This is a genomic window from Xenorhabdus sp. TS4 (genome assembly GCF_014467265.1).
Taxonomy (GTDB): Bacteria; Pseudomonadota; Gammaproteobacteria; order Enterobacterales; family Enterobacteriaceae; genus Xenorhabdus; species Xenorhabdus ehlersii.
Genome location: NZ_NKHQ01000011.1, coordinates 259,738 through 312,731, shown reverse-complemented (window position 1 = coordinate 312,731; position 52,994 = coordinate 259,738). Strand labels below are relative to the sequence as shown.

50 protein-coding genes, 1 tRNA gene and 1 pseudogene (1 of these 52 running past the window's edge) are annotated in these 52,994 nt (G+C 41.2%); 24 read left to right on the top strand and 28 right to left on the bottom strand.

Annotated features, from left to right (window positions below; genetic code table 11):
* Positions 1-1,193: 1,193 nt before the first annotated feature.
* From Xets_RS08075 to Xets_RS08055, 5 genes and pseudogenes are all read right to left on the bottom strand, one after another.
* On the bottom strand, positions 1,194-1,337 hold the full coding sequence (locus Xets_RS08075) for a hypothetical protein (RefSeq protein WP_167450599.1): 144 nt from the start codon (positions 1,335-1,337) through the stop codon (positions 1,194-1,196).
* Positions 1,338-1,367: 30 nt separating this feature from the next.
* Positions 1,368-1,988 (bottom strand): annotated as a pseudogene (locus Xets_RS08070) (primase-helicase zinc-binding domain-containing protein); the annotation flags it as partial.
* Positions 1,982-2,287, bottom strand: a complete 306-nt coding sequence (locus tag Xets_RS08065) for a hypothetical protein (RefSeq protein WP_187651419.1) — start codon at positions 2,285-2,287, stop codon at positions 1,982-1,984. The gene Xets_RS08065 and the pseudogene Xets_RS08070, both read right to left, overlap by 7 nt.
* A gap of 2 nt (positions 2,288-2,289) precedes the next feature.
* Positions 2,290-2,460, bottom strand: coding sequence for a DUF4222 domain-containing protein (locus Xets_RS08060; RefSeq protein ID WP_187651418.1), 171 nt, complete (start codon positions 2,458-2,460; stop codon positions 2,290-2,292).
* The gene (locus tag Xets_RS08055) at positions 2,453-2,644 is read right to left on the bottom strand and encodes a hypothetical protein (protein WP_187651417.1); all 192 of its coding nucleotides are present in this window, start codon (positions 2,642-2,644) and stop codon (positions 2,453-2,455) included. Before Xets_RS08055 ends, Xets_RS08060 begins: the two co-directional genes overlap by 8 nt.
* Before the next feature lie 136 nt (positions 2,645-2,780).
* On the opposite strand from Xets_RS08055, the gene Xets_RS08050 reads away from it, so the two are divergent.
* Positions 2,781-2,951, top strand: coding sequence for a hypothetical protein (locus Xets_RS08050; protein ID WP_047680438.1), 171 nt, complete (start codon positions 2,781-2,783; stop codon positions 2,949-2,951).
* Positions 2,952-3,312: 361 nt separating this feature from the next.
* On the opposite strand, the gene Xets_RS08045 is transcribed toward Xets_RS08050, so the two are convergent.
* The 6 genes from Xets_RS08045 to Xets_RS08020 all read right to left on the bottom strand — a co-directional run bounded on the left by Xets_RS08045 (position 3,313) and on the right by Xets_RS08020 (position 7,123).
* Complete coding sequence (locus Xets_RS08045) at positions 3,313-3,909, bottom strand: BRO family protein (protein ID WP_187651416.1); 597 nt, start codon at positions 3,907-3,909, stop codon at positions 3,313-3,315.
* 18 nt (positions 3,910-3,927) lie between these two features.
* Positions 3,928-4,203, bottom strand: coding sequence for an AlpA family transcriptional regulator (locus Xets_RS08040; protein ID WP_187651415.1), 276 nt, complete (start codon positions 4,201-4,203; stop codon positions 3,928-3,930).
* On the bottom strand, positions 4,203-4,418 hold the full coding sequence (locus Xets_RS08035; protein WP_187651414.1) for an AlpA family transcriptional regulator: 216 nt from the start codon (positions 4,416-4,418) through the stop codon (positions 4,203-4,205). The genes Xets_RS08040 and Xets_RS08035 overlap by 1 nt, the downstream gene beginning before the upstream one ends.
* A gap of 205 nt (positions 4,419-4,623) precedes the next feature.
* Positions 4,624-5,502, bottom strand: coding sequence for a DUF6387 family protein (locus Xets_RS08030; RefSeq protein WP_187651413.1), 879 nt, complete (start codon positions 5,500-5,502; stop codon positions 4,624-4,626).
* A 144-nt stretch (positions 5,503-5,646) separates the two neighbouring features.
* Positions 5,647-6,861, bottom strand: coding sequence for an integrase arm-type DNA-binding domain-containing protein (locus tag Xets_RS08025; protein WP_099133344.1), 1,215 nt, complete (start codon positions 6,859-6,861; stop codon positions 5,647-5,649).
* Between the two features lie 174 nt (positions 6,862-7,035).
* Positions 7,036-7,123 (bottom strand) — tRNA-Ser (locus tag Xets_RS08020).
* 180 nt (positions 7,124-7,303) lie between these two features.
* On the opposite strand from Xets_RS08020, the gene tusE reads away from it, so the two are divergent.
* Positions 7,304-7,633, top strand: a complete 330-nt coding sequence (gene tusE, locus Xets_RS08015; protein WP_167450598.1) for a sulfurtransferase TusE — start codon at positions 7,304-7,306, stop codon at positions 7,631-7,633.
* A 15-nt stretch (positions 7,634-7,648) separates the two neighbouring features.
* Here the strand turns inward: tusE and yccX are convergent, their stop codons facing one another.
* Positions 7,649-7,927, bottom strand: a complete 279-nt coding sequence (yccX, locus tag Xets_RS08010) for an acylphosphatase (RefSeq protein WP_099133342.1) — start codon at positions 7,925-7,927, stop codon at positions 7,649-7,651.
* 229 nt (positions 7,928-8,156) lie between these two features.
* Between yccX and hspQ the strand changes: the two genes are divergently transcribed.
* Positions 8,157-8,477: a heat shock protein HspQ gene (gene hspQ, locus Xets_RS08005; protein ID WP_187651412.1), complete on the top strand. Its 321-nt coding sequence runs from the start codon at positions 8,157-8,159 to the stop codon at positions 8,475-8,477.
* A gap of 84 nt (positions 8,478-8,561) precedes the next feature.
* Here hspQ and Xets_RS08000 read toward each other — a convergent pair whose 3' ends face one another.
* Positions 8,562-8,975: a CoA-binding protein gene (locus tag Xets_RS08000; RefSeq protein ID WP_099133340.1), complete on the bottom strand. Its 414-nt coding sequence runs from the start codon at positions 8,973-8,975 to the stop codon at positions 8,562-8,564.
* A gap of 91 nt (positions 8,976-9,066) precedes the next feature.
* Here Xets_RS08000 and mgsA point away from each other — a divergent pair, with 91 nt between their 5' ends.
* Positions 9,067-9,525, top strand: coding sequence for a methylglyoxal synthase (gene mgsA / locus Xets_RS07995; protein WP_187651411.1), 459 nt, complete (start codon positions 9,067-9,069; stop codon positions 9,523-9,525).
* A gap of 24 nt (positions 9,526-9,549) precedes the next feature.
* Here the strand turns inward: mgsA and helD are convergent, their stop codons facing one another.
* Positions 9,550-11,604 carry a DNA helicase IV gene (gene helD / locus Xets_RS07990; protein WP_187651410.1) on the bottom strand — a complete coding sequence of 685 codons (2,055 nt, stop codon included), beginning with the start codon at positions 11,602-11,604 and terminating at the stop codon, positions 9,550-9,552.
* Between the two features lie 66 nt (positions 11,605-11,670).
* Between helD and yccS the strand changes: the two genes are divergently transcribed.
* The 11 genes from yccS (at position 11,671) to Xets_RS07935 (ending at position 24,912) form a co-directional block, all read left to right on the top strand.
* Complete coding sequence (gene yccS, locus Xets_RS07985) at positions 11,671-13,836, top strand: YccS family putative transporter (RefSeq protein ID WP_187651409.1); 2,166 nt, start codon at positions 11,671-11,673, stop codon at positions 13,834-13,836.
* Positions 13,837-14,137: 301 nt separating this feature from the next.
* Entirely contained in the window at positions 14,138-15,166 is a 1,029-nt protein-coding gene (locus Xets_RS07980) for a radical SAM protein (RefSeq protein ID WP_167450597.1), read from the top strand.
* Positions 15,167-15,236: 70 nt separating this feature from the next.
* Positions 15,237-16,514, top strand: a complete 1,278-nt coding sequence (locus Xets_RS07975; RefSeq protein WP_187651408.1) for an acetyl-CoA carboxylase biotin carboxylase subunit family protein — start codon at positions 15,237-15,239, stop codon at positions 16,512-16,514.
* 4 nt (positions 16,515-16,518) lie between these two features.
* Entirely contained in the window at positions 16,519-17,730 is a 1,212-nt protein-coding gene (locus Xets_RS07970; RefSeq protein WP_099133330.1) for a hypothetical protein, read from the top strand.
* A 34-nt stretch (positions 17,731-17,764) separates the two neighbouring features.
* Positions 17,765-18,913, top strand: a complete 1,149-nt coding sequence (locus tag Xets_RS07965) for a DegT/DnrJ/EryC1/StrS aminotransferase family protein (RefSeq protein ID WP_099133328.1) — start codon at positions 17,765-17,767, stop codon at positions 18,911-18,913.
* Positions 18,910-19,761 carry a hypothetical protein gene (locus Xets_RS07960; RefSeq protein ID WP_099133326.1) on the top strand — a complete coding sequence of 284 codons (852 nt, stop codon included), beginning with the start codon at positions 18,910-18,912 and terminating at the stop codon, positions 19,759-19,761. The genes Xets_RS07965 and Xets_RS07960 overlap by 4 nt, the downstream gene beginning before the upstream one ends.
* Complete coding sequence (locus tag Xets_RS07955; RefSeq protein ID WP_099133324.1) at positions 19,751-21,130, top strand: AAA family ATPase; 1,380 nt, start codon at positions 19,751-19,753, stop codon at positions 21,128-21,130. The genes Xets_RS07960 and Xets_RS07955 overlap by 11 nt, the downstream gene beginning before the upstream one ends.
* Positions 21,127-21,987, top strand: a complete 861-nt coding sequence (locus tag Xets_RS07950; RefSeq protein ID WP_099133322.1) for a hypothetical protein — start codon at positions 21,127-21,129, stop codon at positions 21,985-21,987. The genes Xets_RS07955 and Xets_RS07950 overlap by 4 nt, the downstream gene beginning before the upstream one ends.
* A 1-nt stretch (position 21,988) precedes the next feature.
* Positions 21,989-23,074, top strand: a complete 1,086-nt coding sequence (locus Xets_RS07945) for a GNAT family N-acetyltransferase (RefSeq protein ID WP_099133321.1) — start codon at positions 21,989-21,991, stop codon at positions 23,072-23,074.
* A gap of 9 nt (positions 23,075-23,083) precedes the next feature.
* The gene (locus Xets_RS07940; RefSeq protein WP_099133319.1) at positions 23,084-24,244 is read left to right on the top strand and encodes a hypothetical protein; all 1,161 of its coding nucleotides are present in this window, start codon (positions 23,084-23,086) and stop codon (positions 24,242-24,244) included.
* Positions 24,245-24,384: 140 nt separating this feature from the next.
* Positions 24,385-24,912: a nucleoside 2-deoxyribosyltransferase gene (locus Xets_RS07935; protein WP_099133317.1), complete on the top strand. Its 528-nt coding sequence runs from the start codon at positions 24,385-24,387 to the stop codon at positions 24,910-24,912.
* 49 nt (positions 24,913-24,961) lie between these two features.
* Here the strand turns inward: Xets_RS07935 and Xets_RS07930 are convergent, their stop codons facing one another.
* On the bottom strand, positions 24,962-25,585 hold the full coding sequence (locus tag Xets_RS07930) for a TfoX/Sxy family DNA transformation protein (protein WP_099133315.1): 624 nt from the start codon (positions 25,583-25,585) through the stop codon (positions 24,962-24,964).
* Positions 25,586-25,826: 241 nt separating this feature from the next.
* Here Xets_RS07930 and sulA point away from each other — a divergent pair, with 241 nt between their 5' ends.
* Both sulA and ompA read left to right on the top strand, forming a co-directional pair.
* Positions 25,827-26,399 (top strand): SOS-induced cell division inhibitor SulA, encoded by a 573-nt coding sequence (gene sulA, locus Xets_RS07925; RefSeq protein WP_187651407.1) that lies wholly within the window; start codon positions 25,827-25,829, stop codon positions 26,397-26,399.
* Between the two features lie 356 nt (positions 26,400-26,755).
* The gene (ompA, locus tag Xets_RS07920; RefSeq protein WP_099133313.1) at positions 26,756-27,880 is read left to right on the top strand and encodes a porin OmpA; all 1,125 of its coding nucleotides are present in this window, start codon (positions 26,756-26,758) and stop codon (positions 27,878-27,880) included.
* Between the two features lie 58 nt (positions 27,881-27,938).
* Here ompA and matP read toward each other — a convergent pair whose 3' ends face one another.
* Positions 27,939-28,388, bottom strand: coding sequence for a macrodomain Ter protein MatP (matP, locus tag Xets_RS07915; protein WP_099133311.1), 450 nt, complete (start codon positions 28,386-28,388; stop codon positions 27,939-27,941).
* A 207-nt stretch (positions 28,389-28,595) separates the two neighbouring features.
* Between matP and Xets_RS07910 the strand changes: the two genes are divergently transcribed.
* Together Xets_RS07910 and fabA are read left to right on the top strand one after the other, a co-directional pair.
* Positions 28,596-30,326: a Lon protease family protein gene (locus tag Xets_RS07910; protein ID WP_187651406.1), complete on the top strand. Its 1,731-nt coding sequence runs from the start codon at positions 28,596-28,598 to the stop codon at positions 30,324-30,326.
* An 85-nt stretch (positions 30,327-30,411) separates the two neighbouring features.
* Positions 30,412-30,930 (top strand): bifunctional 3-hydroxydecanoyl-ACP dehydratase/trans-2-decenoyl-ACP isomerase, encoded by a 519-nt coding sequence (gene fabA, locus Xets_RS07905; RefSeq protein WP_099133309.1) that lies wholly within the window; start codon positions 30,412-30,414, stop codon positions 30,928-30,930.
* A 79-nt stretch (positions 30,931-31,009) separates the two neighbouring features.
* Here fabA and rmf read toward each other — a convergent pair whose 3' ends face one another.
* The 6 genes from rmf to rlmKL all read right to left on the bottom strand — a co-directional run bounded on the left by rmf (position 31,010) and on the right by rlmKL (position 38,896).
* Positions 31,010-31,168 carry a ribosome modulation factor gene (gene rmf / locus Xets_RS07900; RefSeq protein WP_099133307.1) on the bottom strand — a complete coding sequence of 53 codons (159 nt, stop codon included), beginning with the start codon at positions 31,166-31,168 and terminating at the stop codon, positions 31,010-31,012.
* Positions 31,169-31,244: 76 nt separating this feature from the next.
* Positions 31,245-31,850: a membrane integrity-associated transporter subunit PqiC gene (gene pqiC / locus Xets_RS07895; protein WP_099133305.1), complete on the bottom strand. Its 606-nt coding sequence runs from the start codon at positions 31,848-31,850 to the stop codon at positions 31,245-31,247.
* Positions 31,850-33,499 carry an intermembrane transport protein PqiB gene (pqiB, locus tag Xets_RS07890; protein WP_099133304.1) on the bottom strand — a complete coding sequence of 550 codons (1,650 nt, stop codon included), beginning with the start codon at positions 33,497-33,499 and terminating at the stop codon, positions 31,850-31,852. The genes pqiC and pqiB overlap by 1 nt, the downstream gene beginning before the upstream one ends.
* 1 nt (position 33,500) lies before the next feature.
* Entirely contained in the window at positions 33,501-34,742 is a 1,242-nt protein-coding gene (gene pqiA / locus Xets_RS07885; RefSeq protein WP_187651424.1) for a membrane integrity-associated transporter subunit PqiA, read from the bottom strand.
* A 103-nt stretch (positions 34,743-34,845) separates the two neighbouring features.
* Entirely contained in the window at positions 34,846-36,756 is a 1,911-nt protein-coding gene (locus Xets_RS07880; protein ID WP_187651404.1) for an ABC transporter ATP-binding protein, read from the bottom strand.
* A 4-nt stretch (positions 36,757-36,760) separates the two neighbouring features.
* The gene (gene rlmKL, locus Xets_RS07875) at positions 36,761-38,896 is read right to left on the bottom strand and encodes a bifunctional 23S rRNA (guanine(2069)-N(7))-methyltransferase RlmK/23S rRNA (guanine(2445)-N(2))-methyltransferase RlmL (RefSeq protein WP_187651423.1); all 2,136 of its coding nucleotides are present in this window, start codon (positions 38,894-38,896) and stop codon (positions 36,761-36,763) included.
* Between the two features lie 140 nt (positions 38,897-39,036).
* On the opposite strand from rlmKL, the gene Xets_RS07870 reads away from it, so the two are divergent.
* Positions 39,037-40,149 carry a YcbX family protein gene (locus tag Xets_RS07870; protein ID WP_187651403.1) on the top strand — a complete coding sequence of 371 codons (1,113 nt, stop codon included), beginning with the start codon at positions 39,037-39,039 and terminating at the stop codon, positions 40,147-40,149.
* 231 nt (positions 40,150-40,380) lie between these two features.
* Here Xets_RS07870 and Xets_RS07865 read toward each other — a convergent pair whose 3' ends face one another.
* From Xets_RS07865 to pepN, 3 genes are all read right to left on the bottom strand, one after another.
* Entirely contained in the window at positions 40,381-40,935 is a 555-nt protein-coding gene (locus Xets_RS07865) for a cell division protein ZapC (protein ID WP_099133297.1), read from the bottom strand.
* Positions 40,936-41,094: 159 nt separating this feature from the next.
* Positions 41,095-42,105, bottom strand: coding sequence for a quinone-dependent dihydroorotate dehydrogenase (gene pyrD / locus Xets_RS07860; protein WP_099133295.1), 1,011 nt, complete (start codon positions 42,103-42,105; stop codon positions 41,095-41,097).
* Positions 42,106-42,355: 250 nt separating this feature from the next.
* On the bottom strand, positions 42,356-44,974 hold the full coding sequence (pepN, locus tag Xets_RS07855) for an aminopeptidase N (RefSeq protein ID WP_099133294.1): 2,619 nt from the start codon (positions 44,972-44,974) through the stop codon (positions 42,356-42,358).
* A gap of 326 nt (positions 44,975-45,300) precedes the next feature.
* On the opposite strand from pepN, the gene pncB reads away from it, so the two are divergent.
* From pncB to Xets_RS07835, 4 genes are all read left to right on the top strand, one after another.
* The gene (gene pncB / locus Xets_RS07850; protein WP_099133292.1) at positions 45,301-46,515 is read left to right on the top strand and encodes a nicotinate phosphoribosyltransferase; all 1,215 of its coding nucleotides are present in this window, start codon (positions 45,301-45,303) and stop codon (positions 46,513-46,515) included.
* Positions 46,516-46,736: 221 nt separating this feature from the next.
* Positions 46,737-48,137, top strand: coding sequence for an asparagine--tRNA ligase (gene asnS / locus Xets_RS07845; protein WP_099133290.1), 1,401 nt, complete (start codon positions 46,737-46,739; stop codon positions 48,135-48,137).
* Positions 48,138-48,445: 308 nt separating this feature from the next.
* Positions 48,446-49,549 carry a porin gene (locus tag Xets_RS07840; RefSeq protein WP_187651402.1) on the top strand — a complete coding sequence of 368 codons (1,104 nt, stop codon included), beginning with the start codon at positions 48,446-48,448 and terminating at the stop codon, positions 49,547-49,549.
* A 241-nt stretch (positions 49,550-49,790) separates the two neighbouring features.
* On the top strand, positions 49,791-50,981 hold the full coding sequence (locus Xets_RS07835) for an amino acid aminotransferase (protein ID WP_099133286.1): 1,191 nt from the start codon (positions 49,791-49,793) through the stop codon (positions 50,979-50,981).
* 83 nt (positions 50,982-51,064) lie between these two features.
* Here Xets_RS07835 and Xets_RS07830 read toward each other — a convergent pair whose 3' ends face one another.
* The 3 genes from Xets_RS07830 to ldtD form a co-directional block, all read right to left on the bottom strand.
* On the bottom strand, positions 51,065-51,697 hold the full coding sequence (locus tag Xets_RS07830; protein ID WP_099133284.1) for an MBL fold metallo-hydrolase: 633 nt from the start codon (positions 51,695-51,697) through the stop codon (positions 51,065-51,067).
* Between the two features lie 45 nt (positions 51,698-51,742).
* On the bottom strand, positions 51,743-52,291 hold the full coding sequence (locus tag Xets_RS07825; RefSeq protein ID WP_099133282.1) for a YcbK family protein: 549 nt from the start codon (positions 52,289-52,291) through the stop codon (positions 51,743-51,745).
* A 348-nt stretch (positions 52,292-52,639) separates the two neighbouring features.
* Positions 52,640-52,994 carry the end of a L,D-transpeptidase gene (ldtD, locus tag Xets_RS07820; protein ID WP_187651401.1) on the bottom strand. The gene runs 1,364 nt beyond the window's last position, so 355 of the gene's 1,719 nt are visible here — the last part of the coding sequence; the start codon falls outside the window, past its right edge — the gene reads right to left on this strand; the stop codon is at positions 52,640-52,642.

The following is a 52,994-nucleotide window of genomic DNA, read 5'->3' as shown; positions in this document are numbered from 1 at the left end:
TAAACGCACGACAAGCGGGGCAGGTTACATCAATCTTTGCCATTTGAATGTTCTCCAAATAGAAAGATTATACATGATCAATAAATTGATATCACAACCTAAGATTCTTGATTGCCTAATTATATCTCTATTGTTCATATGTATTCTTCCTTGCAAGGATATAAATAATAATCATTGAGATAGGAAATGATATTAATATAAAATATATGTCATTATTTTTAATGAATTTAAAAAAATTCGAAAAATTTAAGACGTAGAGAAATGTAAAGACATTATTTAATATGGCAATTAAAAATATAAAAAAAATCATTTTCAAACTGTATTTGAATCTTTTTCTTAACAAGAGCATGGCAGTACACAAAATAAAGAAAAAATTATTAGCCAGCATTACGTAATCAGCAGCATTAATAAAAAAAGATAATTCAGATGGGGTGTACTCATTACTTGTCCATAGAGTTATTACTTCTTTTGTAGTCAAATCAATAGAGATAAGTCCTATATTACAAAAAATAAATAAAATCATTACTATCAGTATATTAAATAATGATTTAATCCACATTTAACCCTTCCTATCATTTTTGCCAGTTCTAAAACCAATCTAGCTGAAAAATTCTTTATCTTGCCCATGATAATTGCATGTTTTTGATACACCGCTGGACAGGATATACCAGAATTATTTATATATTCTAGTATAGGTGACAATAAAGCGGAAAAATCGTGATTAATATCGTATATTAAACAAATAGATATGGTTACCTGTGTTACATTTTGTTTAAGACGACAGATTAAAACCACACTGACGCGCTGCGCTCGTCTTCTCCGAGTTACCGGGCTAATACATTAACCCAATAACTCGGAGAGCTGAAAAAACACCTACCAGAGAAAACATTTTTACCTACCCCCTCCCTATTAAAGAATTATGGATAAAACTGTTCACCCTGTTCGCCTTTGAATAATTTTATTTAAATTCATACCGTTAAAGGGTGATGAGTTGAAATTAAACTCATCACTACTCTTCACCCAACCGTTCACCCCAAATACGAAAAAAGGTGAACAGTGATGAATAGTTGTGAACAGTTTTAAAATAACTGTTCACCCTATAATTAGTTGATATATTTGATTTAAATTACAGAGTGAACAGTGGTGAACACTTTTTTATATTTCTTTGAAAAATTTCTGTCATCAGAAAAAATTTATTCTTCTGGCTGGCTATTCCTTGTCAGTTTCGGCATCCATTCGATAGCAGTATCGAGATTCAGGCTCAGATTGCTACGAATGCCCTGTTTGCTTTTCTTGCGTAAATATTGCTGGCTGTATTCTGCCAATGCGCCGGGCATAGCAAATCAAGGCAGCCAAAACAGAGCCGGATAGCCCTCCGTAATGATGATCGTGTCTGGTGTTCCAATGACGGGTGATAAGGGGATAAAACTCCCCTTTTTCTGTGAGCCTGAGACAAAGCGCTTTTCACCCTTCGGCTTGATGATTTGAGCACCGGTAATTGTGCCGTCCAGTGCCTGAGTGACCAGCAACAAAGAACCGTCTTTCAATAGCTTCTGATCGGGGCATTGCAGCCCCTTTTTGGTCAGATAATCAGATTGTCCGGCAGCAGCTTGAGCCACCAGCTTGTTAACTTTCTCGGCTATCGGAAGAGCCTCTGATTTTGGAGCCTCCTTTCTGGCAGGCTGAGGTTCAGGCAAGGGAAGTAACAGCGCATCAGCAGCCAGCTTAGCCGCTTCAATTACCGTGATACCTTTAGCTTTAGTCAGTAAATCAAAACCGTCTCCGTGGTTCGGGTGTTCACATTGGCGACAATGCCAGTCACCATTACCGTGATCGTCCATGAAATGAAAACGGTCAGTACCGCCGCAAATGGGGCAAGCGCCATGCTTACCCTTTGCTGGAACGTCCACACCACAAGCAGACAACAAACCTTGCCAGTGATCCTTCGCCGCTGTTTTCACTGAACGGATATCAATATGACTTACCATTTGGGGAACCCCTCGCGGTGATGAATTTCAAAATCCGCATGTTGTGCTGTGTCATTCAGGGCTTCGGCAATTCGGGGCAGGTACATCAGGGCTTCACCGATACGGCGTAAATCCTCCCTTGCCTGACAATCTGCATAGTTTTCATTATCAGCAGACCAGAAAGCCAATTCACCGATCGCTGACATTGCCGCCATAACTGCACTGTGTGCGCCGTCTGAATGTTTGCGTAAGTCTTTCAGTTCCTCAGTGTCCATCGCGCTAAAATTGTTGCGTACCAAATGGTTATAGATATCAGACATAATCAGGCTCTCCCTGCGTAGGTGTATTCTTTAGTGAAACGGCTTAATGGCATGATGCATGGGTAGGTATAGCCCTCACGGACAAACGTCACGCGGTTAAAGGCGATCGACAGCACCTGAACGGTTTCTCCGTTCTTATGGGTGTAATAGTCATGAGGTGCGGGGTTATGCATGGCTCACCTCCTGACGGGAAACAAATATCAGTGAGGAAATGCCAGCCAGTAAACGGGCTTCAACTTCGCTGTCTGCCAGTACAGTGATAAGGCGTATCGGGTGAATATCCACCAGCCGTTGAGTGCCCGATGCAATTAGGAATGTAAATTTAAGGCGAGTTTGGTTATGCTGTGGGGTATCCATAGCGTAAGCCTCCTTTACGTTTTTGGTTAGACGCCTCGATAGTGTTTGCCGCACTTCGGGGCGTTGTTGTTTTACATTTGACATAAATGTGTTGTACACTGTCAGACACAAACAACATACACCCTGAGTATTACATATGTCAAACACAAATTTGCCGAGAGGTAATAAACAAATTGCATTCAGAGTTGAGCCACAATTAGAACAAGCTATGAGGGAAGCGATGAAAATTGATGGTGATGAATCTATATCTGCATGGATAAAGAGAATTATCCGTAAAGAGTTGCAATCTCGCGGCATTGAACAATAACTAACCGACCGACAATAAGTCCGGTGGTTAACTGAGTGAATATCTTTCACTTGGTTGACTGACCCGAAATAATCATAGTAGTTAACTAATTGATTTATCTCATGACGCAAAGACGCGTGATCCCAAAGGGTAGCATTCGCCGTGCTATCCTTTTCTTTTTGTGACTGACTCAATGACAGTCGCAAAGTTTGGGCGTCGCTAAAAGATACGCGCATATTATGACCAGACTGCATATTTGCAGCTTGATTAGATATCAATAAGTTAAGTAACCACCCCGAAATTATCGGGTAGCCTCCCAAACTGAGGACTACGGTAATAGGACTCCTTAACATCAAGGAGTCTATGCAGTTAACAATGATCATCACTCTGCCTCTTCCAAAAGGTCAGGCTGGTATGTTCTCCACAGTTCCCGTCCTTCTTTATTTAAGCTGGCTAGTTCTCCTTTGCATGATTGAAGATCGCGCCCACGTTGAGACGCAATTGCTTTGTATTCATTCTGTCGCCGGGTGAAGTCGTTCAGCGCAGCAAATGGCACACCATAAGAACCCGTTTTGCGGATAGACGGGATAACCTCACGGAATACCCAATTAGCGAATCTGTGGGCAAACGTTCCTTGCTTGGTGGCCTTGCGGCTACGAGTGATTAGTTTGTAAAAACCAGACTCTGAAATGGCATTAAAAATAGGGTTCCCAGCATCAGTAATACCCTTTATTGAACATAGGGTATTTTCATCATCATCTAATGCTTTCATAGAATTGGTGACGTTAGATATTTCTAACGCCTTGCACACATCAGCAGCAATAAACCACGGCTCATTGTTATTTTTGAAAATTCGAACCTGTACGCCCTCAAATTTAATAAACGAGATATCCGCTGAGTCGATATTCAAAATAGGTTCTGGGCTGCTTTCAGAGTGAGCGAGTCCCTGACCAATTAAGGCCGCATTTTTAGATGTCATATTTTTACCCTGTCTTAATTAATTTGATTTTCGGCTATAGGGGTTATTTACGTTCTCTACTGTTGGCGGGTTACGTACCCACCATAGAATATCGCTTAATAACCATGCGCAGGAATTACGCCCAAAATGACAACGAGGTGGAAATAAACCTAATCCCTCTAATTTATGGCAATAGCTACGAGAAATGCCGGATATTCTTTCTCGTTCTCTTTCTCTTATTCGCCTTTCACTTTCGCCATAGGCAGAAAGAATATATTTCCGCTGTTCGTCGGTGGGTAATATAAATTTTGTCATTACTTCACCTCGCTGCGAGACTCAGCTATACGTTGTGATATCCAGTCATCAATTTCTGACTCAACGAAAGCGACTGAGCGAGTGCCGATTTTGACTTGCTTTGGAAATCTATTATCTGCAATGAGTTTGTAGATCCACGCTTTACCGTAGCCAGTTCTACGCTGAACTTCGGGTAAACGGATAAGGTTTTCTTTAGGTATTGTGATTGCTGGCATGTAGAGCCTCCTGTATTAGTCCGTTAAGCATCGTAATAGACGGCGCTCGATTTACAGGAGGGATATTATTGAAAATAAAATTTATGATAAGCGTAATTAAAAAATTTAATTTTATACTTATTTAGTCGTTTTTATTTTCCAGATAAAAACACTTCATGAAAAAATCGTGATTTTTGCCATTTTAATTTTCGTAGAAAAATGTTGATTACAAATCTCTACGCATTAAGTCAGCAATTCTTGTCGAGCCTAACTCAGTATCCTTGTTAATATACAAGCGGAGTAGGCGAGTATATTTATCACTCATTGATTCCAGAGCAAATGGCTTAATGGACTCTTTAATAGCTTGAGTATCTTTCGGATCATCCTCAAAGACGAGTAATGATATCATTGGGTTCGTCACATTTTTACCATTCATCGCCTCCCATAGAAGTAAATCGAGTATAGGAAGAACCCTGTTAGAAATTAGTTTTTGTAACGTTTTTACACCAACTCTTTTTTGTGACACATGGCCTTGCTCAGGAAGTGATAGCTGATCTCTCCATAAAGGGAGGAGTTGAGTCAAACTGGTAATAATTTCATCATCAGTAGCATCATCTAAGTCAATCCATGTTAGTACTAAGTTATTAAAACAATCAAGATTGCCTGTCACACTTGAAAGCATCGCATTAGTTTTTATATATGTATCCTCTTCATCTATTTTGAAAAAATTCTGATCAATAGACGCAAAAGAGTACATTGCAAGCTCACTGAATGTGATTGGACTTACACCATTTCTTGAAGGAAGGCTTGGTAATTCGCCATGTAGATTTATTAAAGAGGGAGCTTGACTATTTATATAGTCAATTGTTTCCTCATTCTCTTTCTCCTCTTGATTAGGAATGGTTATATTTGGGTCACCACTAAATATTCTTTCAAATTTTATCTCATACTCATAATACTCGCTGTCCTCATAGTCTTCTATAAGAATGAATAGGAAAGCACGTAACTCCAGTTCTTCAATCAAGTCTTCCAACGTTAAATCGTTTAAGAAAGCATAGTTGTCTAAACTAAACCATGATAAATCTTTTTTAGTTGCTTTCGACATCACGTCACCTCACGCCCTCTATTGGTAGGAGCTATGCCAGCCCGTAGAGGTGTACGGGTTTTCGGGGATCAACCTAGGCATAGCTTGATTCTTTAACGTCTTGGATAGTCTACTAAAGACAATTAAGGCTGTCTATTCATCCAGTTAAGCACGCTTCCCAAATGTGCCATGTACCACATTTTCGCCCCGTTCGAGTGTTTCCATGTAGTCGGCATACCATTGCAGCATTTCCCTACGACCATCTAAATACTGGGCGTGATTGTAGGTTCCTCGAATGCTGTTCTTATCAACATGAGCAAGCTGTGTTTCAATCCATGCGGTGTTGTAGCCTTGTTCGTGCAATATAGTGCTCATGGTGTGCCTAAAGCCGTGACCTGTGGCTCTACCGCTATAACCCATACGCCTAATCATCGTATTTAATGCCATATCAGATATATGCTTTCTATAATCAGTACGGCTAGGAAAAATATATTGATAACTACCGCTGATTGGGTGTATCTGTTTCAGTAACTCAATAACCTGTTCAGACAATGGTACTATATGAGGGCGGCGCATTTTCATTTTTTCGGCCGGAATTTCCCATATACCAGTATCAAAATTAATTTCTGACCACTCAGCCTTTCTTAATTCGCCTGGTCGAACTCCGATTAATATAAGAATCCGTAAAGCCACTCTAACAATCTGGCTTCCCATATATTTATCTATAGAAGAAAGGAATTCTGGTAACTCGCTTACTGAAAGATGTGCGTAGTGTTCACGCTTATGAGGAACAAAGGCACTAGCTAAATCTGGCGCTGGATTATACTCCGCCCTGCCAGTAATAATGGCGTACTTCCAAACTTCACCGCAACGCTGGCGGACTTTCTTCAATTTCTCAGTTGTGCCGCGTTTTTCCATAACAGAAAGCACTTCGAGTAGTTCCATTGGTTTAATGTCAGCAATCGGGCGATCACCTATATAAGGAAACACATCTTTTTCGAATGCGTCCATCATGTCGTCACGATAACCGACAGACCATCTATCTTTTCTACCTTCGTACCATTCGAGAGCGATATTTTTAAATGTATTCTCAGACTGGCTAATTGATGCGACTTTCTCCGCTTTTCTGGCTTCACTCGGATTGATGCCGTTAGCTACCTGTTTTCTAGCCTCATCTCTTTTAGCTCTTGCCTCAGTGAGAGTTACAACTGGATAGATACCTAACGATATCATTTTAGTTTTACCTGTGAACTGATAACGATAGCGCCAATCTTTAGATCCATTAGTTTCAACTAACAAAGATAGCCCGTTACCGTCCGCCAGCGTATATGATTTTTCTTTTGGCTTGGCACGCTTGATTGCCATGTCTGTCAGCTTCATAAATCACCAATATTGTATAGGAAAATTGTAGAGGGAATTTCTATACAAAAAACTATACAACAAATTGCATAGATTTAGGAAGACGACGCTAGACCTTGGGAGAGTTAGATATTGAAGTTTTCGTTGATTTTACTGAGGAAAGTAGACTTTAAGAGATGCTGCTAGAAGTGTAGATGGCGGAGGAGGAGAGATTCGAACTCTCGGATGGTTTCCCATCGGCGGTTTTCAAGACCGCTGCCTTCAGCCGCTCGGCCACCCCTCCGCGATGCCGAGCACTATAACATCACAGTTCCCAATGTAAAGTATTTATCTGTTCAACTGCCGTTAATTTATTCATAACACTGTCTGTTAGTCTATTTAGTCGACATGTTGGGTAATCTTTCTTGGGGATAGTGGTGATTTTTGCTAAATTGCAACCATCGTTATTAGATGGTAAAAAGTTATGTTGGTATTTGAAGATCGCGAGATCGCAACTGATGCACAAGGTTATCTAAAAAACTACCGTGATTGGCAAGAAGCCATGGCTCCTATCATTGCCGAGCAGGAAGCCATCGCTCTAACCGAACAGCACTGGGAAGTTATCCGTTTTGTACGTGAGTTCTATGAAGAATTTAATACTTCACCCGCTATTCGTATGCTAGTCAAAGCGATCGCCCAAAAATATGGTGAGGAGAAAGGGAATAGCCGTTACCTCTATCGCCTGTTTCCTAAAGGGCCTGCAAAACAAGCAACAAAAATTGCAGGCCTTCCCAAGCCAGTCAAATGTATCTGATTTATTCATCCGTCACTAATGACGGATGCTAAAATCACTCATCTCTTCTGCTTCACAAAATTGAGATTGAAAATTTTCTATTTTGGCACCCAAAGGCCCACCCTGCTCTAGCCAATGTATTAACATTTTGATTTGTGCATCATTGCCACAAGCGACGATCTTCACACTTCCATCATTCATATTACGGACATATCCCGCCAGCTTATTTTTCTTTGCCCAGCGGTAGGTGTGATAACGGAATCCAACTCCCTGTACCCTGCCATAAACATAAATAGTCATGCTGCATCTAGTCATCGTTATATTCCTCCCAGACAAGATGGTAAGAACTTTGAAACATTAAACCCACTTTTGTTATTGTATTTTATATACGCAACAGCTAATCTGAAATTATGAAATGTCGGTCACATGCCATCTTGATTTCAAAAATCATGCAAAATTCCGGCTACCGTTACCGGGTGTGAGCTTGAAATTTACCTTACCGCCCTTATATAAGAGTCATTGCAAGGTTTCTTTGGAGGTGGCTATGATGATTGCCAGCAAATTCGGTATCGGCCAGCAAGTACGACATAGATTGCTGGGTTACTTGGGTGTTATTGTAGATATTGATGCTGAATATTCTTTAGAACAGCCGCAGGAAAATGACATTGCATCTAATGCTACCTTACGTTCAGCGCCGTGGTATCACGTTGTGATGGAAGATGATGATGGTCAACCTATCCATACTTATTTGGCAGAAGCCCAATTGACTTACGAAACATCAGATGAACATCCAGAACAATCTTCTCTGGATGAGTTAGCCGAATCTATCCGCAGTCAATTACAAGCGCCACGACTACGAAATTAAATGTTTTTATTACCATTATCTAAATCTACCATTATCTAAATCATAACACTAAGGTGGTGAATAATGAACCAATCACTGCCTTATTCATTTTTCCATCCCCAACCGCGGGATTTCAATTTTTGGGCAACGATCCATCACAACATCTAACCCTTCATTTTCTGCCAATAATTTTGCTTCTTCATTGATAACGCCTTTTTGTAACCAAAGGACTTTAGCGCCAATAGCGATTGCTTCCTCCACAACGCCATAAACGACTTCTGCGTTGCGAAATACATCAACCATATCGATGGGTTGTTTAATATCAGATAATTGCCCCACAACAGGTTGGTTCAATAAAGTCCGTCCTGCCAATTTAGGGCTGACAGGAATAACTTGATATCCCTGATTCAGTAAGTATTCCATAACCTTATAACTTGGACGATCTGTTTTCTCACTCGCTCCGACTAACGCGATGATTTTTACCTTTCCCAGTATATTCGCTATATGTTGATCACTCATTTTCTCCCCCCATCTTCTCCACAGCATTTTTCATTTGGTTTATCTGCTACAGTATTCATGATAAATAATTTATTCATATAAAGGTATCTCTATGGAATCAATTGTTCGCACCTTACCTGAATCGAAAAAGATTGCTCTTGTCGCACACGATCATTGTAAAAATTCCCTGCTGGCCTGGGTTAATACCCACAAGGCTTTGTTAGCAAAACATACTTTATATGCGACAGGAACGACGGGGCATTTAATTCAGCAGAAAACAGGATTGTCTGTAACGAGTATGTTGAGTGGGCCAATGGGAGGTGACCAACAAATCGGTGCGCTGATTTCGGAAGGCAAAATAGATGTCTTAATTTTCTTTTGGGATCCTTTGAACGCCGTTCCTCATGATCCTGATGTTAAAGCTCTGCTACGCGTGGCAACGGTTTGGAATATTCCTGTTGCAACAAACTGCTCAACTGCCGATTTTCTTATCAACTCAGTACTTTTTTCTAAAGATGTTAATATTCGTGTGCCAGATTATCAGCACTATCTCAATGAGAGATTCAAATAACTTCAACAGTCATCAGGGAAAAATTTACGGCTTACGCTGAATCGGTACGCCCAATCGTGCCAGTTGCTGAATGAAAACGGATGGGTTTTTCAGTTCCTGCATTAACCAAACCTGCTTCTTTGCTCGCGTCAATGCAACGTATAAAAGACGACGTTCTTCCGCATCAGGGAAATTTTCAGGTTGTGGCAATAAAACTTGTTCCATCACAGTTTCCCTCTCTGGTGCCGGAAAACTGTCTTTGCCCTGTTGCAATCCCAATATAATGACATAATCCGCTTGCTGTCCTTTAGCCGCATGAATTGTCATAAATTCAATCTTCAAATTTGGCCAGCGAGTCGGCGCTTTTTTCAATAATTCGGGTTTGAGATAGTGATAGCGTGCCAATAATATGATGGTTTCCTGCTTAGTAACATAACCACTCATTTTATTAAGCAATGCCTCTAGCTGCTCTTCCGGTAAAATCACAACCGATTTTTTATTGCCTTTTGTCAGGCTAGTGAGACCCTTCTTTAATTGATAAGGATTTTGTTGCACAAATTGATTGGCAATCTCCCCAATACGGCCATTAAAGCGATACGCCATATCCAATGCACATTCAGCCCCTTTACCAAAATAGGTTGAAAATGCTGTCGTTAACGATAATTCAGTGCCACTAAAGCGATAGATTGACTGCCAATCATCTCCCACAACAAATAAATGACTTTGCTTATTTTGTGCCTTCAATACCGTTAATAATTTGATCCCCAAGGGGGAAATATCCTGAAATTCGTCCACCAGAATATGTTTCCACGGGCTGATAAATCGACCTTTCTGTAAAATATTCACCGCCTGATGGATCAAACCAGAAAAGTCGACTGCCCCTTCAGATTTCAATGCCAATTTCCAAGCTTTCAGCAAAGGTGCCATAAGTCGTAGACGTTTCTGAAATACATCAATATAAGCAACAGGAGCCTGTTCAATCATCTCTTTTTGACTGCTACCATGCATACGCATTAATTCCAGCCAACGTTCTAAGCGAACGGATAAGCGAGCCGTCAATGACCTATCATGCCAATATTCACCTTCCGGCAATTGCCAATCCAATTCTTCATTCAACCATTCTCGCCAACCTTTAGCTTGTGCTTTTTTTTCTCCACACTGTTTTTGCCATTCTTGCATGAGAAAATCACGGCGTTTTTGGGCATCAATTTCCAGCTCGCTAATTTTGGGTGACTTATTGCTACCTTGCTGAATAATATGCAATGCCAGGGTATAAAATGTTTTTGCTTTTATTTCCTGAGTTCCCAAACGAGTCTGAATACGTTCATTTATTTCATCAGCAGCCGGGCAATTGAAAGCCAACAACAAAATTTGCTCAGGAAGTGCTTGTTGACGTAACAATAACCATCCTGCACGCGCAACTAAAACAGATGTTTTTCCACTGCCCGCCCCCGCTAATACCAGAATATTTTGTTCACCATTAATAATTGCCTGACACTGAGAATGATCAAGTGGCGACGTTTCTATTGTCTGGAAAAATTGCTCATATTGCACCAGCATGTGATTAACCCATTGCCGGTTCAGCGTTTGGATTATCTTTTCACCCTCCTCTAACCAATCCAGACAAATCTTATAATTGTCGTGACAATTTTCAAATTGTACGACTCGTTGTAATGGCAAGGGTAAAGCCTGAAATGTTTCTTGGATTTGTTGCTGTACGGAAGCCAAATCAGCAGTTTTCAGCCAACGATTCTGTTGTTTGATTTTAATTATTTCATTTATTTGAGCTGCCAGAACATCAGCACTGACATCACTCATGTCGACGCTCCATTTTTGCCATTCTTTTAATAGATAATGGTAAAAACGTTGTGTTTGCTGCCACTCAGTACCATGCAAACGAACCACTTTTCCTTCTGACAATTCAAATTCCAGTTCCCCCCAAACAATCCCTCGCTTACACTGAATACTAATTAATTGATTAAATGGAATAAGGTACTGGTGCTTGTCACCGCTCACTTCAATGCCAGCATTCAGTAGACGTACCCGATTATAAGGGTGCTGAGCGAGGCGTTGGCCGATTTGCGTTGATTTTAGTTCCATTGTCGTGGCACCGTACCTGAAAATTGTTGAACTACTTCATCACGTAAATGTTGTTAGGAGTATTTTGTGCTAACGGTTTTATCCAGCTCCCGCCATTTTCTGTATAACAGTCACACTCTCTATTATATCCGTATATTCATTGCTCTGACAGGAACCACTCTCATCCCCTGGCTATTAGGGGAAGAACTCAAAATAACAATTCCACTGCTGTTGGGTGTCGTTGCGGCAGCATTAACTGACTTGGATGACCGCTTGGTTGGGCGATTACGTAACCTCACTATTACCTTAATTTCTTTCTTTGTTGCTTCGACTTCTATTACACTGCTGTTTCCTTATCCATGGCTTTTTATGCTTGGTTTGGCAATATCCACTTGTGGCTTTATCCTGCTTGGTGCACTGGGACAACGTTACGCCACCATCGCTTTTGGTGCTTTACTGATTGCTATTTATACTATGCTCGGTTCGTCAATCTTTCCTCTCTGGTATCAACAGCCTTTGTTACTGCTCACCGGAGCAATCTGGTATAATTTGCTGACATTAACAGGCCATTTATTATTTCCTATTCGCCCCTTGCAAGAAAATTTAGCACGCTGTTATCAGCAACTTTCAGTATATCTCTATGCTAAAACCAGCCTTTTTGATCCCGACAGTGAGGCTGAAGAATATAAACAGTCTGTGTTTGATGTTGCCATGGCGAACAGTGCATTAGTCGCAATGCTCAATCAGGCTAAAAGTTCTTTGTTAAGTCGTTTGAAGGGAGACAGGGGACAACGAGGTACTCGCCATACATTGCATTATTATTTTGTAGCTCAGGATATCCATGAACGCGCCAGTTCATCCCATGTTCAATATCAAAAAATAAGAGAAGTGTTTCGCCACAGTGATGTTATGTTCCGCGTCCAGAGGTTGCTTTCCATGCAAGCGCGGGCATGTGAACAGGTTGCACAATCTATTATCCTGCGTAAGCAATATCAACATAACCTGCGGTTTGAAAGTGCATTCAGCTACCTTGAAAGTTCTATTGAGCGTTTAAGAAATCAGCAAGGTACTGACACTAAGATTATGGCATTTGATAATTTGTTGAAAAATTTACGTGCCATTGACGCCCAATTAGCCGGGCTGGGCTCAGATCAATATCTTCTTTCTCAGAATACCTCTCTAAAAGATAAACAAGAAGAAACACAGTTATCCGAGGAGGCTTTAACTGGCTGGCATGATATATGGTTTAGGATCAGAAGCCACCTGACACCACAATCTGCCCTATTTCGCCATGCTATTCGTATGTCCATTTTGCTGTGTACTGGTTATGCCATTATTCAGCTATTTGATTTACAGCGTGGATATTGGATCTTGCTAACCAGTTTATTTGTCTGCCAGCCAAATTATAGCGCCACTCGCCGCCGTCTGGCTTTACGTGTGATTGGTACACTGGCGGGGATTCTAATTGGCCTGCCTATTCTCTATTTTGTTCCTTCTATTGAAGGTCAATTAGTATTGATTGTTATTTCTGGCATGCTGTTCTTTGCCTTTCGTAATAGCCAATATGCACATGCAACGATCTTTATCACTTTGCTGGTATTACTGAGTTTCAATTTATTAGGCGAAGGATTTGAAGTAGCGCTGCCAAGAATCATTGATACATTAATAGGTTGTAGTATTGCTCTACTTGCCGTCAGTTTCATCTGGCCAGATTGGAAATTCCGTCAATTGCCTCAAGTAATTACCCGCACAATGGGAGCTAATTGCCGCTACCTTAGCGCAATTTTAACCCAATATCACCAAGGCAAAAGCAATAGTCTGAATTATCGGGCCGCCCGTCGTGAAGCTCACAATTATGATGCTGAACTGGCATCAGTGATTTCAAATATGGCATCGGAACCCAAAGATTATCGTATCTCCCAAGAAGCCGCTTTCCGTCTACTTTGCCTTAATCACACCATGTTAAGTTATATTTCTGCATTAGGTGCTCATCGAGATAAACTTAACGATCCGGCAATTTTAGACATTCTTAATAATTCAATCTGTTATGTTGAATCCACATTAGAACAAGGCCAGATAAATGATGCTACATTGCAAGCCTCGGTAAATAATTTGTTAGAAAAAATTAATCTGACACCTTCTGAAAGTAACAGTAAAGTCCAGCTTATACTACAGCAAATAGGATTACTCATTGAACTATTACCAGAAATTGTTTGTTTAAAAAAACAAATTAGTGATCAAGAACCACATTAATAAGTCATTTCCAGGGGCAATGCTGCCCTTGGAAATGAAATGATTGCTTCCCAATAATTTAATAAACACTATTAAAAAACCACCATCAAATAAATTATATAAATAAATATCCCATCAATTTTAATAAAAATTGATACTTACAAATATTAATATCATAAGCATTCGTTTTTGATATTGATTATATGCGAAACTTCTGTAAAGTCTCAAATCTCTAAAAAAACAACAATCAATTATATTTATTTTACCTTTTATTGATAGTAATAATTATCACTTTTGAATCTATAAACAAATGGAAAATAATATGGAAGAGACTATTGCCATTGCTAAATACCCTATTGGTCTGGATCCGGAAAAGCTTTTTGCCACCCCTAAACTTAATTATGCATTTATACGCATAAATAATATTTGTAATGCACGTTGCGAATTTTGCGATGTGTGGCAAACCGCTCAGATTGATGCACACAAACAAATAGACATGATTAGACTTTGGCAAGAGTTAGAGGCCCTCTCACCACAGGAAGTCAATATTCATGGAGGAGAAGCTTTTTTATCAAAAGATTTTCTGGCGATTCTGGATTGTAACAAAAATACACCAATCTCCATTACAACCAATGGAACTGCTTTATCAAAAAAGATCTTCAATCGTGTACAAAACAAGAGCCATCTTGTCAGAAAATTTTATATCTCAATTGATCATGTAGATCCCCAAAAAAATGGCGAGTCACGAGGCATTCGTTGGTTAACAAACAATCTTTATGATGCTATGGAATATATTAAGCAGGAAATACCCGGCTCTATTATTGTCGTCAATCATGTTGTTACTTCATTAAATTATGACACTATCGATAAATTCCTGCTTAAAATGGCCGAACTGAGCGTTGATGGTGTTAATCTTATTCCGATTAAAGATTATCCTTTGCTGTTTTTAAATACTGCGCAAATTAAGTTATTTATGCAGAAAATAAATACTCTACTGGAAAGTAAACAGATTTCACGCCATCTATTTATGGATGCCAATTATGAAATTTTCGGCCGCAATGAGGAGGATTATTGCCGCGCTGAAATGGGACATTATAACGCGTCTGGCAAAAAAGCATGTGCCATTCCATTGACAACACTATTTATTGATGCCGTAACAGGAAATGTCTACCCTTGCGATACCACGATGTATCGACCAAACCCTGAGCAATATATTATGGGGAATGTCTTGGAAAGTTCATTACACGATATTTGGCATGGTGATAAATTCTCACTCTTCCGTAAAAAAATGTATCCCGTAATCACTTGTAACTGTATTAAAGGCTGTGATCCTGCCAATAGATTAAGGTAAAACTATGTCTCTAGAAATACATATCAATAATCAGGCTAGTTTTCATTACGGGAAGCCGACTATCTTCTGTATGCCAGATATCAAAGATAGTGAACGTTTTGTTCAACTCTGCTATCAATATCATTTAAATCTTATTCTGTTGATCAAGAAAAAATGGCTGGACTCAACGGATTGCTCTTTAGCATTAGCATATATAGTGGTTGATGATCCGTTAGCTAACCACGCCTGTAAAAAAATAATAGAAGCACTAAAACAGGTCAAAGACACACTATCAATTATCACAGCTCCAATTCACATCGATTACTTTATGGCTTTTTCTGAGCTTCATGTTGAATTGATGGCTACCATCGCAACCCATATTAACCAAGATACCCACATAATTGATGTAGCCCAGTCATTTAGAGATAAATGGATAATGCGGAATACTGCCAATGAACGAGGGCTATTTTGTCCCAAATTCACGCTGGCATCAGAAATACTAACCTCACCTGAACATTTCGAGGTCTTTACTGAATCCGTTGAGAATTCTGCCAAGCACAAAGGCAATCAGGTCGGTTTTATTGTAAAGCCACGTTCATTTTGGGGATCGATGGGAGTTACCGAGCATCCAGACCGCACTTCCTTGTTTCATGCATTACAGGAACTTGATGCACCTGAAGAGTATCTAGTGGAAGAAAAAATCCAGGGTAAATTACTGCATGTTGATGCAGCAGTATTCCAACATAAGGTTATCTATCAAGGCATCGGAGCTTACGCCTGTTCATTACTTTCTTCCGATCAACCCAAACCCAGTCATTTTATATGGCACACCATGCTGCCAAATTCTCCTGATAGCCACAGGCTGTTTGAATTTAATCGACGGGTATTGCAAGCATTCAATCTCGAATACGGTTTTACTCATACTGAAATCTTCATTGAAGAAAATACCGACAATCTCATACTTTGCGAAACCGCATCACGTCCACCAGGACTCAGACTATTCGACCTTCATGCGCAAGCCTATAGTAAGCATGCCTTTGATGTCTTTATCAATGCATTAATTTCCCCTGCTTCGGTTTGCAAAGAGCCTTCTTTCTCCATAGAGAATGCTGATCTCAATTGCATTGGCATGATCATTTTTAACCCACCGATTGGAAAAGTAAAATCCATAACTCCTATAGAAGAAATTATTGATGAGCATGTGATTGAATGGGAGCAATATGCCAAAACGGGTAGTTATTTTTCCAACACCCATTACACTGAAAAAATGGGGTATATTATTTGCTCCGCTAAAAATGAACATGAGTGTTTGAAATATTTAAACCATTACAACGCTAAATTCCATTACACAACCATAAAACAAGATTAATACGATGATAAGATATTTGTTTCTTATTTCTTTATTTATTAATGGTGTTGGATCAAGTATTCTTGCCGTCGGATATCCCTATATATTATTATCTGATAATATGCCAGCAACATACTATTATGCCAATATGGGTGTCATATTTTTATTCACATCTATTGGCGCTTTGTTATGGGGCTATAAAATTGATTACTCAACAGATATTTGGAGCTTTCGTATTATTATATTGTTGATTGAAATCTTTAGCACACTGTTATTATTAATATTGCTATTGAGCAAAATAACATTCCCCCCTATTATGTTGCTTTTGTTTATTTCATTATTGGAATTTCTTTTTGCCTATGAAATTCCATGGTCTCGTGTTGCCTGGCATGAACTTAATGACTGGACAAAGCAACAAGGTGGTAAGCATTTGAATGTCTCTCTCTATATTGTTATTGCTACATCGCTTATTTCAGCTCTTGGCCCTGGATTTGGTGCCTTACTGGGGATTACTCAAGGAATAGATACGATTGTGACTATCAAGTTATTCTCTCTGCTGCCTTATTTTTATGTCTGCTATCTTATGATAAAAATGCAAATAAAACGTACAGCAGAGCAAAAATCTCAGTTATCCGTTGGGTTACGTTCTGTGTTTCAACAGCGCTATTATAAGATATTTGCCATTGCTATTGTCTTCACAATTTTTGCCAATGCGTTTTTGATGGTGGCACTCCCTGTTGTTGTTATGGAAAGTTTGGCGAATGAAAGTTATGGATTGGTCACCCTATTCTATTTACTCAGTGCCCTGATACCCATTCTCTGTACAACATTACTCAATAAAACAAGCGTTGATAATCGTATCCAACGTTATCCCATTTCAATATTTATTGGTCTGTTTATATTTGGTATTCTGTTTTTTCAGCTGCAAATTTTTTATGCAAAATCCTTTTTCTATTTACTCTATAACATTGCAATAATTTATTTCAATATCTTAATTACCAAGACCATTTATCAAAAGGGACTGGAAATGCAACAAGGTCGTCTATTTTCTTTATTTCAGATCACAATGAATTTTTCATTCCCAATAGCTGCAATCACCGTATCCATTGCTCCTGGCTCCACACAATCTTTTTTACCTGTGGTCAGTTTCTCCATACTTTTACTGATTGCAATAGCTGTTTATTTAATAATTCAAATGAATAAAGTACCTGCTCCGGTTCATCATTGGCACAGGTGATATTAATAAAAATATTGATTATTAGGATTATACTATGTCATATCTTAGACCTTACCTCGGTAATACCAAGATTGCTGATAATATACAATACCGCTTGCAAACCGTTCTTGATAATAAAGCGGTATTTAGATATGCCACAGAGAGCCAATATTGCTGTCAGGCAGAAAGGCTGTTACAAAATATTCTGCATACCCAACATGCCATCCTACTGACAAATGGTACTGTCGCGCTCAAAGCGGCTTTGCTTGGACTTAGGCCCAAAATAGGGCAATGGGTACTCATTCCTTCCATTTCATTTATTGCTACTGCCAATGCCGTGCTCAGTTGTGGATTAATCCCTGTTCTCGTTGATGTCGATGACAATGGCATGATGTGTCCAGAGGAATTAAACAAGACGTTAAATCAAATGGATACCAAACCTCTGGCAGTCATTGCCGTTCATTTGGAAGGCACTGCTGCTTCAATTGCTGAAATCGCCCAAATTTGCCAACAACATAATGTGTACCTGATTGAAGACTGTGCACAAGCGATGGGGGTAAAATATCAAAATCAGCCTGTGGGCACATTTGGCGAATATGGCTGTTTCAGTTTTCAGGCCAATAAATTAATCAGTAGCGGTGAGGGAGGTTTACTGATTGCCAAAAATAATTCTCTGTTCACCAATGCCTGCATGATGACTGACCACGGTGCTGAGCGTACAGCAGAAGGCTATCCAGATTGGAGCAATAGTATTGGTTTTGGTGACAATAATAAATTCAATGAAATACAAGCTGCATTACTGATTAACCAACTGGAAAATATTGAACAGTTTCGTGCCTTATTAATAGAGCGTTATCAAACAATCCTGCAACATTTACCCATAGATTGGATCACCCCACGCCCGGAGGGTACGATACCCGTTTCTGTCTGGTTAAAACGCAGCAAATTGCCCAAAGATCGCTTCAATTCAACCCTACTATATGATTGGCAAGCCTGGGATCTGGCTAACCATCCGATTATAAAAAATCAGCTTTCTCCCTACTCTGACCATTTCCCTTGGGCTCTGCAAGACAGTCCATTCCCTGCATCAGCATTAGAAAAACATAAAGTCATCGTGAGTGACCGCATTTGCCTCCCTGTACCTATTGATAATGCGACTTACGAAAATGTTTTACAGTGGGCTATGGAAGGGAACCTATCATGATATCAGACAAGAACTTTTTCACTCAGCTCAGCGGGAAAAATCAGCCTGTCCAATATGTGTTGGGAGGCTCTTGTATCTGTTACGCAAAAGGTGTACCTGCCCGACTTTCACTACAAGATTTGATCGATTCTGTGTTGCCAGCAATTATCGCTTCACAGCACAATTCCCCTGTTTATCTCTATTTTCAATCCCATGAAGCAATCATGATGGCCGACTTGTTGCATTTTGATCCTCAACAAGCTAACCACAAAACAATGAGAGAATGGTTAGAAGCCGGCATTGTTTATACTTTGGAGCAGCTTAACATCCCTTTACCCCCAATCTATTGGGTGGATACCTCCGAAGATAAGATCCGCCAGCATATTGATCAATTGGTTCCTCACATCAAGACGGTGTTGCCAACCTCAATGCTATATGGTCTCTACGCCAAAAAACCGGATGCTACTTATCCGCAGGGAACAGATGAAGAACAGATGATGTTGGATGTGTATTACCGCAACATTACCCTTTATACCCCCGAATTCCTCAGCACAGCACTTGAAATTTCTCCAGAGCAAACGCTGTTTGTGGAAAATACCACGCAACAAAAAGCAATCCAGATTTACTATCATGCCATTGGGCAGAATTGCAATATATTGCTTTACACCCCGCCACCAAACACACAAGGTAAGGAAATGTGTTTGGGCAATGGCAATCATAAAATCGAGTTACGTCTTACCGCAAAACAGATTATGCATCGTGCCGCTAAAATTGGTCATGACGATTATTATCAGACCGTCTTTAATCAGCATTCTATTGTAGATATCATGCGAGGCTGGCAATTAAAGGTATTAGGCAATGAAGCATAAAACTGTTGTTGTCATTAGAGGAACACCGGCAAGTGGTAAATCCACAACATGCAACCGCTTGAAAGATGTTATGCTGGCGCAGGGACTCACCGTCTCCTATTTACCATGGGATACTTTTCATCATTTTGTTGAACCAAGAACACACCTTACGCCAAAAATCATCATGGAAGATACCTTGCGGTTGTTAAAGGTTGCTGATGATTGCCTTGATGCGGGCAGTGACTTGATCATTCTGGATGGCGTATTCATTTATCCTGAAGAAATTGACGCTATCCATTCCCTATTTACGCGAAAAGGTGTTCGAATTCTGCATTATCGGCTCGTTGCGCAGGAACCAACACTGATTATCCGTAATCAGGAGCGAGCTTTAGAAGATCGTTTGCCAGCCTCCCGTATCAGAGAAGTCGCCCAGGATAGTTTATGGGATTACAATGTACCTCATGAAACTTTGCTTGATAGCGCGAAATATTCTCCAGACAGTATTGTCGCACTGATAAGCCAGGCAATTATGCAACAATCTGCACCAATAGCTTTTTTTACCAATCCAACCACATCTCATTTATGGCGTTTAGGAACAGCATTACGTTACCCTGAACTCCGGCGTTTTGAGCATGTTGATCTGGTTTGGCAAGAAGGTCAGCAACAGTGGCAAAGCAATACTTTCTTCGATTTCACTTTTACGGCCCAAGAAGAAAAAGCATTACTCTCTTTTTTAAAGCTGCAACCTGTTTTATTTAAGTATCTGAACGCAAAATCCCGCGCCTATTTCTACCTGCATGATTTAGCACAACAGCAGGGTTTACAATGTCATGAAGAGAGCAAATGGTCAGCCCCTATTGTCAACGTACCTCCTAAAACAACAGTCGCTGACTTTCTGATCCAGCACTCAACACGATTAAAACGCAGTCTTAAGAAAGCACGCACTCACCATACCGTCACCCGTTACAGTACATCGAGTCAAACTGAGCAATTGTGGCAAGATGCGCTGTATGTAGACACAAAAGGCTGGAAAACCATTCAACAGAGTGATATGCGCAGCCTGAGCCGTGAGGACCTCCAATATCTCCCCGGCCTGTTATCCAAAAGTAACCAATATCATCTGGCAGTCACTTATGACGATAACGGAACTCCTGGTGCCTGGTCATTGATGATAAAGAACGGTGCGGGTCAATGGTATGCCGCTAAATGGGGTTGTAGCTATCTGGGTAGAGAAAAATTAATGGGAATCAATTGTCTGATTAGTCATCTGGAAACGCTCTATTGCCCTTATACTGGCCTTCAACTTGATCTATGGGGCAGAGAAAATGAATTCTATGACCAGTTAGCCAATGAATATATTGAGCGTCTTCATCTCAGGATCACACCATGATATCTCACCGCAATCTACTCTCTTTGCAAGGTATACCGTCTCAGCAAGATGTCATGAATTATGGCTGTTCAGTACGAGACTTTTTCCGCGAAGATCTACAAGCCGTGGCGACTCAGGGCTATTGCCTGATGCCAGAGTGGATATGTCAAAGCATGGTTGAATCTGTTTACGCAGCCAATTGGCAACCACTCTTCTATCCTGTTTTACCACCAAAGCAAGCCAGCATGATTTTGCAAGCGGATATCCAGGCTACGATGGCAATGCTAAACTCTCTTCCACAACCATGTGCCATACTTCTCGCTCATCCTTTAGGTTATATCGATCCAGGCTGCATGGAATTTTTGCGAGAAATGCAAAACAACCCCAATATTCATGTATTTCTGGATCTTTCTCAGGGTTATGGAAAGAAAGATTGTTTACAGGAACTCCTGCATGTTCATGCCGCTTATTATTCTTTCAACGGCAATAAACTTATCCGTACTGGTGGAGCATTGCGCCTTCGCCTAACAAACAGAGAGCATATTCCCTCTTCTGTCAGAAATATTTTTACTACTTTTTACACCGCAGCCGAAGAAAAATTCGCGGCATTGAAAGAGCACCTACAATCTCACTTTATTGAAGATGATATCCACAATGTCTCACTGTACGCTTCTTACCAATCAAGCCCCTATCGTACTGTATTAAATTGGGAGAAATGTTCTCCCTCCCTGCAAACATTACTTAAACATCAGGGAATGGTTCAGCCGTTACTTGCCAAACCTCGACAAGAAAAAGAGCATGCCAGCTTAAATTATCATCAATGGTGTGAAAAAGTTATGTTGATGTTTAATTCACCAAGAGTTGAATGGAGTCAGTAAAATGTTAGAACTCAAACAAGTTACCCCTCAATCTCCCTTGTGGAATTCATTTCTTCATCTTTATGGAGAATATTTTCAACGCCATTGGCCAGAAGTCTTTGGGGATCAGTCAGAAGAGGCTATTGCAAAGGAAAACCATACTATCCTTGAACAACGCATCCTACAAGGTGACAGGGGGCTGTTTTTGTTGCTAACTGCCGGACAATTAGCGGGATTAGCCAATGTGTATCTTGAACGGGAAGAAAAAGTGACCCTGAATATTGCTGAATTTTATATCAGGGATGAATACCAGCGCCAGAAGCTGGGTTATGGGTTATGGCATGCCATGTTGCAATGGGGACGTCGCCACGGTGCCACATATGTTCATCTGGAGACAGATGCAGGAAAAAATGCCAACTTTTTTTGGCAATCTCATGGGCTTTCAAGCCATCAAGTAGATGGACGCATATACTACAATGGCCCCATCCCCCCGTTAAAGATACTGTGGATCAGACATGGGAAAATTATCTCGCTTGACCATTTAGATTACTGTCCTGAAGATAATGTGATCGCCCTTGATGCCACTTCAATCAAACAGGCTGAAGAAATTGGTAGACGAATATTAGGGAAACTTCCGTGGCAAAATATTTATACCTCACCGCAACGCCGGGCACTTGAAACTGCCAAAGCCCTCCGCTCAACATATAAATCTTGTTCAATACAAGAAACTGATGCGCTTTGTGAATTCTTTCCAGAAGAGCTTATTGGTATGAAACTTGCGGATATTCCGCATCGCTATGGTGAAGATTATGCTTATCGGTTACTGTATACCCCCCTTGATTCTCCTTTCAAAGATTCAGAACAGGTGATGGACGCGGCTGATAGAATCCATCGTTTTATTATGCAAATTGGCGATGAGCTTTCAACATCTTCTATGCGGATTATTATCTCCCATCAAAATTTGCACAATATTTTCTTAGCTCATTTAATGACAAATAATCTCAATCTTTCTGGACGATTACATCTTAATAACCTCCATGGTAGTACTTTTTTATATTGTCCTTATACCAAACAATTTGATATAGAAAATGTAAATATTCCTTTATGAGAGAACAATATGTTAAAAAATATTCCATATATTATTTTTGACGCAGACCCATTCTGTTTTGGCCCAATATCCACCACGTTAAATGTGGTGGAAAAATTAAAGCACCGGAATAAATTAACACCGGACACTAAATTTATTTTATTAGGCACACTGACTTCTTCTCAATTAGGTCAAAAATCCGGCCTATTTGATGAAATTTATGAATGTGATACCACTTCAGTTACAGAACTCTCACGCTATTCTGAGCTTATTTCTGGTGCAAGTTTGTATATCATTAATACTAACCTTAACTCGATTGATTTCGTTGTAAATTTTAATACATCAATCATCTATATCGACACGCTATTTTGGATGTGGGATAATCTTCATGTTGATCTGCACAAAATTGACAAGACATTTATTCAAGACTTTCATGGAATAGAACGCAATATTGAACGATTCCATGATAAGCTTGGTAATTATCAGGTTATTCCACCAATTCTTCACAATTCTCTGCAACAATGCATGATGGATGATCACCCTCCAGAAGGTATATTAATTACTCTTGGTGGCATTGATACAGTCTACGCTGATACAACAGATTTTTATTATCATTTCCTCGAAGAGTTATTGTCTATTCCCTATCTGCAAAATGAAACCAACATTACTATTGCAGGCGGGGGTAAAACTATCGTAAATTTGGCAGAAATATTTGCCAAAACACATCCTCATATCCATATTGGCTGTTTTTCAAGGCATGATTTCCTGCAAAAATTACACCGTGCTCGTAAGGTATTAGCCAATCCGGGTCTGACAACATTTTATGAATGTGTCGCTCTCAATAAAGATGTTTTTTTCTTACCACCACAAAACTATAGTCAACAATTACAATTAGAAGTGTATCTACAAAATTATTATAGTCATGAATACGGTTTATTATGGCAACCGGAATATGGTTATCCTGATATTCCCCCATATCTACCAGAGAAAGAAGGATTAGCATTAATTAAAAAATGCAATAACTTATTTATTAATAACCCTAAAGAAAGAAAACGTGCCATGAATAAGATAAGTCAATTTCTTGAAAAAGAAAAAAACAACACTAATTCCTGTCATGACATTTTTCAAAATAATTCAGATGATATCATTGCTGATTACATTGAAAATAGGTTCTCCAATCAAAAATTGTAATACATAACATAGCCATAAGTTAGATATAACACAACAATGAAAATGCAATTTATTCCAATAATAATTTTTTAATATCTGTATAAAAAATTATTATCATCTATTCATAAATATTAAAGCTTATTTCCATAAGAGGCGACCCTATGTCCATAATATTTTCTGATGTTAAAGTATTTGTTGGTGGCCCTATCCAACACGCATTGAAATTAAGGTTATTAGACAATAACTTACAAGTTCACATTAAATCTGCTATTCACCATCTGGAATCACTGGGTGCAGAAGTTTTTTCGGCTCATCGTACAGAGCAATTTGGCGAAACAACACACTTATTTACTCCTGAGGAAGTTTCCCAGCGGGATCGCCAATGGATGGAACAATGTGACATTTTTGTTGCCATTTTGCCTGTCTGCCCACAACAGAAACAACTAATAAGAACAGATGGCACCCATATTGAGTTAGGTTGGGCTTCCGCCTTAAAACGTCCTATCATATTAGTCACCGAAAAACCCTTTGATAACTCTGCCAGCCATCTACTAAAAGGCCTGTCTGCTATTGCTCAGGTTCATCATGTTCCCCTGAATGATTTTGAACATGATCCGGCTATATTAAGCCATACCATTCAGTATATAGTAGAAGAGAAAGTTACCCAAAAAACCTCAGCCGTCGCATGAAACCAGGAAATAGTAGGGGCTAACGCCCCTATTCACCAAATTTTACTTATTATGGATGATTATCTGAATTATGGTAAACCCATTCGCTATGCCAGCTAATTAATTCGTCACGTAATTTTTCTGGTAATACCGCAACATGACACCCTTCTATTGCGCCTGCTAATGCAAGCAATAAACTGACATTTGTTTTTTTCCTATGTTGCTGGAGTTTGAGGTAAGTCGCTTTTGCCCCCAATATTCGTAATTCTTCTACTTTAGAAATACCTACTTTCCATAATTGCCTTTCTAAAGCAATCCCTAAGTTAGGGAGATCTTTCAGCCTAAGAGGCATTTTCTGCCTATCAATTATTTCCTTGATTGTGTATTGGTAGGCTAAATTTACATATTCAAATAACTGTTTTTGATCCTGCCAAAGTAATTCATTAACACGGTAATACCGCAAAGTCACAGGTATTCCTCTTTTTGAATAAATAAATTTTTCCATTCCCCTGGCTTTAAATAGTACCTCAGCATGACTATTTCCTCGTAAATAAAGCTCTCCATCAGAACTGATAGCAAATAAAACATCATCAATTAATAATCCAATGCCGCCAAATTGAGATTTTTTCTTAAGCGTTCCCAGTGAAGATACACCATGTTGCAATTGAGCAAAACGATCCCCAGATAAAAACATTTTTTATCACTCCATGAATCACATTCCAAAGTAATGTTTAATCATGCCTTCTGTTAATAAAATAGATAACTAGAACAATTAATTAAAACCATACGCAATCTATTCCCAACTGCCAATCGTTAAGGCAGAAAAATCCTAATTTCTGTAAATTTTTGCGAAGCGCTTTGAAAAAAAGAGACTTGCTTTTAATCAAATATCGTTATACTGTATAAATGTACAGCTTATTATGGCGAGGAACATTATGAGCATCCGATCAGCATGGGAATATCTCATCGAGAAAAAAACAACAGCTACTGACACAACCGTAGACGAACATAAAACAGACAAAACAATGGTTGGGATGACCATGAAAAGAATGTCTTTTGTGAAACTACCTCAATGCACTGCACACATGATAAAAGGCATGGTCAGTGAGCTGGTTTACAACGAACACCAGCCTGTCATTAATCACATTCTTCTACCTTTATTGCACCAGTCTGGAAAAGAAAATCGATGGTTACTTTGGGTAAATCCTAATAAGAGGTTAAGTCGCCAATGGTTAATAGATGCTGGGCTTCCCTTAAATAAAGTTATCCAACTAAACCAAATTCGCCCTATTGCTTCAATTAATGCCATGGAAAAAGCGTTGGCAAGCGGTAATTATAGCGTTGTATTGGGTTGGTTACCGGAATTATCAGAATATCAATTAAATACGCTACAAATAGCGGCGCAAAAGGGTATTACTCTTGGTTTTATTATGCGACCACAAAATTTATCACATCCATTTATTGCGCAATCGAATAGGCTACAAATTTACTCTAATTATTATCATTGACTAAAATTAGGATTAATCTCAATATTTTTTATGAAAATTAAGCTACCCATTGATAATCATTATTGTTTGCAATGAAAATCAATATATTAATACTGTAATTATTGTAAACATTCGTCAAAAACATTTATGTTTTGTCAGTCGGTAATTAAATTTTTTGTGTCATGAATCACAGTGCACTTGTAACTTTTTAACTTCGTTGTAGACTTTACACAGTTTAGGGAGTTGTGCTGACCGCTCTTATATTTCAGAACACATCTTCTGATTAAAGCATGGTTACCTAACAGAACATTTTAACCAGTGGCTAACAATAAGGCTTTTAAAGCCAATTGCCTATTTGGATGATAACGAGGCGTAAAATGAAAAAGACAGCTATCGCAGTAGCAGTGGCAGTAGCAGCTTTCGCAACTGTTGCTCAAGCAGCTCCAAAGGACAACACTTGGTATACCGGCGCTAAGCTGGGTTGGTCTCAATACCATGACGCAAATTTCTACGGTAATGGTTATGATAACCGGATTGGCAACGGTTCTCCCCATAAAAACCAGTTAGGTGCGGGTGCTTATGTCGGTTATCAAGTAACCCCATACTTAGGCTTTGAACTGGGTTACGATTGGTTAGGGCGCATAGCTTATAAAGGCAGCACTGATAATGGCGCTTTCCGTGCCCAAGGCGTTCAGTTGACTACTAAACTCAGTTATCCAGTACTGGACAATCTGGATGTTTATACTCGTCTTGGTGGTATGGTATGGCGTGCAGACTCTTCTGCGACCTACAATTCCAATGCATTAGCTGGAACGGGTCCAAAAGACCAACGTAGACTGAAAAACGACGACACGGGTGTTTCTCCTCTGGCCGCGATTGGTGTCGAATACGCATTGACAAAAAACCTGGCAACCCGTCTGGACTATCAGTGGGTTAACAACATCGGTGATGCCACCACCGTTGGTGCCCGCCCAGATAACGGCCTGCTGAGTGTTGGTGTTTCTTACCGTTTCGGACAAGATGAAGCTGCGCCGATCGTTACCCCAGTAGCACCTCCAGTTGTGCCTGCGCCAGCTCCTGTGGTTGAAAGCAAGAGCTTTACCCTGCGCTCTGATGTTCTGTTCAATTTCAACAAATCGACACTGAAAGCAGAAGGTCAGCAGGAACTGGACAACCTGTATAACCAACTGGCTAAAATCGATCCAACCCAAGGCAAGGTTCTGGTAGTCGGTCACACTGACCGTATTGGTAGCCAAAATTACAACCTGCCACTTTCTCAGAAACGGGCTCAGTCTGTGGTAGATTATCTGGTTGCTAAAGGTATTCCGGCAGATAGTATCCAGGCAGAAGGCCGCGGTAAGGAAAACCCTGTCACTGGTTCTACTTGTGACAAAATTAAAGTTCGTTCTAAACTTATCGACTGCCTGGCTCCAGATCGTCGTGTAGTCATCAACATTCAGGGCACTACTGAAGTTGTGACTCAGCCAAAAGCTGCTCAGTAAGGCTATTCTGATCAATTCATTAAAAACCCCATTTAAAATGGGGTTTTTATCAGTAGACTTATTTCCCTAATATTGCTTCCAGATCCTGCTTCAAACTCGACATTTGGTGAGTATACTTTTCCCGATATTCAGCATCTTCCAATAGCTGTATGATTGTTTCTGACAGGGTATTGCCACGACGTCGGGATAGCGCTGAAAGCCGCTGCCAAACACGAAAATCCAAGTCAATGGATTTCTTACGCGAGTGTTGGTGTTCAGCATTAAAATGACGTTTACGCCGTGCCCGAATCGTTTGCTTCATTCGATTGGACAAATCCGGATTCATATGCAGAGCAATCCATTTCAGTACCTTGACTGGCTCGCTTTCTAAATTCATTAATTCATTGACCGCATCTTGCGCAGCACTTTTTTCAATGTATTTAGTAATCGACTCACCTTCACGGTGTTTTTTTGCCAAATAAGCCCATTTCCAGCCACATTCCAGATTTTCCAATTGTTGATATTTCATTTCATCTCTCAGTGACAGCGTAACTTCAATTAAGCATAGCAACTATTTCTTTAAATTGCCTATAACAACACAGAATATTGGCATATTTTACAGGCAATGAAAGCGCTGGCTCAAATGTCGTTTCTTTCAAAATTCTGGCATGTCGGTTCACTGCCTAATCTTGTATAATAAATGTTTCCCTTTTCACTATATGATGTAGCTATCACCTTGACGAATATAAAACTAGACTGGCAGGCATTACAGCCAAACAATGCGCCTTATCAGGCACTCTTTAATTCTGTCGCTGAATTGACCCCCATCACAGTGGATGTGGTTCAACCCAGGCTGCATAGTGGGTTATCCCTTTTTTGTCAGTCCTCCCTGCGTCAACCTTTTATGCTGCTGAAAGCAGAAGAAAGTGATGTTTATCTGTCTTTTCTATCCAATACTATTTCCTCTTTGCTGCCGGAGAGCTATCCAAATATCGGTGGTTATTACCAGATAGAACACCAAACCATCACCTGGCACTCTTCAGGAGAAGGTATTTTTGCGCCAACTGAACGAGTTGCTTACCGTGAGTGGATTGAGCCAGAACAATTATTTGGCAATGTCTATACGCACCAAGGGATACTTCAACTGCAACCGGGCCTTATCCATCAAGTCAATGGTGGTATCTTGATTTTGCCTTTGCGCACCCTACTCTCTCAGCCATTGATGTGGGTTCGTCTCAAGCAAATGATTATTCAGCGCCGTTTTGACTGGCTGTCACACGATGAAAATCGTTCCCTGCCATTGCCGATACCTTCAATGGAATTAGATTTGCGTCTGATTTTAGTCGGTGACAGGCTCAGTCTTGAAGAGTTACAGGCTACTGAACCTGAGCTGGCAAGCAGTGCATTGTATGGCGAATTTGAGCTGGATATGTCCTTTCATGCAGAAGATGATCTGACAATATGGTGCCAGTACGTTAATGGAATCATTCAGCAACAAAACTTACCTCCATTAAGTGCTGATGCCTGGCCTGAGTTGATTAAACTTGCTACCCGTTACACAGAAGATCAATTCCGGTTACCTCTGGATATTCAATGGATACAGCAAAAATTGGCAGCCGCTGCCAATTATCAGCAGGAAAAACAGATCACCAAACATTCCCTGCAACAAGCGGAAGATAATCGTACCTGGCGTCATAGTTATTTGGCTGAACGCAGCATAGATGAAATTCTGAAAGGCCAGATATTGATTCGCACACAAGGCTCAGTTATCGGCCAAATCAATGGGCTATCTGTACTCGAATATCCTGGACATCCTGATCCAATGGGTGAGCCTTCTCGTATCAGTTGTGTTGCTCACTTAGGAGATGGGGAATTTATCGATGTAGAACGCAAGGTTGAATTAGGCGGCAATATTCATGCAAAAGGCATGATGATCATGCAAGCTTATTTAATTTCTGAATTGAAATTAGAGCAGCCACAACCGTTCTCTGCTTCGATTGTATTTGAACAATCCTATGGTGAAGTGGATGGCGACAGTGCTTCACTCGCCGAATTGTGTGCCCTTATCAGCGCCTTGTCACAACAACCTATCGACCAGCAAATTGCCGTTACTGGTGCCGTAGATCAATTTGGTTATGTCCAACCTATTGGTGGCGTTAATGAAAAAATTGAGAGTTTCTTCCGTATATGTCACTACCGAGGGTTAACCGGTCATCAGGGTGTCATTATTCCAACCGCAAATGTTCAACATTTGTGCCTAAATCAAGATGTTATTGATGCGGTAAAGAATGAGCAATTTCATATTTGGGCAGTTGAGCATGTTTCTGAGACTATATCATTGTTAACGGGTATTCCTTATTGTGATCCACAAAAAGAACACTTGTTAGCTATGATATGTGAACGCATTGTACAAGCTAATATTCAAGAACGACCTCGGCTTCCTTGGTTTCTCCGCTGGCTAGATTGACTCCATTGTTATCTGATCGGAGTTGTTGGGCGTACAAGTGTACGCTATTCTCTAGCCCTACACGATTATAAGGCTATCTGAGAATATGTTTAAAAAACAAGAGTCCTACACGAAAGAAGAACTTCAAGCCTCTGGGCAAGGTAAATTGTTTGGTGAAAATGGGCCACCGCTGCCTTCTGGCAATATGCTGATGATGGATCGCGTCACGAAAATGACAGAAACCGGCGGTATTTACGATAAGGGGTATATCGAGGCTGAACTCGATATCAACCCTGAGTTGTGGTTTTTCGATTGTCATTTTGTCAATGATCCTGTCATGCCCGGCTGCCTCGGCCTTGATGCCATGTGGCAGCTTGTCGGTTTCTTCCTGGGCTGGATCGGTGGAGAAGGTAAAGGCCGTGCACTTGGCGTTGGGGAAGTCAAATTTACTGGTCAGGTATTACCAACAGCCCAAAAAGTGACCTATCGCATTAATTTCAAGCGTGTCATTAATCGCAAATTAATTATGGGTCTGGCTGATGGTGAAGTTCTGGTAGATGGCAAACTGATTTATACTGCGACTGATTTGAAAGTAGGCTTGTTTAAGGATACTAGTGCCTTTTAATCAACTTTTATTATAGCCTCTCTGTCTCCAATGCTGAGCACCTCCGCTACTGCGGAGGTGTTTCGCCTTTTTGATTAACTCACACACGATCTTCTTGTGCTTGGCGCCATCCCCCTAACCAATACGAACGAGCATCCAATGAATGATAAGGACAATGTTCCCGTGACCGTCCCAAAATGCCTGCATAATAGCCTCTGGAAAGTGCTCTTGCTAAACGGTCTCTTTTCTGTCTTTTCATGCCTTACTTCCTCACTTGTTACTATGAAAATAAAACAATGATCGTTTTTATCCGATTGGTTCTTATGCATACTCGGTTAACGTTGCAAAGAGAGTTGCCTGGCAATGGATTTGACTAACTGGCTATACCCCTCAGCTAAAGTAAGCACTAATTCAGTGTAGCCATCTTTTTCCTGTTTCAACTTAAGGCTGAATGGCCGCCTAATCACTCTGTCTGAGTTAGACAATAGCCAATAGCCTTCAATCAATACCTGACCATCATAGCGCCCGTGAAAAGCAGTTATTGTGATATCCAGAGCGTCTGCATCTTTTTCTAATTCCTGCTGGGAAACCAAACGATGTGGAAATGCTGCACTCAGTTCTGAAATCAATACTTGTTGTAACTGTTGCTGCAATGGGCTAGCCCATAAATGGTTCGATGCACTGATATAGCTCACCTCCCCCGTCTGATACACAATTCCTGGAGCGGCAAGGTAGTCAGAAAGGTTAACCCTTTTTATCCACAACTGCCGTTCATGTTTAGCGCCCAATTTACCTTCCTGCAATACCCGGTTAGCTAAGACCGGTAACTGATAATATGTTTTTGATGACTGGCTATCGCTGCATCCCGCAATAAGCCCAGTTCCAACAATAAACACACTGGCGGAAATAAAAAATGCCAATTTTGAAATCAATTTTTTCATCAGTTAGGCGCCTTTTTGGGTTCAGGATCTTTTATCGCTTCAGCTTCAAATACCAATGCATTACTCTTGTTATTGAGAGTCTTCAAAACAGGTTGTAATTCACGTAATACCTGCTCCAACTGTTGCATATTATCCATCAGCTTACTATAAGCTGGTGAGCCTGGCTGGATCCCCTGCATACTGCGGTTCAACTCATGTAATGTATTTTGTATATCTTTAGGCAGTTCCTGTGCTTCCTTACTCGCCAGAACGCGATTTAATTCATCCATTGTTTTCTGCGCTGTTTTGATTGCTTTTTGACTTTCTTTAAGCGTCTGTGTTGCCTGAACAAGCACCGGTTCAATCGGCATATTGTTGATCTTATCCAGCACCGTAGTGACTTTTTGTTGAATTTGCGCCAAGCCACTACTTACTGTAGGCAAAGTCTTATAACCCGCGATTTCATATGGGCCTTTCCAGGGTTTCTCATGAGTGAAAAAGTCCAGATCAATAAACAACGCACCTGTAAGTAAATTGCCTGGTTTCAAAGTAGCTCTCAACCCCTTGGTAATAGTTTCCTTCAATTCTTTGTCTGTGTTGAATCCATTACCTAACTCTTTCACGAATCGCCCAGGCTCTACATGAATCAATATAGGAATACGGAAGTCATTGTCGATGCGCTGCTTAATATCTTCACTATAAAAAGGAACTCTTGCTACCGTCCCTACTCGAATACCACGGAATTCGACAGGCGCTCCCGGCTGTAAGCCACGAACAGAATCAGAGAAAAACAGTAAAAAGTCTGTATGCTCTGTATACAGCGCGTTTTGGATACTTTTTTCGCTATCGTAGAGTTTAAAGACCTCTTTTTCCTTCACTGAATTACCCAATTCCCAACCTTTTGGTACATCAAAACTAACGCCCCCGCCAAACAAAGTCGATAATGAAGTAACTTCAACCCGTATACCTTGTGATGACATATCAAATGTGACACCACTGTCTTTCCAGAATCTGACATTCGTAGTCAGTAAAGCATCATAAGGTGATTTAACGAAAATTTGGTAACGAACCAATCGGGATGTTGGATCAAAGGTACTGGCCTCAACTGAACCCACACGATATCCCCGAAATAGCACTGGATCTCCGGGAGTTAATCGTCCTGCTTTTTCACTGGTCAAAATCAGACGAATGCCTTTTGCATCAGGGGAAGCAAGCGGTGGGGCATCAAGCAATGAAAAGCGGTTTTCTTCTCCTCCTAGTGTGCCGGGTTGTAATTCGATAAAAACACCGGACAGTAATGTACTTAGACCAGAAACTCCTTCACGGCCAATCTGAGGTTTCACAACCCAGAAAGCAGTATCTGTGCGTAGCAAGCGACTCATCCCATCATTTAGACGGGCTTTAATGATAACTTGCCCCAGGTTTTCGCTCAAAGACACGTTTTCGACAACACCCACGTCAACGCTGCGGCTTTTAATTTTAGTTTTACCTGCCTCAATACCTTCAGCATTAGAAGTAATCAATGTGACTTCTGGCCCCTGATGACTGAAATGATAAAACAGTATCCAAGCCCCAATCAGTACGGTGATAATTGGTACGATCCATACCGGTGACCAACTCTTAAGTTTACGAATTCTGGCCTGAGTCAGATCTTCTTCTTTATCCGTCACCTTACAACTCCTCATTCTTATGTAGCTCAAATTTACGATTGGCTTTGTCCCAGGTTAAACGCGGATCGAACATGATTGATGCAAACATCGTCAAAATAACAACCAAGGCAAACAGGACTGCTCCCAGGGCAGGATAAATACTCATCAGTTGTCCCATGCGAACCAGCGCGGATAGGACAGCAATAACGAATACATCAATCATTGACCAACGCCCAACAAACTCCACCATTTCATAAATAAAATGCATCTTTTCGGAATCATGGCTCGTTTGACTTTTTGCATCCCAGCATAACCAGCCAATAGCCAGCATTTTCAATAAAGGTATCATGATACTGGCAATAAAAATAACCATTGCAACAGGATATGAGCCAGAGCCCCAAAGCAAAATAATACCTTCCAGAATGGTGGAATTAAGTTGCTGTCCCAGTGCCTGGGTCACCATGATAGGCAAAATATTCGCTGGAATATAAAGTATGGCTGATGTTATCAGTAGTGCCATTGTGCGCTGGAGGCTATTGCGGCGGCGCGCGTCCCCCTTTGTATGGCATCGGGGGCACCGAGATTGTTGGGCGGGCAAGATGGCGGTACAACTCTGGCAAAGCCTGACACCTTGCACCAGGCCAGGTTTTCCAGCCTGCAAGGTCGGGCAAACTTTAGGTGCCGGCGCAATTTCATTCCAAAACCAATGCCTGTCAAGACACTGAAATGCCCTGACCTGAAACAGACAAAACAAGCAGTAAGGGAAAAAACTCAGGCCAATGCTGATTTCACCATGTGCCATCAATTTAACAAAGCTGACCAACACGCCCGCAAGGAAGATTTCTGCCATGCACCATGTTTTCATCTTAAACAGAATGCGCGCCAACTCTATTTTCAAGCGGCGCGCCATTTTGGCGTTCTGACATAAGATGATGATGGCAATCATACAAAATGTCGGCACAAGCTGAACGAAGATCAAAAAAAGCGCAGCCATGCTGGAATAGTCTTCGTTGAACATCACCTTGGGGATCTGAGTCAACTTTATTTCACTCACAACCCCCGCCACACTCATGCTAACAAAAGGAAACAGGCAAGCGAGAAAAAGCATGATTAACGCGCTTAATGCATAACCTGTTGGTTGATTACGCGGCTCTCTCCACTTTGCTGTCAGTAACGCATGGCACCGTGGACAAACCGCTTTTTTCCCTTGTTCCAAATCAGGCACAGCCACCAGCATGTCACACTGGGGACAAAGAACCAGCATGTCACACTGGGGACAAAGAACCAGCTTGTCATGCTGGTGGTTATTGGAACACAAAGTGTTTCTCCTTTAGCAAAACCCACAAGTTTCTTTTATGCGGCAGCTATTATCCATTTTTCATCATTTCCAATTCCTGCCAGCGATCAAACGCTTTTTCCAATTCTTGCTCTTTATTTGCCAGTTCATTCAGAACATTTTGCGTAATTTCATGTGATTGATTGAAGAATTCCGGGTCACTGACCTGAGATTGCAATTTATTGATCTCTTCTTCTAATTTCTCTAATAATAATGGTAGTTGTTCTAATTCACGCAGTAAATGGTAACTTATCTTATTGTTTGTTCGTTTAGGTGATTGTTTCGGCTTAACCGCCTTGTTTTCAGCACTAACCTTTTTCTCCGAAGCTTGACGCAGGGAAACTGTTTGAGCCTGTTGCTGCTGGGCATCATAATATCCCCCCGCATAATTGTTGATTTCACCCTTGCCTTCAAAAATCCAGCATTCAGTGACTGAATTATCAACAAATTGGCGATCATGGCTGACCAAAATCACGGTTCCGGTATAGCTATCAACTAATTCTTCAAGTAACTCCAATGTTTCAACATCAAGGTCATTGGTCGGTTCATCAAGAATAAGCAAGTTGCTTGGTTTCAAGAATAGACGGGCCAGCAACAGGCGATTGCGCTCACCACCAGACAACGCTCGCACAGGGGTCATCGCGCGTTTAGGATGGAAAAGGAAATCCTGCAAATAACTCAACACATGGCGGGAACGTCCATTGACTATAACTTCCTGCTTACCTTCAGCGAGGTTATCCATAACGGTCTTATCAGGATCCAGCGCGGCACGATGCTGATCAAAATAAGCCACTTCAAGTTTGGTACCACAATGAATGTGCCCATTGTCTGCTGACAAATCGCCTAACATTAACTTCAATAATGTCGTTTTACCGCAGCCGTTTGGTCCCACTAACGCAATTTTGTCGCCACGTTGGACTTGAGCCGAAAAATTTTTGACCAATGTTTTATCACCAATCTGGTAATTCACATTTTCCATTTCAAAGACAATCTTACCGGAACGTGTCGCTTCTTCGACCTGCATTCTCGCTGTTCCCATAACATTGCGGCGTTCAGCACGTTCTACACGTAATGCTTTCAATGCCCTTACCCGACCTTCATTACGGGTACGCCGTGCTTTAATCCCCTGGCGGATCCAAACTTCTTCCTGCGCCAGTTTTTTGTCAAATTCGGCATTCTGCAACTCTTCAACCCGCAGCGCCTCTTCTTTTCCTTCAAGATATTTATCGTAATTTCCCGGCCATGAGGTTAGCTTTCCGCGATCCAGATCAACAATACGTGTCGCCATGTTGCGAATGAATGATCGGTCATGGGAAATGAATACAAGGCTGCCATTAAAGTCTTTCAGGAAATTTTCCAACCATTCAATAGCATCAATATCAAGATGGTTGGTTGGTTCATCAAGAAACAGCACTTTTGGCGAGCAAACCAGCGCCCTGCCCAATGCCGCCTTACGCAACCAACCACCAGACAATGAAGAGAGTTTCGCTTCTGCTGGCAAGGAGAGTTGTTTTAATACGTCGCTAATCCGGCTATCCAATGACCATAGGCCACGGATATCCAGCACTTCCTGCAACTCAGCCAGATGGTTGAGATTTTTCTCGCTAGGATCGGTTTCTACCAAACGCGAAACATGATGGAACGCTTTGATGTATTCAGACTGCTCTTTTACTCCTTCCGCAACAAAATCAAATACCGTACCTTCTATGTCACGGGGAGGATCTTGCTGTAAGCGCGCAACAATCACGTCTTGTTCATAAATAACCAAGCCATCATCTAAGGGTTGTTCTTTTGCCAACACGCGCAACAATGTGGATTTTCCCGCACCATTACGCCCAACCAAACAGACTCTTTCGTTTTCTTCAATATGCAGTTCAGCATTATCCAACAGCGGTGCATCACTGAATGATAACCAAGCACCGGATAAACTAATCAATGACATAATGTTATTTGTCCTCGCCAACGTGATGCAGCAACCAGCAGTTATGGATCTGACGGTTACGGGTAAAATCCTGAGATAAAGTCTTTTCTGTTATTTCGGTTGCAACCAGACCTAGCTTATTTAATTCAGCAAAATCCATCTTAAAACCCCGTTTATTATTGGAGAACATTAAGGTTCCACCCGGACGTAACAGACGTTTTAATTGTTTCATTAATTCGATGTGATCACGCTGAACGTCAAAAGTGTTTTCCATTCGCTTAGAGTTAGAGAATGTTGGCGGATCAATAAAAATGACATCGAATTGTTCACAGGTCTGAGCTAACCATCCCAGACAATCAGCCTGAATCAAACGGTGCTGACGCCCGGTTAAGCCATTCGCCTGTAAATTTTGCTCTGCCCATTCAAGATAAGTGCGAGACATATCTACCGTGGTTGTCGAACGCGCACCACCCAATCCTGCATGAACTGTCGCCGAACCGGTATAGGCAAATAAGTTAAGAAAATCCTTGCCTCGGCTCATTTCACCCAATTTTTTGCGGGCAATACGGTGATCAAGGAATAACCCCGTATCCAAATAATCGGTCAAATTCACCCAGAATTTTGCACCATATTCGTTGACCAAAAAGAATTCTTTCTTCTCGGCCATTTTTTCATACTGACTTTTGCCTTTCTGACGTTGGCGAGTTTTCAAGATCAGTTGGTTGGATGATAAGCCAAGCACATTCATTGTTGCACTGATAACATCAAACAGGCGTTGACGGGCTTTATTGGCATCCACAGATTTCGGCGGGGCGTATTCTTGTACAATGATTTTATCGGCATAGCGATCAACAGCAACATTGTATTCAGGTAAATCTGCATCATATAAACGGTAGCAATCAATACCTTGCTGTTTGGCCCATTTGCTGATTTTTTTCTCATTTTTACGCAAACGGTTAGCATAATCCTCAGCAATACCTATATCCAATGACTGAGGTTTATCCGCTAGCTGTTCATTTTTCTGGATAAAATAATTCTTTTGGATACAATCCAGAGGGCCATTTTTAACCTTAAACTCACGCTCTGCGCGTAATTGCAAACACCCCAACAATTCTGGCGAAGCACTGAACACTGATAAACGCCAGCCAGGGAAGCGGACTTTCATCACACGACCAAATACACTGTGCAATGCAATCAGTGCAGGTTCACTTTCAAGACGTTCTCCATAAGGTGGGTTGCTTAATACCGTTCCCTCTGGCCCTTCCGGCAGGGGATTTTCCAGTTTGCTGGCATCTCCCTGCTGGAACTGGATCAATTGGGACACCCCTGCCCTACGTGCATTTGAACGTGCCATATCCATTACACGACGATCAATATCTATTCCAAAAAAGCGGGAAGTCGTTTCCTGTAACCCCTTACGGAAACGGACCTGTGCTTCTGTAGTCACTTCACGCCAGATTGTTTCATTGAATTGCAACCATGATGTGAATCCCCAATGCTTACGATGCAAACCGGGGGCGCAATCTGCTGCCATCATGGCCGCTTCTATCAGCAACGTTCCTGAACCACACATTGGATCAACCATTGGCGTTCCTGCATTCCAGCCAGAACGTAAGATAATCGCTGCGGCAAGGTTCTCTTTCAGTGGTGCCTGTCCGGCCAGATCACGATAGCCACGGATATGCAGGCTATCTCCACTCAAATCGAGTGATACGGTTGCTTTCTCTTTATTCAGGAAAACATGGATACGGACATCAGGTTGTTGTTTAGCAACATCAGGACGTTGTTTTATTTTGCGCATAAAACTATCGACAATAGCGTCTTTTACTTTCAATGCGCCATATTGTGTATTTCTGATCTCCTCATTCGTGCCACTGAAATGCACAGAGAACGTACTATCAACTGAGAAAATCTCGCTCCAGTCAATGGACTGGATACCAAGATACAGATCCAAATCACTATAAACTTTAAATTCGTTAAGCGGCATCATGATACGGGATGCCAGTCTGCTCCACAGCAAACTTTTATACATCATCCGATCATCGCCCTGAAAATGAACCCCGCCTTGGGCAATCCTACAGGATTGCGCTCCCAGGATTTCCAGTTCGTTCTTTAACAGTTCTTCCAGTCCACGTGCCGTGCTGGCAAAGAGAGAGTTCATCTTATTAATCATCACAAAAAGTTCACCACCAAAAAAATTGTGGCACATTATAGCCAATACCTTCGACATGTCCTAAAGTTGCTGACACAATTAAAGATAAAAATGCTTTGGCAAAGATAAAAATATTTGGGAGATAATGGATGTTAACTCTGTCGCGCCTCTATACCTACCCCGTCAAATCCATGCGTGGATTACAACTCTCTCATTCTCTCGTCAATGAAAGTGGCCTGATGTTTGACCGCAATTTTATGATCACCACAACAGACGGTACTTTTATTACTGCCCGCCAATATCCGCAAATGCTGCTATTTACTCCAACGATGCTCCATAATGGTCTGTACTTGCAGGCACCAAACGGAGAAAGCGCCACTGTACTTTACGATGATTTTAAAGAGGAGCGTTTCTCCACCGAAGTTTGGGGAAATCATTTTACCGCGTTAGTCGCTCCTGAGAGGGTGAATAGTTGGCTCAGTGACTTTTTTGATAAACCTGTACAATTACGTTGGCTCAGTGAGGAACTAACACGACGGGTTAAAAAATTCCCCGATATTTCTTTATCATTCGCAGACGGTTTTCCCTATTTAATTATCAATGAAGCCTCTTTTCATGCCTTGCAACAACGCTGTCCCGCCAGCATTAAAATAGAGCAATTCCGTGCCAATATCATTGTCACAGGTGCAACCCCTTTTGAAGAAGATAGCTGGCAAACCATCCAAATCGGCGATATTGTTTTTGATCTGCCAAAACCATGCAGTCGCTGTATTTTGACAACAGTCAGCCCGGAAAAAGGCCGCAAAAATCCGCAAAGTGAGCCACTGGCTACACTACAGTCTTTCAGAACAGCCAAAGAAAATGGTGCGGTTGATTTTGGGCAGAATGCCATTGCCCGTAATAGCGGCATTATTCGAGTTGGGGATCGTGTCACCATTTTGGAAAAGAGAACACCACGCGAATATGGTAGTGGTGAACAAGCGGTCGATTTGCCTATAAAAGAAGACGCTCAACAGTCCGTTGCTATTGAATTCAATGGACAACGTTTTATTGGCAATAATCAGCAAATTATTTTAGAACAACTCGAAGATCAAGGTATTCAAATTCCCTATTCATGCCGTGCCGGAATTTGTGGCTCCTGTAAGATAGCCCTGATTAAAGGGGATGTATTGCCACTAAAATCGACTTCCATTAAGGATAATGGAAAAATTCTGGCATGTAGCTGTATACCTCAAAATGATTTAGTCATCGAACTAAGATAAACATTAATAATAGATAACGATAGCATTTGTATTTAAATCAGGCAGTATAAATAAGCTAGCTGTCTGATTTTTATTACTGAGCTTTTAAGCAGGCAATATATTACGGAAAAAACATGCCATTGATTGACGCTATAAATATATCTTAATGTGAATGATAAAGGGCGTTCAATAATGCTGATAGAAGTAATTTGTTTAGGTTAATAATATTATGAACCTAGCAGCCTAATGGCACTAAATTGCCCTATCATATATTGATGATTGAATTGGCTCGGCATAGGGCATGATGCGATCATTCATGACCTTAATGGGATCACAAAAATTCATAACACGATCGTGCATCTCTAACTTTTGCTGTGCCAATAGACACAAGCTGGCATTGTGACCAACTTCTGCGACCATAAACAGCGCTTCAGTACCGCTATCCTGTAATTTAAGCTGAATAATTTCGCCGTGTTCTGGTTTCTCTATCAAAGAAAAATGGGAGAAATACCAACTCTTAGGCATTTGTGGTTTCATAAAACGTAACGCAACCACCCCATTCAAAGCCAATTCAGCTCTAAACGCAGGAGCCATCTTATCGATACGACGTAAATGTTCTTCAAAAGTGTAAAAAAGCGCGGCATCATCGACTGAGAATGACATTTCCTCCATTGTAACGGCGTAATCAGTCAACATCCTGGCAGGGAAACAGGAACGAAAAACCATGCCATTAGCGAGATCGAGCATGACACGGCTATGCTCAGGATCAAAATACCAGCGCCACTGATCATCAGGTCTAATTTTCATTGATTACCCTTTTATGCTCAAAATAGCTTTTTTGGTTAAAATAAGCATTGCCAGCGAAATAAGAAATTAAAAAATAAATGATAAAATTTAATCTATAAGACAAAATATAGACGAGTTGAGGGCAGAAATAAACCCCTACCCCCAAATTGCAGCAAATATTCAGATATGATTAACAATATCTTTGATGAGTTTTGGTCCTTTATAGATAAAACCGGAATATATCTGAATTAATGAAGCACCTGCTTCTATTTTTTCCCTGGCTGCAACAAGTGAATCAATTCCCCCTACACCAATAATCGGTATTTCGCCTTTTAATTCTTGCGAAAGGCGACGGATAATCTCTGTGCTGCGCAATTGCACAGGGCGCCCACTCAATCCCCCTACCTGCTGACAGTGATTCAAGCCTTCGATAATCTTTCTATCCAATGTGGTATTTGTTGCAATAACTCCATCAATATGATGACGCATTAAACTATCAGCAATTTTTATTAATTCTTCTTCTGAAAGATCGGGAGAGATTTTAACAGCAACAGGAACATATTTTTGGAACTTTTGCTGAAGTTCACTTTGCTTATTTTTAATCGCAGACAAGAGATCATCCAGAGCTTCTCCGTACTGTAATGTCCTCAAGCCAGGCGTATTAGGAGAAGAAATATTGATAGTGATATAACCTGCATGAGGGTAAACTTTATCCATGCAAATTAAATAATCATCTTTTCCATTTTCGACCGGAGTATCTTTATTTTTGCCGATATTTATCCCGATAATCCCGTCATATTTTGCGCGTTTAACATTCTCAACCAGATTATCTACCCCAAGGTTATTAAACCCCATTCGGTTGATGATCCCTTCCGCTTCAACCACACGGAATAATCTTGGCTTATCATTTCCAGCTTGCGGGCGCGGTGTTACTGTACCAACTTCAACAAACCCAAAGCCCATCGCGCCAAATGCATCAATGCAATCACCGTTTTTATCAAGACCAGCGGCTAAACCCAGTGGATTTTTAAAAGACAACCCCATGCAAGTAACGGGCTTAGTGGCAACTGATTGGCGGATAAGAAATTCGAAAGGAGTACCGGCAACACGTTTTAGTTGGCGGAAAGTCAGCTCATGTGCCTGTTCAGGATCAAGCTGGAACAACGCCTTCCGTACTAGAGAGTAATACATTTAAATTAACCTATTGTTCTTTATGATTGTCTTTACGTGAGAATTGTCAGTTATACATTTTGAATTATACGCAATCTCATACATATATAATTGCTGCGCTATTGTAGCAGGAAGAGAGGGCTAATTTACCATTATATGAGTAAACAAAAAAGCCCTCTCTATAAGCAGGCAAAAACAAACCCCGTTTAAAACAACAACGGGGTTTGTTAGCGATCTCATCTCCGACAATAACCGAAGAATATGTTACATATTAACTTTCAAGCGCCTTGGTAATCTTTTCGAACAGGTCACCAGATAAGTTCTCTATTCCTTTCAACTGTTCCAGTGCCGCACGCATCAAAGCCTGACGTTTCTCATCGTAACGTTTCAGACGAATCAATGGATCAATCAAATGTGATGCTACTTGCGGATTTAGGCTATTCAGTTCGGTTAGCACTTCCACCAAGAATTGATAACCACTACCATCTTCAGCATGGAAAGCCACGGCATTTTTGCTAAAGAATATTCTCAACAGTGAATAAACACGGTTTGGATTACTCAAGCTGAAAGAACGATGTTTCATCAAGCCACGCACTTTCTCAAGCACATCGAAGGCTGGATTGGTTGCTTGCAGCCTGAACCATTTATCCATAACCAAGCCATCCTGATGCCAACGCTGATCAAATTCATCCATTAATTGATAACTGCAAGGCAATTCAGCAGATACAGCCGCAGATAAAGCAGCGATACTGTCAGTCATGTTATCAGCGTGATAATATTGTGCCGCCACTAATTTATCTGCCAACTCTTTGGTATCAATAAAGGCCAGATAGTAGAGGCTGGTATTACGTAAGTCACGTTTCGCAATATCCTTATGCTCTACGCGGTATACGCCTGTCTGGAGACTGTGATAAACCGCAGAAAACTCATCCGCCATTTCATTAGCCAGTGCCTTTGTCATGGCACGAATGACATCATGGATAGCTTTCGGATCTACCACCATAAACAGTTCTGCCATTTCATTTTCAGACGGCAGAGTCAAGATCAATGCAGCCAGAGCCGGATCGATATCTTTATCCAGCAATACAGCACGGAAAGCATCAATGACATGCATTGGCAATTCCAGTGGCAGGGATTTTTGGTGACGGGCAACATTCAGCTTCACATAGTTGGTTAGCAATGCCTGTGCCGCATCCCAACGGGAGAACTCATTACGCGCATGTTTCATTAAAAATGAAAGCTGCTCATCACTGTATAGATAATCCAATTTCACTGGTGCAGAAAACTCACGCAATAAAGAAGGAACAGGCCGTGATGGAACTTCATCAAAGACAAATGATTGTTCTGCATTAATAACATTCAAAACATGATGCACAGGCTGACCATTACGACGCAGCGGGATCACTTTTCCTTGTTCATCATAAAGCTCAATATCCAGAGGAATGTGCAGCGGTTGTTTCTCTTGCTGATCTGCCGTTGGTGATGTCATTTGACTGACATGCAAAATATATTGTTGCTTTTCTGCATCGTATTCGTCACGGACAGTCAGCACAGGTGTCCCTGATTGGCTATACCAGCGGCGGAAAAGGGTTAAATCGACGTTTGAAGCATCTTCCATTGCCTGTACAAAATCATCACAGGTCGCAGCGCTACCATCATGGCGGTGGATATAAAGCTGCATACCCGCCTGAAATTGTTCTTCACCTAATAAAGTGTGGATCATACGAATCACTTCCGCGCCTTTTTCATAGACGGTCAACGTATAGAAGTTATTCATTTCCATCACCTGATCAGGACGGATAGGGTGAGCCATGGGACCGGCATCTTCGGCAAATTGTGCAGAACGCATAACACGCACATTCTTGATACGGTTAACCGAACGTGAACCCAGATCAGAACTGAATTCCTGATCACGGAATACTGTCAGCCCTTCTTTCAGGCTTAACTGGAACCAGTCACGACAGGTAATGCGGTTTCCGGTCCAGTTATGGAAATATTCATGTCCGATCACAGCTTCAATGGCGAGATAGTCTTCGTCAGTCGCTGTTTCTGTTTTTGCCAGGACATATTTGGAATTGAAGATATTCAATCCCTTGTTCTCCATCGCCCCCATATTGAAAAAATCAACGGCAACGATCATATAGATATCAAGGTCATACTCCAGACCAAAGCGGGTTTCATCCCATTTCATTGAGTTTTTCAACGATGTCATGGCCCAATCAGCACGATCCAAGTTGCCCCGATCAACAAACAGCTCCAGTGCAACCTCACGGCCACTGCGGGTCACAAATGTGTCACGCAGGACATCAAAATCCCCCGCAACCAATGCGAACAAGTAAGCAGGTTTGGGGAACGGGTCTTGCCATTTTACCCAATGACGCCCATCTTCCCGCTCCCCTTGTTCAATACGGTTACCATTGGAAAGCAGGTATGGGTATCTGGATTTATCCGCAGTAATGCGAGTTGTAAAACAAGCCAGAACATCTGGGCGATCCAAATAATACGTGATGTGACGAAATCCCTCTGCCTCACACTGGGTACACAAGGCATCGCCAGACACATACAGTCCCTCAAGTGCTGTATTTGCTGCCGGGTGAATTTCATTCACAATTTTCAGGGTAAACTGGGCTGGAAGTTGTTCAATCAGCAACTTTCCATCCTGTTCCTGATAATGCTCCCACGCTTTATCATCTATATAGATGCCTTTTAACGTGAGATTTTCGCCATCCAAAACCAGTGGGGTAATGTCATTAGCCTGACGTTTTACCTGACTGATTGCCGTCACCGTTGTTTTTTCAGTATCCAGATCAAAATCAAGATCAATGTTGGTAATTGTGTAATCTGGTGCTTTATAATCCAGACGGTGTTTAACAAGTCGCTGTTGTGTCATAGAGAACCTTTTCCATTATTTTTAAAAACATCAACGCTGCCATAGAGAAATCTTCCTTTCAATCAATAAGTCTCTTTTTTTGGATGTTAATAACTTATTAAATAAAAGTATAAATGATGTGGTCAGCATATTAGTACTTTCGTGCTAATTGTCATCTCATATCTCATTTAACATGATATTATCTATAAACGGATTAACCTTAATCTTTAGATTCGGGGAAATATATCTAGCTATATGGCTTCAATAACCCAATAATCACGGTATACTCTCCCGACTTTATCGATTTAGCTGACACGAATATGCTCCGCGAGGATGCCTGACGCGCCATGACTTTAGACGCTACCCCGATTATCAAATCACTGCTTGATACTGATGCCTATAAGTTTCACATGCAACAAGCAGTGTACCACCATTACAACAATATTCCTGTTGTTGCAGAATTTCGTTGCCGTGGTGATGAACTGCTCGGAGAATACGCCGAGCCATTACGTCATCAAATTGACATGATGGCAGACTTAGCATTGACAGAACACGAAGTCGATTACCTTTCTCGCCTTCCGTTCTTCAAAGAGGATTACCTGAACTGGTGCAAAACATTCCGCTTTAATCCTAAACAAGTCGAAGTTTCTGTTACCCATGATGGGCAATTAGCCATCCGCATTTCCGGTTTATGGCACGAAGTTATCTTGTGGGAAGTGCCTCTGCTTGCCCTGATCAGCGAATTGGTTCATCGTCATCACTCACCTGAAATAATGCCGGAAGATGCCGTTATTCAGCTGAGAAAACTGATAGAACTGTTTTACAAAGACGCTGCGGAAAAAAATATCGATCTATCCGGTTTTAAATTAATGGATTTTGGTACTCGCCGCCGTTTTTCACACGCAGTGCAATATGCCATTATCAATGAGCTGAAAAATAGCTTCCCTTATTTGATTGGAACCAGTAATTATCAACTGGCAGAACAGCTTGATCTTCCGCCTCTCGGCACACAAGCCCATGAATGGTTTCAGGCCCACCAACAAATTAGCCCGGAACTTGCCAATAGCCAAAGAGCAGCACTACAAACCTGGCTGAATGAGTATCCAAACCAGTTAGGTATCGCCCTGACTGACTGTATTACCATGGATGCTTTTCTGCGAGATTTTGACAAACCATTAGCAACAGCTTACCAGGGCCTGCGTCATGACTCAGGTGATCCAATTGAATGGGGTGAAAAAGCCATAACACATTACCAATCACTGGGTATTGATCCAATGACGAAAACATTGGTGTTCTCTGACAGTTTGGATCTGCAAAAAGCACTGGCGCTGTATCACCATTTCCATAAGAGAATTAATGTTGTTTTCGGCATTGGCACACGACTGACTTGTAATATTCCGGGCATAAAGCCACTGAATATTGTTATCAAATTGGTCGAATGCAATGGTAAACCCGTGGCAAAACTTTCGGATAGCCCCGGAAAAACCATCTGTGAAGATGACGAGTTTGTCAATAGGTTACGTCGGGCATTCGACATTCCCTATATAGAGAAAGTGGTATAGAAAAACGGCATAACCTGTCTAATTATCTTTTGCGTAACCGGCTTTATGCGGGTTACGCAAATAAAAAAATAACTTTTCCCCCTGTTTCCCCATTAAGACCCGCAATTTCCTCTTGTTTCCTGAGAGATGACAAGTAAGATAGACGATCTGCTCCCTGATTAAGGGAGTATTTGGTAAATCTATCTAGTTATTAACCTATTATATAAAAAAGAGAGAAATTTATGAGCGTAGCGCCTGTAGTCGATGTACTGCAAGGCCGGGTTCCGGTTGGCAACGAAGTCACCGTTCGCGGTTGGATACGTACAAGGAGAGATTCTAAAGCTGGTATCTCGTTCCTCGCCGTCTATGACGGTTCCTGCTTTAATCCATTACAGGCTGTCGTTAATAATAATTTACCTAATTATCAGGATGAAATATTACATTTAACCACGGGCTGTTCTGTCGAAATCACCGGTACAGTGGTGGAATCCCAAGGTAAGGGCCAGGATTTTGAATTGCAGGCCACTAAAGTCGTTGTTGTTGGCATGGTTGATGATCCTGATACTTACCCAATGGCAGCTAAACGCCACAGTATTGAATACCTGCGTGAAGTGGCCCATCTTCGCCCACGTACCAATTTAATCGGCGCAGTTGCCCGTGTTCGCCATACTCTGGCCCAAGCCCTGCATCGTTTCTTCCATGAAAAAGGCTTCTTCTGGGTATCCTCTCCACTGATCACCGCATCAGATACAGAAGGTGCTGGCGAAATGTTCCGCGTTTCCACTTTGGATTTGCAAAACTTGCCACGCACAGATAAAGGCACAGTGGATTTCAGCCAGGATTTCTTCGGCCGTGAAGCTTTCCTTACTGTATCCGGTCAGTTAAACGGCGAAGCTTATGCTTGTGCATTGAGCAAAATCTATACCTTCGGACCCACTTTCCGTGCAGAAAACTCCAATACCAGCCGTCATTTGGCAGAGTTTTGGATGGTTGAACCAGAAGTGGCTTTTGCCGATCTGAATGATATTGCCAAACTCTCTGAAGACATGCTGAAATATGTTTTCAAAGCCGCATTAGATGAACGTGCTGATGATCTGGCCTTCTTTGCAGAACGAGTTGACAGCGAAGTTATCACTCGTCTGGAAAAATTTGTTGATTCAGATTTCGTTCAGTTGGACTACACCGATGCGATAGAAATTCTGGAAAATTGTGGTCAGGAATTTGAAAACCCTGTTTTCTGGGGCGTGGATTTGGCATCAGAGCATGAGCGTTATCTGGCAGAAAAACATTTCAACGCGCCAGTGATCATGAAAAACTATCCAAAAGACATTAAAGCCTTCTATATGCGCATGAACGAAGATGGCAAAACCGTTGCGGCAATGGACGTGTTAGCTCCAGGCATTGGTGAAATCATCGGTGGTTCTCAGCGTGAAGAGCGTCTGGATATGCTGGATCAACGTATGGAAGAAATGGGGCTGAATAAAGAAGATTACTGGTGGTATCGTGATTTGCGTCGTTACGGCACCGTTCCTCATGCTGGTTTCGGTTTGGGCTTCGAACGTCTGGTAGCTTATGTTACTGGCGTATCCAACGTTCGTGATGTTATCCCATTCCCACGGACACCAAGAAACGCAAGTTTCTAATGAATCAGATCAATAAATAAGCGAAAAACCAATCCTATGAAAAGCCAACGAAAGTTGGCTTTTTTTATTTTATAGCGAAAAGCACACGAAAAAAGTTCCCTGATATTTACATTTTGAAATATCTATTTTCACTTTGTTACTGATTTTGCGCTTTTGTAGCATTTTGAGGGTAGATAAAATTCATTACCAATGGAAAACTGGTTGCCGACTAATAAGACACTCGATACCCACAAATAGTTCCAAAATTTTTTAGTGTTCTATTTCTGGCAGTGGCAGGTGTCTAAATAACACCAATGAGGGTAATAATAATGAAACGCAATATTCTTGCAGTGGTAATTCCAGCTCTGTTGGCTGCTGGTACAGCAAACGCGGCTGAAATTTTTAACAAAGACGGCAATAAACTGGATCTGTACGGTAAAGTAGACGTTCGTCACCAAATCGCTGATAAAAGAAGCGGTGAAGACGGTGATGCTTCTTATGCACGTATCGGCATCAAAGGCGAAACTCAGATCAATGATCAACTGACTGGTTTTGGTCGTTGGGAATACAATCTGAAAGCTCACACTGAAGAAGGCAAACAAGAAACCTCTACCCGTCTGGCTTTCGCTGGTTTGAAATTCGCTAACTACGGTTCACTGGATTACGGCCGTAACTACGGCGTAAACTATGACATCACCGCATGGACTGACGTACTGCCAATCTTCGGTGGCGACTCCATGGCTAAAACTGATAACTACATGACTAGCCGTGCTACTGGTCTGTTGACTTACCGCAACACTGATTTCTTCGGTCTGGTTGACGGTCTGAACTTTGCTCTGCAATACCAAGGCCAAAACAGCGAGAGCACCAAAAATAAACGTAGTGGCGCTACAGCAAATGGCGATGGCTACGGTTTGGCGACTACTTATAACGTAGGTTACGGTATCACTGTTGGTGCTTCTTACGCTAACTCTACTCGCGCAAATGGTCAGTGGAATGATACCTATGCTAAAGGCAAACGTGCTGAAGCATGGAACATCGGTGCTAAATACGATGCTAACAATGTATACCTGGCAGCAATGTACGGCGAAACCCGTAACATGACCTCTGGTTCAGCGTTGTTTGATGGCGCTAAAGCGGAAGGTATTGCTAATAAAACTCAGAATATCGAATTGGTTGCACAATACCTGTTCTCTGATTTCGGTCTGAAACCATCTCTGGCTTATGTTCAGTCTAAAGGCAAAGAGCTGGGTGAAGGTGAAAAACACTACAGCGCTGATCTGGTTAAATATGTTTCTGTAGGTACTTACTACTACTTTAACAAAAACCTGTCTACTTATGTTGATTACAAAATCAACCTGCTGGACAAAAACGAAGGAACAGATACAGGCGCTCGTAACGTATTCGGTGTTGGCCTGACTTATCAGTTCTAATTACTGTTGATAAACTGTTTAGCGAAAAACTAATCAGTCTATCTCAGAAAAGCAGCGCTTCGGCGCTGCTTTTTACGTTTTACTTCTTTGTTTTTTCAGGCTCTTTTTTTCACTTCGTAAACTACTTCACAAGATTTTATTCTTTTTGCTACAAGTAGTTGGCAAATGGATCCCTTAAGGTTACCCTGAGCGGCGTATAACTTATTTTGGGCTTAACTCTCCGAGTCTTGGAATCAAAAAAATGTTTGAAAAAATCACAGCAGCACCTGCCGACCCGATTCTTGGTTTAGCGGATAGCTTTAAAGCAGATCCCCGTGAAAATAAAATTAACTTGGGTATCGGCGTCTACAAAGATGAAACAGGTAAAACCCCTGTTCTGACTACCGTTAAAAAAGCAGAGAAGTTCCTGCTGGAAAACGAAACCACCAAAAATTATCTGGCAATTAGTGGGTTACCTGAATTTGGTCGTGTTACTCAGGAACTGCTTTTCGGTAAAACCAGCCCTATCATCACTGACAAACGCGCCCGTACTGTACAAAGCCCAGGCGGAACCGGCGCATTACGTATTGCGGCTGACTTTATCGCTAAACAGACCAATGCAACACGTGTTTGGATCAGCAATCCAACTTGGCCAAATCATAAAGGCGTTTTCTTCAGTGCTGGCTTGGAGATCTGCGAATACAACTATTACGATGCAGAAAATCATGCCTTGGATTTCGATGGTATGCTGGCAAGCTTATCTGAAGCACAAGCAGGTGATGTTGTTCTTCTGCATGGTTGTTGCCATAACCCAACTGGCATCGACCCAACTGCTGAACAGTGGCAGAAACTGGCAGATTTATCTGCTGCAAATGGCTGGTTGCCCGTATTCGACTTTGCTTACCAAGGTTTTGCCAAAGGATTGGATGAAGATGCCGAAGGTCTGCGTATCTTTACCAGAAACCACAAAGAGTTAATCGTTGCCAGCTCTTATTCCAAAAACTTTGGTTTGTACAATGAACGTGTTGGTGCTTGCACTATCGTTGCAACGGACAGCGATACCGCAGAGAAAGCATTCAGCCAGGCAAAATCTATTGTGCGTACCAACTACTCCAACCCACCGGCACACGGTGCTTCCGTTGTTACCACCATTTTGTCCAATGATGAACTGAAAGCTGAGTGGGTTCAGGAATTGGCAACAATGCGCGAACGCATTCAGCGTATGCGCCAACTATTTGTAAACACCTTACAAGAAAAAGGTGCGAAACAAGACTTTAGTTTTATTAGCGCTCAAAATGGTATGTTCTCATTCAGCGGATTGACTAAAGAACAAGTCGATCGCCTGCGTGAAGAGTATGGTATTTACGCGGTTAGCTCTGGCCGTATCAACGTAGCGGGTCTGACATTGGAGAATATGGTTCCTCTGTGTGAAGCTATCGTTGCAATACTTTAATCTCATCTGAGTTTCTCAAAAGCCGCTGACAAAGCGGCTTTTATCTTCTTCACATTATCTTACGGCAAGAAAAACGTTTGCGATTAATCCTGTAAGAATGGATTGGTTTTCCGCTCATATCCTAATGTTGACATTGGACCGTGACCGGGTATGAATTGATATTCGTCCCCCAATGGCAATACTTTTTCCTTAATAGATTGAATCAATACATCATAATTTCCGCCCGGAAAATCCGTGCGGCCAATACTGCCCTTAAACAATACATCTCCCATTGAAATGATTTTATCAGTGTGGTTAGCAAGGATAATATGTCCCGGTGTATGCCCTGGGCAGTGCAAAACGGATAACTCAATACTGCCAATTTTTAGTGTATCCCCTTCATCTAGCCAACGATCTGGAGTAAAAGAGGGGCATGGTTCAACACCAAACATTTGGCATTGAATTTCCAAGCCTTCTATCCAAAAAGCATCTCCCTTATGTGGCCCGTAAACAGGCACCCCAAAATGCTTCGCGACTTCGACAGTAGCACCTACATGATCATAGTGACCATGTGTCAGCAAAATTTGGGTGATTTTCAACCCACGGCGCTCTATCTCAGCGATAAGTTGTTCAGCATTACCGCCAGGATCAACAATCGCCGCTTCCTGAGTTTCTTCACACCAAATCAATGTGCAATTTTGCATCGCCATCGTAACGGGGATAATGTGGTATTTCATTATATTGTTTCACTCCACAATCAAGACTCATTGTTGGTAATAAGATTACCACGTCCTGACCGGGCCTGTATCAATATGAATAAAATTACTCTTTGGATAAAACCCTACCCCTCCTGCCCGCATTTTCAGTGCCACCTTACGAATATGTGCGAGCTGAACACCATCAATGTGGAAATCCATTGCTTGCCCACGGGTATGGTAACTATGTTTTGCCACCCCACCACTGGCATGACGCAACATATTATTTGTCGCCAGGGAACGATAACCAGAAATTAATTGGACAGGCTTATTTATTCCCATCATCATTTGCAATAAATAAATTTGATCAAATAATTTGGGGTCAATGGTTTTAACCTTATTTTGCCGAAAATCGCGGAATAGATAATTCAGGCGGGCTAATTCTGATTTATTATACCGATAACCATCAGAGAATTCGGCTTTGAGTGTTTCTCCGGTATGCAGATTATCAAAACGTAAAAATCGAGGACATGGCGTTGTTAATGCAGCCAAAACCGATTGAGGTAATAAACTTAATCCCAATGAGGCCACACTTATACCGAGCCACTTTCGGCGATCGTGGTCAATGTTATTCATGATATGCCCTGCTATTCTTTAATATATTAATACTGTCTAAATGAATTTATAACTCAACTTAATCAACTAATAAGACATCAGAAAATAAAAAATAGTTTCAAGTATTTTTGTATTTTACTGTAAATTTACCGCTTTATTATTGTGATCTACTTAACATAATTAAAATCATATTAAAATTGTAATCAATAACAAAACAGCTCATTAAGAGCAAGTCATAGTAAAAAACACTTTTTAAAATAATGAGTAATAGAAGATAACAGAGAAGAAAACATTATTTCCTTCTCTGTTTACAATATAGATATCAACGCCAATTTTATTTCTTTGAGTCTTAATTAGTAACGGAAGAAATTATAAATCGTTTCTGGCTACCAAGATCTTGGAAAATGACTCTGAATGCTGCCTTGCATTCACATCATAATCATAGATATCATCTCGGTATTGTGGTTTCCCTCCCTCATCAATCCATGCTGTTTGGTAATAGAGGAACACAGGAATTCTTTTGGGAATATTGACATATTTTGTTGACCATGTTTTCAATGAACTATTAACTTTAGTTTTATCCCAACCTGCGTTTCCCAACAGCATATTAGCCAATTCAGGCGCCTTATTGACACGTACGCAACCAGAACTAATAGCCCGCATTTCCCGGCTGAAAGAAGCCTGATTAGGTGTATCATGCAAATAAATAGCTTCTGAATTTGGC

Bases quoted from the DNA above. Each gene is read 5' to 3' on its own strand.
- Xets_RS08040 (WP_187651415.1), bottom strand. From the start codon at position 4,203: ATGACAAAATTTATATTACCCACCGACGAACAGCGGAAATATATTCTT.
- Xets_RS07970 (WP_099133330.1), top strand. From the start codon at position 16,519: ATGATAAGATATTTGTTTCTTATTTCTTTATTTATTAATGGTGTTGGA.
- Xets_RS08045 (WP_187651416.1), bottom strand. From the start codon at position 3,909: ATGACATCTAAAAATGCGGCCTTAATTGGTCAGGGACTCGCTCACTCT.
- Xets_RS07830 (WP_099133284.1), bottom strand. From the start codon at position 51,697: ATGAAATACCACATTATCCCCGTTACGATGGCGATGCAAAATTGCACA.
- rlmKL (WP_187651423.1), bottom strand. From the start codon at position 38,896: ATGAACTCTCTCTTTGCCAGCACGGCACGTGGACTGGAAGAACTGTTA.
- ompA (WP_099133313.1), top strand. From the start codon at position 26,756: ATGAAAAAGACAGCTATCGCAGTAGCAGTGGCAGTAGCAGCTTTCGCA.
- pqiA (WP_187651424.1), bottom strand. From the start codon at position 34,742: ATGCTGGTTCTTTGTCCCCAGTGTGACATGCTGGTGGCTGTGCCTGAT.
- Xets_RS07955 (WP_099133324.1), top strand. From the start codon at position 19,751: ATGAAGCATAAAACTGTTGTTGTCATTAGAGGAACACCGGCAAGTGGT.
- Xets_RS08065 (WP_187651419.1), bottom strand. From the start codon at position 2,287: ATGTCTGATATCTATAACCATTTGGTACGCAACAATTTTAGCGCGATG.
- Xets_RS07825 (WP_099133282.1), bottom strand. From the start codon at position 52,291: ATGAATAACATTGACCACGATCGCCGAAAGTGGCTCGGTATAAGTGTG.
- rmf (WP_099133307.1), bottom strand. From the start codon at position 31,168: ATGAAAAGACAGAAAAGAGACCGTTTAGCAAGAGCACTTTCCAGAGGC.
- Xets_RS08055 (WP_187651417.1), bottom strand. From the start codon at position 2,644: ATGGATACCCCACAGCATAACCAAACTCGCCTTAAATTTACATTCCTA.
- pepN (WP_099133294.1), bottom strand. From the start codon at position 44,974: ATGACACAACAGCGACTTGTTAAACACCGTCTGGATTATAAAGCACCA.
- tusE (WP_167450598.1), top strand. From the start codon at position 7,304: ATGTTGGTATTTGAAGATCGCGAGATCGCAACTGATGCACAAGGTTAT.
- yccX (WP_099133342.1), bottom strand. From the start codon at position 7,927: ATGACTAGATGCAGCATGACTATTTATGTTTATGGCAGGGTACAGGGA.
- helD (WP_187651410.1), bottom strand. From the start codon at position 11,604: ATGGAACTAAAATCAACGCAAATCGGCCAACGCCTCGCTCAGCACCCT.
- Xets_RS07840 (WP_187651402.1), top strand. From the start codon at position 48,446: ATGAAACGCAATATTCTTGCAGTGGTAATTCCAGCTCTGTTGGCTGCT.
- Xets_RS07945 (WP_099133321.1), top strand. From the start codon at position 21,989: ATGTTAGAACTCAAACAAGTTACCCCTCAATCTCCCTTGTGGAATTCA.
- pyrD (WP_099133295.1), bottom strand. From the start codon at position 42,105: ATGTATTACTCTCTAGTACGGAAGGCGTTGTTCCAGCTTGATCCTGAA.
- Xets_RS08035 (WP_187651414.1), bottom strand. From the start codon at position 4,418: ATGCCAGCAATCACAATACCTAAAGAAAACCTTATCCGTTTACCCGAA.
- Xets_RS07870 (WP_187651403.1), top strand. From the start codon at position 39,037: ATGTTAACTCTGTCGCGCCTCTATACCTACCCCGTCAAATCCATGCGT.
- Xets_RS07880 (WP_187651404.1), bottom strand. From the start codon at position 36,756: ATGTCATTGATTAGTTTATCCGGTGCTTGGTTATCATTCAGTGATGCA.
- Xets_RS07940 (WP_099133319.1), top strand. From the start codon at position 23,084: ATGTTAAAAAATATTCCATATATTATTTTTGACGCAGACCCATTCTGT.
- mgsA (WP_187651411.1), top strand. From the start codon at position 9,067: ATGGAATCAATTGTTCGCACCTTACCTGAATCGAAAAAGATTGCTCTT.
- pqiC (WP_099133305.1), bottom strand. From the start codon at position 31,850: ATGAAAAAATTGATTTCAAAATTGGCATTTTTTATTTCCGCCAGTGTG.
- Xets_RS07935 (WP_099133317.1), top strand. From the start codon at position 24,385: ATGTCCATAATATTTTCTGATGTTAAAGTATTTGTTGGTGGCCCTATC.
- sulA (WP_187651407.1), top strand. From the start codon at position 25,827: ATGAGCATCCGATCAGCATGGGAATATCTCATCGAGAAAAAAACAACA.
- Xets_RS08000 (WP_099133340.1), bottom strand. From the start codon at position 8,975: ATGAGTGATCAACATATAGCGAATATACTGGGAAAGGTAAAAATCATC.
- Xets_RS07835 (WP_099133286.1), top strand. From the start codon at position 49,791: ATGTTTGAAAAAATCACAGCAGCACCTGCCGACCCGATTCTTGGTTTA.
- Xets_RS07930 (WP_099133315.1), bottom strand. From the start codon at position 25,585: ATGTTTTTATCTGGGGATCGTTTTGCTCAATTGCAACATGGTGTATCT.
- Xets_RS08060 (WP_187651418.1), bottom strand. From the start codon at position 2,460: ATGCATAACCCCGCACCTCATGACTATTACACCCATAAGAACGGAGAA.
- matP (WP_099133311.1), bottom strand. From the start codon at position 28,388: ATGAAATATCAACAATTGGAAAATCTGGAATGTGGCTGGAAATGGGCT.
- Xets_RS07975 (WP_187651408.1), top strand. From the start codon at position 15,237: ATGCCAGATATCAAAGATAGTGAACGTTTTGTTCAACTCTGCTATCAA.
- Xets_RS08075 (WP_167450599.1), bottom strand. From the start codon at position 1,337: ATGCCCGGCGCATTGGCAGAATACAGCCAGCAATATTTACGCAAGAAA.
- hspQ (WP_187651412.1), top strand. From the start codon at position 8,157: ATGATGATTGCCAGCAAATTCGGTATCGGCCAGCAAGTACGACATAGA.
- Xets_RS08025 (WP_099133344.1), bottom strand. From the start codon at position 6,861: ATGAAGCTGACAGACATGGCAATCAAGCGTGCCAAGCCAAAAGAAAAA.
- Xets_RS07950 (WP_099133322.1), top strand. From the start codon at position 21,127: ATGATATCTCACCGCAATCTACTCTCTTTGCAAGGTATACCGTCTCAG.
- Xets_RS08050 (WP_047680438.1), top strand. From the start codon at position 2,781: ATGTCAAACACAAATTTGCCGAGAGGTAATAAACAAATTGCATTCAGA.
- pncB (WP_099133292.1), top strand. From the start codon at position 45,301: ATGACTTTAGACGCTACCCCGATTATCAAATCACTGCTTGATACTGAT.
- Xets_RS07965 (WP_099133328.1), top strand. From the start codon at position 17,765: ATGTCATATCTTAGACCTTACCTCGGTAATACCAAGATTGCTGATAAT.
- Xets_RS07960 (WP_099133326.1), top strand. From the start codon at position 18,910: ATGATATCAGACAAGAACTTTTTCACTCAGCTCAGCGGGAAAAATCAG.
- fabA (WP_099133309.1), top strand. From the start codon at position 30,412: ATGTTTAAAAAACAAGAGTCCTACACGAAAGAAGAACTTCAAGCCTCT.
- Xets_RS08030 (WP_187651413.1), bottom strand. From the start codon at position 5,502: ATGTCGAAAGCAACTAAAAAAGATTTATCATGGTTTAGTTTAGACAAC.
- Xets_RS07980 (WP_167450597.1), top strand. From the start codon at position 14,138: ATGGAAGAGACTATTGCCATTGCTAAATACCCTATTGGTCTGGATCCG.
- asnS (WP_099133290.1), top strand. From the start codon at position 46,737: ATGAGCGTAGCGCCTGTAGTCGATGTACTGCAAGGCCGGGTTCCGGTT.
- Xets_RS07865 (WP_099133297.1), bottom strand. From the start codon at position 40,935: ATGAAAATTAGACCTGATGATCAGTGGCGCTGGTATTTTGATCCTGAG.